Annotated in this window: 51 protein-coding genes and 1 tRNA gene (2 of these 52 cut by a window edge); 24 read left to right on the top strand and 28 right to left on the bottom strand. The window is 46.0% G+C overall.

The features are described from left to right. The 3 genes in view from infB to nusA are tightly spaced (each overlapping or abutting the next) and all read right to left on the bottom strand, a layout consistent with a single transcriptional unit that may run on beyond the window. Positions 1-55, bottom strand: the beginning of a protein-coding gene (gene infB, locus H5T88_01840; protein ID MBC7329080.1) for a translation initiation factor IF-2. 1,817 nt of this gene lie to the left of the window's left edge; only the first 55 of its 1,872 coding nucleotides appear in the window; it begins with the start codon at positions 53-55; its stop codon lies beyond the left edge, outside the window. After that, on the bottom strand, positions 45-308 hold the full coding sequence (locus H5T88_01845) for a YlxR family protein (protein MBC7329081.1): 264 nt from the start codon (positions 306-308) through the stop codon (positions 45-47). Before H5T88_01845 ends, infB begins: the two co-directional genes overlap by 11 nt. Continuing rightward, positions 295-1,380: a transcription termination/antitermination protein NusA gene (gene nusA / locus H5T88_01850; protein ID MBC7329082.1), complete on the bottom strand. Its 1,086-nt coding sequence runs from the start codon at positions 1,378-1,380 to the stop codon at positions 295-297. The genes H5T88_01845 and nusA overlap by 14 nt, the downstream gene beginning before the upstream one ends. A gap of 133 nt (positions 1,381-1,513) precedes the next feature. On the opposite strand from nusA, the gene H5T88_01855 reads away from it, so the two are divergent. After that, complete coding sequence (locus tag H5T88_01855) at positions 1,514-2,254, top strand: hypothetical protein (GenBank protein MBC7329083.1); 741 nt, start codon at positions 1,514-1,516, stop codon at positions 2,252-2,254. 7 nt (positions 2,255-2,261) lie between these two features. Here the strand turns inward: H5T88_01855 and H5T88_01860 are convergent. Next, positions 2,262-2,337 (bottom strand) — tRNA-Pro (locus H5T88_01860). A gap of 145 nt (positions 2,338-2,482) precedes the next feature. Here H5T88_01860 and H5T88_01865 point away from each other — a divergent pair. Further along, entirely contained in the window at positions 2,483-2,959 is a 477-nt protein-coding gene (locus H5T88_01865; GenBank protein MBC7329084.1) for a hypothetical protein, read from the top strand. On the opposite strand, the gene H5T88_01870 is transcribed toward H5T88_01865, so the two are convergent. Genes H5T88_01870 through H5T88_01920 form a run of 11 tightly spaced genes read right to left on the bottom strand, consistent with a single transcriptional unit; the run spans position 2,960 to position 13,747 of the window. Then, positions 2,960-4,075, bottom strand: a complete 1,116-nt coding sequence (locus tag H5T88_01870) for a trypsin-like peptidase domain-containing protein (protein MBC7329085.1) — start codon at positions 4,073-4,075, stop codon at positions 2,960-2,962. Then, the gene (locus H5T88_01875; GenBank protein MBC7329086.1) at positions 4,072-4,539 is read right to left on the bottom strand and encodes a 6,7-dimethyl-8-ribityllumazine synthase; all 468 of its coding nucleotides are present in this window, start codon (positions 4,537-4,539) and stop codon (positions 4,072-4,074) included. The genes H5T88_01870 and H5T88_01875 overlap by 4 nt, the downstream gene beginning before the upstream one ends. A gap of 32 nt (positions 4,540-4,571) precedes the next feature. Then, complete coding sequence (locus H5T88_01880; protein ID MBC7329087.1) at positions 4,572-6,506, bottom strand: GGDEF domain-containing protein; 1,935 nt, start codon at positions 6,504-6,506, stop codon at positions 4,572-4,574. Between the two features lie 9 nt (positions 6,507-6,515). After that, positions 6,516-7,736: a bifunctional 3,4-dihydroxy-2-butanone-4-phosphate synthase/GTP cyclohydrolase II gene (locus H5T88_01885; protein MBC7329088.1), complete on the bottom strand. Its 1,221-nt coding sequence runs from the start codon at positions 7,734-7,736 to the stop codon at positions 6,516-6,518. After that, a complete protein-coding gene (locus H5T88_01890; GenBank protein MBC7329089.1) occupies positions 7,729-8,319 on the bottom strand; it encodes a riboflavin synthase in 591 nt (196 codons plus the stop codon). The genes H5T88_01885 and H5T88_01890 overlap by 8 nt, the downstream gene beginning before the upstream one ends. Beyond that, on the bottom strand, positions 8,300-9,400 hold the full coding sequence (gene ribD, locus H5T88_01895) for a bifunctional diaminohydroxyphosphoribosylaminopyrimidine deaminase/5-amino-6-(5-phosphoribosylamino)uracil reductase RibD (protein MBC7329090.1): 1,101 nt from the start codon (positions 9,398-9,400) through the stop codon (positions 8,300-8,302). The genes H5T88_01890 and ribD overlap by 20 nt, the downstream gene beginning before the upstream one ends. Continuing rightward, a complete protein-coding gene (locus H5T88_01900) occupies positions 9,381-9,650 on the bottom strand; it encodes a hypothetical protein (GenBank protein ID MBC7329091.1) in 270 nt (89 codons plus the stop codon). The genes ribD and H5T88_01900 overlap by 20 nt, the downstream gene beginning before the upstream one ends. Before the next feature lie 4 nt (positions 9,651-9,654). Next, positions 9,655-11,364, bottom strand: coding sequence for a proline--tRNA ligase (locus H5T88_01905; GenBank protein MBC7329092.1), 1,710 nt, complete (start codon positions 11,362-11,364; stop codon positions 9,655-9,657). A 15-nt stretch (positions 11,365-11,379) separates the two neighbouring features. Beyond that, positions 11,380-11,904, bottom strand: coding sequence for an adenine phosphoribosyltransferase (locus H5T88_01910; GenBank protein ID MBC7329093.1), 525 nt, complete (start codon positions 11,902-11,904; stop codon positions 11,380-11,382). A 2-nt stretch (positions 11,905-11,906) separates the two neighbouring features. Beyond that, positions 11,907-12,962 carry an S-methyl-5-thioribose-1-phosphate isomerase gene (mtnA, locus tag H5T88_01915; GenBank protein MBC7329094.1) on the bottom strand — a complete coding sequence of 352 codons (1,056 nt, stop codon included), beginning with the start codon at positions 12,960-12,962 and terminating at the stop codon, positions 11,907-11,909. Beyond that, positions 12,959-13,747, bottom strand: coding sequence for an S-methyl-5'-thioadenosine phosphorylase (locus H5T88_01920; GenBank protein ID MBC7329095.1), 789 nt, complete (start codon positions 13,745-13,747; stop codon positions 12,959-12,961). Before H5T88_01920 ends, mtnA begins: the two co-directional genes overlap by 4 nt. A gap of 134 nt (positions 13,748-13,881) precedes the next feature. Here H5T88_01920 and efp point away from each other — a divergent pair, with 134 nt between their 5' ends. The 10 genes from efp to H5T88_01970 all read left to right on the top strand — a co-directional run bounded on the left by efp (position 13,882) and on the right by H5T88_01970 (position 22,305). Beyond that, the gene (gene efp, locus H5T88_01925) at positions 13,882-14,445 is read left to right on the top strand and encodes an elongation factor P (protein MBC7329096.1); all 564 of its coding nucleotides are present in this window, start codon (positions 13,882-13,884) and stop codon (positions 14,443-14,445) included. Positions 14,446-14,525: 80 nt separating this feature from the next. Beyond that, positions 14,526-15,509: a hypothetical protein gene (locus tag H5T88_01930; protein MBC7329097.1), complete on the top strand. Its 984-nt coding sequence runs from the start codon at positions 14,526-14,528 to the stop codon at positions 15,507-15,509. Then, positions 15,503-15,907, top strand: coding sequence for a hypothetical protein (locus tag H5T88_01935; protein MBC7329098.1), 405 nt, complete (start codon positions 15,503-15,505; stop codon positions 15,905-15,907). The genes H5T88_01930 and H5T88_01935 overlap by 7 nt, the downstream gene beginning before the upstream one ends. Then, positions 15,894-16,247 (top strand): hypothetical protein, encoded by a 354-nt coding sequence (locus tag H5T88_01940; protein ID MBC7329099.1) that lies wholly within the window; start codon positions 15,894-15,896, stop codon positions 16,245-16,247. Before H5T88_01935 ends, H5T88_01940 begins: the two co-directional genes overlap by 14 nt. Before the next feature lies 1 nt (position 16,248). Continuing rightward, positions 16,249-17,598 (top strand): acetyl-CoA carboxylase biotin carboxylase subunit, encoded by a 1,350-nt coding sequence (gene accC / locus H5T88_01945; protein MBC7329100.1) that lies wholly within the window; start codon positions 16,249-16,251, stop codon positions 17,596-17,598. A gap of 2 nt (positions 17,599-17,600) precedes the next feature. Then, positions 17,601-17,783: a DUF2273 domain-containing protein gene (locus H5T88_01950; protein MBC7329101.1), complete on the top strand. Its 183-nt coding sequence runs from the start codon at positions 17,601-17,603 to the stop codon at positions 17,781-17,783. A gap of 29 nt (positions 17,784-17,812) precedes the next feature. Further along, a complete protein-coding gene (gene nusB, locus H5T88_01955) occupies positions 17,813-18,205 on the top strand; it encodes a transcription antitermination factor NusB (protein MBC7329102.1) in 393 nt (130 codons plus the stop codon). Further along, positions 18,189-19,037, top strand: a complete 849-nt coding sequence (folD, locus tag H5T88_01960) for a bifunctional methylenetetrahydrofolate dehydrogenase/methenyltetrahydrofolate cyclohydrolase FolD (GenBank protein MBC7329103.1) — start codon at positions 18,189-18,191, stop codon at positions 19,035-19,037. Before nusB ends, folD begins: the two co-directional genes overlap by 17 nt. After that, a complete protein-coding gene (locus tag H5T88_01965; protein MBC7329104.1) occupies positions 19,034-21,106 on the top strand; it encodes a right-handed parallel beta-helix repeat-containing protein in 2,073 nt (690 codons plus the stop codon). Before folD ends, H5T88_01965 begins: the two co-directional genes overlap by 4 nt. A 5-nt stretch (positions 21,107-21,111) precedes the next feature. Beyond that, positions 21,112-22,305, top strand: a complete 1,194-nt coding sequence (locus H5T88_01970) for a hypothetical protein (protein ID MBC7329105.1) — start codon at positions 21,112-21,114, stop codon at positions 22,303-22,305. A 128-nt stretch (positions 22,306-22,433) separates the two neighbouring features. Here H5T88_01970 and galK read toward each other — a convergent pair whose 3' ends face one another. From galK to H5T88_01995, 5 genes are all read right to left on the bottom strand, one after another. Further along, positions 22,434-23,588, bottom strand: a complete 1,155-nt coding sequence (galK, locus tag H5T88_01975; GenBank protein ID MBC7329106.1) for a galactokinase — start codon at positions 23,586-23,588, stop codon at positions 22,434-22,436. Continuing rightward, complete coding sequence (gene galT, locus H5T88_01980; GenBank protein ID MBC7329107.1) at positions 23,585-24,568, bottom strand: galactose-1-phosphate uridylyltransferase; 984 nt, start codon at positions 24,566-24,568, stop codon at positions 23,585-23,587. The genes galK and galT overlap by 4 nt, the downstream gene beginning before the upstream one ends. Positions 24,569-24,659: 91 nt before the next feature. After that, positions 24,660-26,345 (bottom strand): DNA mismatch repair endonuclease MutL, encoded by a 1,686-nt coding sequence (gene mutL, locus H5T88_01985; protein MBC7329108.1) that lies wholly within the window; start codon positions 26,343-26,345, stop codon positions 24,660-24,662. Beyond that, the gene (locus H5T88_01990; protein MBC7329109.1) at positions 26,333-27,394 is read right to left on the bottom strand and encodes a hydrogenase expression/formation protein; all 1,062 of its coding nucleotides are present in this window, start codon (positions 27,392-27,394) and stop codon (positions 26,333-26,335) included. The genes mutL and H5T88_01990 overlap by 13 nt, the downstream gene beginning before the upstream one ends. Then, complete coding sequence (locus tag H5T88_01995) at positions 27,351-28,484, bottom strand: GuaB3 family IMP dehydrogenase-related protein (protein ID MBC7329110.1); 1,134 nt, start codon at positions 28,482-28,484, stop codon at positions 27,351-27,353. The genes H5T88_01990 and H5T88_01995 overlap by 44 nt, the downstream gene beginning before the upstream one ends. 371 nt (positions 28,485-28,855) lie before the next feature. Here H5T88_01995 and H5T88_02000 point away from each other — a divergent pair, with 371 nt between their 5' ends. The 6 genes from H5T88_02000 to H5T88_02025 are packed head-to-tail and all read left to right on the top strand — an operon-like array spanning position 28,856 to position 32,796. Then, positions 28,856-29,557, top strand: a complete 702-nt coding sequence (locus tag H5T88_02000) for a hypothetical protein (protein MBC7329111.1) — start codon at positions 28,856-28,858, stop codon at positions 29,555-29,557. A 24-nt stretch (positions 29,558-29,581) separates the two neighbouring features. Continuing rightward, positions 29,582-30,082 (top strand): nitroreductase family protein, encoded by a 501-nt coding sequence (locus H5T88_02005; protein ID MBC7329112.1) that lies wholly within the window; start codon positions 29,582-29,584, stop codon positions 30,080-30,082. Continuing rightward, positions 30,079-30,396, top strand: a complete 318-nt coding sequence (locus H5T88_02010) for a hypothetical protein (GenBank protein MBC7329113.1) — start codon at positions 30,079-30,081, stop codon at positions 30,394-30,396. The genes H5T88_02005 and H5T88_02010 overlap by 4 nt, the downstream gene beginning before the upstream one ends. Positions 30,397-30,411: 15 nt before the next feature. Then, complete coding sequence (locus H5T88_02015) at positions 30,412-30,720, top strand: MTH1187 family thiamine-binding protein (protein ID MBC7329114.1); 309 nt, start codon at positions 30,412-30,414, stop codon at positions 30,718-30,720. Further along, positions 30,692-31,750 carry an SIS domain-containing protein gene (locus H5T88_02020; protein ID MBC7329115.1) on the top strand — a complete coding sequence of 353 codons (1,059 nt, stop codon included), beginning with the start codon at positions 30,692-30,694 and terminating at the stop codon, positions 31,748-31,750. The genes H5T88_02015 and H5T88_02020 overlap by 29 nt, the downstream gene beginning before the upstream one ends. After that, a complete protein-coding gene (locus H5T88_02025; GenBank protein ID MBC7329116.1) occupies positions 31,744-32,796 on the top strand; it encodes a nucleoside 2-deoxyribosyltransferase in 1,053 nt (350 codons plus the stop codon). The genes H5T88_02020 and H5T88_02025 overlap by 7 nt, the downstream gene beginning before the upstream one ends. On the opposite strand, the gene H5T88_02030 is transcribed toward H5T88_02025, so the two are convergent. The 5 genes from H5T88_02030 to H5T88_02050 all read right to left on the bottom strand — a co-directional run bounded on the left by H5T88_02030 (position 32,793) and on the right by H5T88_02050 (position 41,978). Then, positions 32,793-35,519, bottom strand: coding sequence for a hypothetical protein (locus H5T88_02030; GenBank protein MBC7329117.1), 2,727 nt, complete (start codon positions 35,517-35,519; stop codon positions 32,793-32,795). The genes H5T88_02025 and H5T88_02030 overlap by 4 nt on opposite strands. A 152-nt stretch (positions 35,520-35,671) precedes the next feature. After that, positions 35,672-37,237 carry a cellulase family glycosylhydrolase gene (locus H5T88_02035; protein MBC7329118.1) on the bottom strand — a complete coding sequence of 522 codons (1,566 nt, stop codon included), beginning with the start codon at positions 37,235-37,237 and terminating at the stop codon, positions 35,672-35,674. After that, complete coding sequence (locus H5T88_02040) at positions 37,234-40,101, bottom strand: hypothetical protein (GenBank protein MBC7329119.1); 2,868 nt, start codon at positions 40,099-40,101, stop codon at positions 37,234-37,236. Before H5T88_02040 ends, H5T88_02035 begins: the two co-directional genes overlap by 4 nt. A gap of 1 nt (position 40,102) precedes the next feature. Next, positions 40,103-40,699, bottom strand: a complete 597-nt coding sequence (locus tag H5T88_02045) for a hypothetical protein (protein ID MBC7329120.1) — start codon at positions 40,697-40,699, stop codon at positions 40,103-40,105. Between the two features lie 73 nt (positions 40,700-40,772). After that, positions 40,773-41,978, bottom strand: coding sequence for a hypothetical protein (locus tag H5T88_02050; protein MBC7329121.1), 1,206 nt, complete (start codon positions 41,976-41,978; stop codon positions 40,773-40,775). Between the two features lie 246 nt (positions 41,979-42,224). Here H5T88_02050 and H5T88_02055 point away from each other — a divergent pair, with 246 nt between their 5' ends. Genes H5T88_02055 through H5T88_02070 form a run of 4 tightly spaced genes read left to right on the top strand, consistent with a single transcriptional unit; the run spans position 42,225 to position 49,018 of the window. Continuing rightward, positions 42,225-43,349, top strand: coding sequence for a DNA double-strand break repair nuclease NurA (locus H5T88_02055; protein ID MBC7329122.1), 1,125 nt, complete (start codon positions 42,225-42,227; stop codon positions 43,347-43,349). A 5-nt stretch (positions 43,350-43,354) separates the two neighbouring features. Then, positions 43,355-45,076: an ATP-binding protein gene (locus H5T88_02060; GenBank protein MBC7329123.1), complete on the top strand. Its 1,722-nt coding sequence runs from the start codon at positions 43,355-43,357 to the stop codon at positions 45,074-45,076. Between the two features lie 3 nt (positions 45,077-45,079). Further along, positions 45,080-46,231, top strand: coding sequence for a DNA repair exonuclease (locus tag H5T88_02065; protein MBC7329124.1), 1,152 nt, complete (start codon positions 45,080-45,082; stop codon positions 46,229-46,231). Positions 46,232-46,234: 3 nt separating this feature from the next. Beyond that, a complete protein-coding gene (locus H5T88_02070; protein ID MBC7329125.1) occupies positions 46,235-49,018 on the top strand; it encodes an SMC family ATPase in 2,784 nt (927 codons plus the stop codon). Here the strand turns inward: H5T88_02070 and H5T88_02075 are convergent. Beyond that, positions 49,013-50,650 (bottom strand): family 10 glycosylhydrolase, encoded by a 1,638-nt coding sequence (locus tag H5T88_02075; protein MBC7329126.1) that lies wholly within the window; start codon positions 50,648-50,650, stop codon positions 49,013-49,015. The two genes, H5T88_02070 and H5T88_02075, sit on opposite strands and share 6 nt — an antisense overlap. A gap of 47 nt (positions 50,651-50,697) precedes the next feature. On the opposite strand from H5T88_02075, the gene H5T88_02080 reads away from it, so the two are divergent. Further along, positions 50,698-51,756 (top strand): hypothetical protein, encoded by a 1,059-nt coding sequence (locus H5T88_02080; protein ID MBC7329127.1) that lies wholly within the window; start codon positions 50,698-50,700, stop codon positions 51,754-51,756. A 7-nt stretch (positions 51,757-51,763) separates the two neighbouring features. Here H5T88_02080 and H5T88_02085 read toward each other — a convergent pair whose 3' ends face one another. Continuing rightward, positions 51,764-54,199 (bottom strand): alpha-galactosidase, encoded by a 2,436-nt coding sequence (locus H5T88_02085; protein ID MBC7329128.1) that lies wholly within the window; start codon positions 54,197-54,199, stop codon positions 51,764-51,766. Positions 54,200-54,331: 132 nt separating this feature from the next. Between H5T88_02085 and H5T88_02090 the strand changes: the two genes are divergently transcribed. After that, positions 54,332-55,975, top strand: coding sequence for a CocE/NonD family hydrolase (locus tag H5T88_02090; protein ID MBC7329129.1), 1,644 nt, complete (start codon positions 54,332-54,334; stop codon positions 55,973-55,975). Between the two features lie 4 nt (positions 55,976-55,979). On the opposite strand, the gene H5T88_02095 is transcribed toward H5T88_02090, so the two are convergent. Beyond that, positions 55,980-57,671: the 3' portion of a hypothetical protein gene (locus H5T88_02095; protein MBC7329130.1), read on the bottom strand. It continues 963 nt past the right edge of the window; only the last 1,692 of its 2,655 coding nucleotides appear in the window; its start codon lies beyond the right edge, outside the window; the stop codon is at positions 55,980-55,982.

Genomic DNA, 57,671 nt, shown 5'->3' on the forward strand with positions numbered 1-57,671 from the left:
TATCCTCGTCAACCTTCATTTCCTTAGCTAATTTCTTTACTATATCACTTGCCAATTGACATCACCTCAATCTCTTTAAGGAGCCGCTGAGAGATAGAAGGGGGTATTTCGCCCTTTATCTTCAAAGCTTTTGCCAGTCTATCCCCTTTAAGCGCCCTCTTAATGCACTCATCGTTATAGCATACATATGCACCTCTCCCTTCCCTTATACCTACCTCTATTCTTCCCTCCTTCGTCCTGCCAATCCTGATAAGGGCGCTCTTGGGGAATTTTTTACCACAGCCTATACAGGTTCTAATCGGCTCCATTTGTTTCCTCCCTCGCAGGAATCTCCACCTTCTCTATCTCTTCCCTTTCCTCGCTTCTTATATCAATGTGCCAGCCAATTAACTTAACCGCTAATCTCACATTTTGTCCCTCTCTCCCGATAGCTAAGGAAAGATGTTCCTCGGGAACGACTACGAGAGCCCTTTTTTCCTCCTCAAAAAGATATACCTCTTTCACCTTTGCTGGGCTTAGGGCATTCGCTATATATTCCCTCATATCGGGGCTCCAGCGAACCAAATCTATCTTCTCGCCCCTCAACTCATTCACCACCGATTGAACTCTCGCCCCTCTCGGTCCAACACAGGTTCCAATGGGGTCAACACGGGGGTTTTTGGAGTATATGGCTAACTTTGTGCGGGAGCCCGGCTCCCTTGCTATCCCCTTTATCTCCACGATTCCCGCCGCTATCTCGGGAACCTCTATTTCAAATAACCCTTTAACTAAATTGGGATGGGAACGAGAGACAACGAGCCTGAGCCCCCTTGAGGTCTCCTCTGTCCTGAGGACATACACCTTAAATCTATCGTTTGGATGATAGTGCTCACGGGGAACCTGTTCTCCGGGAGGGAGAATAGCCTCAGCTCTTCCCACCCTCATATGCACGACCTTGCCGTCCCTTCGCAAGACGATGCCGGTTGTTACCTTCTCCAGATAACGAGCGCATTCCTCCCTTACAAGGCGATTCTCCACCTCCCTTATCCTTTGTAGAAGGACATTTTTCGCCGTCTGAGCCGCTATCCTGCCGAACTCCTTCGGCGTAACATTTATCTCTATGACCTCTCCTATCCTCGCATTTGGCTTTATCTTCCTTGCTTCCTCAAGGGATATCTCAATGGACTTATCAGTTGCTTTCTCCACAACGATTTTATGAGTAAAGATTTTCACCCCAGCGGTGTTAAAATCAATCTCCACACGGAGATTGCCCTCCTCTCCACAGTGCTTGTGGTAAGCACGGATGATTGCCTGCTTTATGATATCCACAAGCACCTCACGAGGGAGGTTTCTCTCCTTCTCCAATTCTCTGACTGCTCTAAGAAGTTCTTCTACCTGCATAGCTTTTCTTTCCTTTTAAATAAGAAGAGTGGGGTATTTCCCACTCTTTCTCATAATGATAATTATAACCCTTTTTAAATTTTATTGCAAATTTCTCGGTTTTATTGTATAATTGCCGTGGAGGGTGAAAATTATGCCAAGAATGTACAAATGCCCTAACTGTGGCACTCTCAATGCTGAGGGTGTGCATCCTTTCCCACTCTGTTCAAAATGCGGAACAAACTTGATATGCTGCCGCTATTGCCGCTTTTTCAATCCCAGAACATTGGAGTGCATACATCCCCTTCAGATGGAGATACAGGCAATCACCGACCCTGACACTATTCCCGCAGGTTGCGACCTTTTCCGTTCCCGTCTGATAGTGGGGGAGGAGCGTTTGAGAAGAAGGGTAGCCCGCACACTTGGAGTGAGCGTTGCTTCCGCTGTTGTTCTTGTCTTACTTCTCTGGGGAATCTTCCTGCGCGCAGGCAGAGCAACAAGGGAATGGGAACTAAATATCGTTTTCCCTCAACAGATTATTCGTGGCTCCTATTTCCTGCTCAATATCCAGCTGAATAACACGGGGAAACAACCCTTAGAGAACCTCGCCATCAGATTCCCCTATGCTTTTTTGACCAACTTTCGTTTGCAAAGCACAGCGCCGATGGTGAACACGGATGTGCGAGGCGATTCCTTCTACTTTTGGCTCCCTTCACCTATTCCCGCTGGGCAAAGTTTCAACTTGCAGTTATACCTCCTACCGATGAGAGAAGGAACTTTTACCGCTCTTTGCGAGCTGTTAAGCGGAGCGCAGGCTATTGATAGCAGATTTTTGCGATTTCGTGTAGCTGCACCAAGCACGACGCCGGGAACTCAACCAGCTACTCCCAGGTAAAATTAACTGGTCGGGGCGAGAGGATTTGAACCTCCGACCTCCTGGTCCCGAACCAGGCGCTCTTACCTCTGAGCCACGCCCCGACCTCTTATAATAATTATAACGATTTTTAGTAGGATTTGTATAATTCCATAACATTTGGGACTCCAAGGGAATTGATTTCCGCAACTTTCCTATCCCCACACTTTTTACTACAAAATCTAAATCAAAAGTTATAATCTTCTTTATATGAGAAAATTTAAATTCTTTCTCGTCGTTTTCTTCGTCCTTCTCTCCCTCATATGCTACCTATTTTTCAGACCTAAACCTCTATCAGATAGAGAAGCGATTATGCAAGTGTTCCAAAAAGGGGTAGTGGGAATAAGAACTAAAGACGCATCTCTCCTTCTTTCCCTCATCTCTCCAAATTACCACGATGATTTCGGCATCACCTTTTGGGATATAAAGCGAAACATTAAAAGAGAACTCAACCGGGCTATCATTCTGGACTTGACGATAGAAGATATCCAGCTCGCTATTACTCCTCCCGATGCCTTGGGGAGATTGAAATGCACCCTCCTAATCCAAATGGAGGATATGTTTCAACCCCTGGTCCTCCCCTTATCAGTTGATGTTTATTTGAAGAAGGAAAGGAAGAGATGGAAGATTATCAGAGTGGAAGGCTACAGCAGTGTAGTGGGACAAATTTACGGGGAAGAGTTTTAGCTAAAAAGAAGGCGGCTGCTCGCCCAACTTAGCTCTCAAAGTGATTTCCTGTCCACCTCGCCAAACCCTCAATACAAGCTCTTCCCCTACCTTCTTCTTAAGCATAGTTTCCACCACATCGTCAGCCTCCTTGACCTCTTTATCATCCATTCTCACGATTATATCTCCCGGCTTCAAACCAGCCTTCTCCGCTGGGCTTCCCTCTATTACGCTCTCAATAAACGCGCCCTTAAGCTGTTGAGGGAGGTTTAGCATAATCTTTGTGGACCTATCAAGGCTTCTGTAGCGGATGCCCAGCCAAGCGTGTGCGACTCTCCCCTTCTCCTCCAGCTCCGGGATTAAGTTCTTGATGGCATCTACAGCGATGGCAAAGCCTATACCTACATTCCCTTCCTCCATTGGGGGAGTGAGAATGGCTGTGCATATTCCAACCAATTCACCAGCTAAATTAACGAGCGCTCCCCCGCTATTGCCCTTGTTTATCGCCGCGTCTGTTTGGATGAGCGTGTGGGCTGCGAGAATCTTCCCCTCTACCCTAAATGGTCCCTTCCTTATCGCGCTCACTATCCCAACTGTTGCGGTATTGGAAAGCCCGAACGGATTACCGATAGCGATAACCCAATCCCCTACTTTCAAACTGCTTGAATTACCAAGCTGGAGATAGGGGAAATTATCCCCCTTTATGCGAAGAAGGGCTATATCCGATTGAGGGTCGGAGCCAACGACTTTGGCAGTGAATTGTCTACCATCAACGAGAGTCACTTTTATTGAGCGAGCTCCACTTATTACATGATAATTCGTGAGGACGAGACCATCAGGTCGTATGATTACACCAGAACCTTTCCCAGCGGGAGGGATTATATCGGGTTCTTCCCCAAAGAAGAGACCAAAGAGTGAGGAAGACGGTTGATAAGTTGTGTCTATGTTTACGACAGCAGGGCCAGCTTTGCTCACCGCTGCAACGAACGGGCTTTCCCCTTTAATCCTTATTGGGATTGAACTCGGCGAGATGCTTACCGTTTGCTTCTCCAGCATCCTCGTGTAAAGATGGAAACAGAGAAGGAAACCAAGCAAAAACACGGCAAGATAAGATAGTGTAATGAGAAATTTCCTCATTTACTCATCTCCTTAAATAGATTTGCCATCTCAAGCGCTGAAAGCGCCGCTTGAAATCCTTTATTCCCTTGCTTTGCTCCGCTCCTCTCTATGGCTTGCTCGAGCGTATCTGCTGTCAAGATGCCGAAGACGACGGGAAGGGAATACTCTAAAGCCACCTGTGCCACTCCCTTTGTAACCTCAGCTGATAGAAAATCAAAATGAGGAGTATCTCCCCTGATAAGACAGCCAAGGCAGATAATTGCATCATATTTCCCCAAGCTCGCCAATTTTTTGGCTGTAACAGGTATCTCAAAGGAGCCCGGCGTCCAAAGGACATCTATATCATCCTCCTGAACATCGTGGCGGATGAGGCAATCCAAAGCTCCCTCAAGCAACTTTTTAGTTATAGCCTCATTGAAGCGGGAAACGACGATAGCAAATCTCAGTCCTTTCCCTATCAGTTTCCCTTGATAAATCCTCATAAAATCACCTTCCTTCTTCAACTTTTAGATTCCTACTTTGAAGAAACAAGGGCAATCCTTCCCTTCCCCTTCTTCTTAGCCTCATAAAGAGCTTGGTCAGCTTTGCGGAGAAGGGCTCTAAGGGTGTTAGCATCTGAGGGAAACTCCCCTATACCGAAGCTCACACTTATCCCTAAACTTTCCTTTATCTTTTTTCTTATCCTTTCCGCCATTATGGCAGCTGCTTCCTTAGAGGTATGGGGAAGAACAATTGCGAACTCCTCTCCGCCCAGCCGTGCAGCATAATCACTTGCCCTAATCTCCTCCCTTAGCAATCTCCCCAGCTCAGCAAGCAACCTATCGCCCTCAAGATGACCATATGTGTCATTGAACTCCTTGAAATTATCTATATCCATTATGGCAAGGGCTATTGGATAGCCATACCTCCTTGCCCCCTTAATATCCCGCCCAATCCTTTGATAGAACATCCTTCTATTGAGGAGCTTCGTTAATTGGTCGTGGAAGGCATACCTTTCCAACTCAGCAATTGAATAAACTCTCGCAAGAATGTTTCCTATCTCATAGCCAATTGCTGATAGGATGCTTAGAGTGTCATCGTTTGGCGGAAGAAGAGAGAGGGTAAATAGAACAAGTATGTGGGTAAGATTTCCTCCCTCAAATATCGGAACACCTATAGCACTTGTCTGGTTGCTATCTAGTTCTCCTTCAATGAAAGCTACACGCCCAGACTTTCTAACCTCCTCATAAACCCTTCTCAGCAGGGAGAAATCAATTTCCCCCTCGCCGAAATGGAAAACAGGAGTACATTCTTCGCTTGTGCACTTGGCTAAAACCAAATCGTTGATTGAGGGGATTATTTCCCGCAGGGAATTGATTAACGTTCTGCCCACTTCCTCAATGTTTATCGCTGTTGAAAGATTAGAGATGAGGCGAGAGAGCACTTCCAGGTAATCTTTCCTCTTCTCAACCAACCTTCCTTTCTCAATCACCTCCAAAACAATCATCCCTTCCGCTACAAAATCCTTCATCTCTTGAAATTCTCTTTCCGTAAAAGGTTTGCTTCCCCATCTCCTAATGAAATGAAATACACCTCTCTTTATGCTATTAATGGTAAGAGGAAAGCTCATCACGCTACCCACTTCAAACTTTTCCACGACATCCTTCAGAATGTTGGGGTAGGTTTTCGCGTCTTTTACAAGGATTGGCTCGCCCTTTTGAAAAACCTCAACTGATAACCCTCCTTCAGCAATGGGAATTTCCCTTTCCAATAGCCTTCTTTCCTCCTCCTCTCCCCTCAGTCCATAGGTTATAGACTGAAATACAAGCTTTTCACCTTCTTCGTCGTAAAGCAGATAAACAACTGCATCCGCTCCGCAAGCTTTCGCTAAAATTTCCAACAACCGGGGAATGGTTTGCTGGTAGGGCATCCGCTGGATGGCAAGGGCGCGGAGAGCGCTGAGGGTTTTTTCTCTGTTCTCCATAAACTTCTGGCTATCGCAGAGAGCACCAGTTGAAAGAGCTATTGTGAATATTGTAGCAATATAGGTTAAGAAATAATGGAATTTCGGAGGGGGAGACATTAGAAGAGCTGCTGAGCCAACTAAAGATGCGTAAACGGAGAAAATCAACGCATCCTTTGTCCCGTGGTCAACTGCGATGAAGATAACTGGAAGGAAGAGGAAGGGATAAATGGGGCTTGCGATGCCCCCACTGGAGCCGACAACCCAGCTTAACAAAACCATATCTAATACATAAAGGAATTTGTTCACCCTCGGGCTTGTCTTCGTTATCCTCTTCCTTTCCAGGCAAACCGCAATAGGAACATATATGGTTGAAACCGCAATCGCTGTTGATAGCTGAGACGGCCTAAATATATCGGTAGCAGAAGGAGAGAGGAACAAAGCACCAACCACCAAAAGATAAACGATGGCACGAGTATAAATTAATATGAGGTCTGCGAAGGTCATATGCCCCTCCTATTCCACCTCCTTCGCCTTTAAAAGATGTCCCATTTTGTTAACCTTAGTTAAAATATAATCCTTATTTTCCTCTCTCATAGGGGTGGTAAGAGGCACTCTTTCCACTATCTCCAACCCATAGGCTGATATACCTACAATCTTCTTGGGATTGTTCGTCATCAGCCTGATTTTTTTGAGTCCTAAATCAAGGAGAATCTGCGCCCCGATTCCGTAATCCCTTAGGTCAGGAGGGAATCCAAGCGCCTGGTTAGCCTCCACCGTATCAAGACCACTATCCTGAAGCTGGTAAGCCTTAATCTTATTGACCAAGCCTATCCCTCTCCCCTCCTGCTGAATATAGAGAATCACCCCTTTTCCTTCCTCGCTTATAATCTGGAGGGCGCGTTCCAACTGGTCGCCACAATCACAACGAAGGGAATGGAAGACATCACCGGTTGTGCAGGAGGAATGGACCCTAACAAGGGTTGGCTCTTCGGGGTCTATCTCCCCCATAACGAGGGCGAGATAAGGCTTGTCATCAACCAAGCTTTGATATGCGATGGCTCGGAAGATGCCGAACCTCGTGGGGAGTGTCGTTTCAGCTGCTCGGAAGACGAGCTTTTCTTTCTTCCTTCTGTATTCAATCAGGCTGTTTATTGTTACGATATGCAAGCCCCACTTCTTTGCGAATTCTATGAGTTGGGGAAGCCGGGCACAGGTTCCATCGTCATTGAGGATTTCACAGATAACTCCTGCGGGATAGAGACCAGCGAGAGTAGCGAGGTCTACCGCTGCCTCTGTGTGACCCGCCCTTACGAGAACACCTCCCTTCTTAGCGATAATGGGGAAGATGTGCCCTGGGCGCGCTAAGTCGCTTGGCTTAGTGGTGGGGTCAATTAGGGCTTTAATCGTCGTAGCCCTATCCTGAGCGGAGATTCCCGTCGTCGTCCCCTTCTTAGCATCCACCGATATGGTAAAGGCTGTGCGATGCGCCTCGGTGTTCTCTGTGGTCATAAGGGGAAGGTCCAACTCCTTTGCCCTTTCCTCCGTTATCGGAACGCAGATAAGTCCCCTTCCATAGGAAGCCATAAAGGCTATATGCTCCGGGGTAACCTTCTCCGCGGCTATGACTAAATCCCCCTCGTTTTCCCTATGCTCATCATCCACGACAATGAGCATCCTCCCCTCTTTTATCTCCTCTATCGCCTTCTCAGCCGATATGATTACTTCCTCATCCATACTTCCTCACCTGCTGGGCATACTTTGAAAGTATATCCACCTCTATGTTAACCAAATCCCCCACCTTTTTTCGCCTTAAATTAGTGTTATTATATGTAAAAGGGATGATAACGACCTCAAAGCCGTCTCTTAAGATATTCGCGATTGTCAAGCTTATCCCATCAACGGCTATTGAACCTTTAGGTGCAATATAGGGACGAAGCTCTTCTTCAACTCCGATTTCCAATCTCATTTCTTCTCCCCTTCTTTTAATCTTTTTAATGCGCCCCACTCCATCAATATGCCCTTGAACGATGTGTCCACCCATCCTTTCGCTAAGAGTAAGGGCGGGCTCAAGATTAACCTCCTCGCCTGCTCTCAGTCTCCCAAGGTTCGTCCGGCTCAGGCTTTCTTGCGAGACATAGAATAACAAACTGTCCTTCCTTTTCTCCATAACCGTAAGGCATACTCCATTAACTGCTATGGAATCCCCAGGCTTCGTCTCCCTGGAGATATCCCTGGCTAAAACCTCAAGGACAAGACCATTGCCCTTCCTTGCTATTCTTTTTATCTTCCCGATTTCCTCAATTATTCCTGTGAACATAGCGTGGATACGCTTCTATCAAGATGTCGTTCCCTATTTTTCTAATGCTATAATAATCTAATTTTATAGCTTGTTGCAAATTTTGACAACCATTCCCTTCAACGCTCGTCTTTGCCTCCCTCCCTCCTATAATAATAGGGGCAATGAAGAAGAGGATTTTATCAACCATCCCTTCTTCCAGAAAGGCGCTCGCCGTTTCTCCTCCCCCCTCAACAAGAACGGAAGCTACCCCTCTTCTACCCAGCTCCTCCAACAATCCCCTTATATCAACCTCCTCCCCCTCGCTCACTATTACCTCTACTCCCCTCTCCTCAAGCGCTTTCATCCAATTAGGCGAAGAAATCCGTGTAGTGAAAACTAAACGCTCTACTCCGGGGCGGAAAACTTCAGCATCGGGGGGAACTCTCCCTTTCCCATCCAAAACAATTCTTTTTGGGTCCCGTCCCATTCCGTGAGCAGAGAGGGATGGATTGTCAAGTAGCACAGTGTTTGCTCCTACTAAAACCGCATCGTATTCGCTCCTGAGCTTGTGAACAAACCTTCTCGCTTTTTCCCCAGTTATCCATTTGGATTCCCCTCTTTTGGTCGCTATCTTCCCGTCAAGCGATTGCGCCATCTTCAAAATAACGAAAGGAACTTTTTCTTTTATGAACTTAGCGTATGCTTCATTCAATCTTCTCGCCTTCTCCTCCAATACCCCCACCTCAACCTCAATCCCCTTTTCCCTCAATTCCTCAACACCCTTTCCGTTAACGAGGGGATTGGGGTCAATCATCCCTATCACAACCCTCTTTATGCCGGCTTCAATTATCGCTTTTGTGCAAGGAGGAGTTTTCCCGTAATGGCAACAGGGTTCCAAGTTGACATAGAGGGTAGCATCCCTTGCCTTTTCTCCCGCTTCCTTTATAGCAAAAACCTCCGCATGAGGCGCACCGAAACGAGGATGGAAACCCTTGCCTACAACCTCTCCTTCCTTAACTATTACCGCTCCAACGAGGGGATTGGGCGATACGAAGCCCTTTCCCTTCATAGCCAGCTGAAGGCAGAGCTTCATATACAATTCATCTTTTGTGTCTGCCATCTTTCCCCAGCGTTTTGTGGATTATCTCCTTCCTTTTGCTTAAGTAATAGCGAGATATCTCCCGCATCTCCTCCAATGCAATAAGAATCAAGAGCAGGGCAAAAATTATGCAGAAGCTCCAATAAATTATGTATAGCTTCCCAAGCTCCGGATTGACAAAGCGCCAACCTATGAAGAGAAGTATCAATAAAAATATAGCGAGGGAAAAGCTGGCAATCCTTAATTTCCTCTGTTTAGGGGAAAAAACCATCTACTTATTCTTCCTTTAACCTTTCCCAGAGGGAAAAGACCCTATCCTCTATCTCCTCCAAACTAACATCTTCTTTTTCCCTCGTCCTCCTCACCCTCAACTCCACTTTATTTTCCGCCGCTTTCCTTCCCACAACAATCTGAATGGGAATTCCTATGAGGTCGGCGTCCTTAAATTTTACCCCGGGGCTCTCCTCCCTATCATCATAAAGAACCGACATCTTTTGTGAGAGCTGGGCATATATTTTCTCCGCGGCTTCCCTCTGCACATCATCTTGGGAATTGACCAAGATTATTATCAGGTCGAAGGGGGCTACGCTTGCCGGCCAGCATAAGCCATCTTCGTCGTGATAAATTTCCGCCACAGCGGATACAAGACGTGAAACGCCCAAGCCATAACAACCCATCACAAAGGGCTTTAACGAGCCATCCTCGTCTTGGAAATATGCCTTCATCTTCTCCGAATACTCCGTTCCGAGCTTAAATATATGCCCAACCTCTATCCCCCTTATCTCCTCCAACTTCCCTTCGCACTTCGGACAAGGGTCGCCCGCTACCGCGAGCCTTATATCCGCCACGAGGTCAATCTTGAAATCCCTTCCCGGCACAACTCCAATAAAATGGAAATCCTCCTCATTTGCCCCCGTGATGAAGCCCCTCATTTTCGCCACTTCCTTATCCGCAACTATTAGGACATCCTCTCTGAGATTGACCGGTCCAGAGAAACCCATAGGAGCGCCAGTGAGCTTTTCAATCGTCTCCCCATCGGCCATTTGAATAGATTTAGCCCCAATCGCTAAGGAAAGCTTGCTCTCCGATAGCTCACGGTCTCCTCGCACGAGGGCAGCGACATATCTTCCATCCGCAATATATAGGAGCGTTTTGACGAGGCGGTCTGGGGTAGTTGAGAGGAAGGAAGCTACTTCTTGCACGGTCTTGAGATTAGGGGTATGGACTTTCCTAAGAGGAACTTCCTCACCTTGAGGAACCTCGCTATCCCCAATAGTCGCAATGCTTTTAGAGGAGGCATAACCACAGCTTCTGCAGAGGATGACCACATCCTCCCCCGAGGGAGTGGGGACAGTGAACTCAAGGGTATATTTTCCTCCTATCGCGCCAGCCTCCGCTTCCAAAATCAAATAGGGTAGCTTCAAACGCTGAAGGATGCGCTCGTAGGCTTGACGCATCTTCTCAAATGATTCGTCAAGCCCCTTCTCGTCTCTATCAAAAGAATAGAGGTCCTTCATAACGAATTCCTTCGCCCGGATAAGCCCACCTCTTGGGCGGGGCTCATCTCTGAACTTCGTCTGGATATGATAGATGAGAAGGGGGAGTTGACGATAGGATTTTATCGTCCTTCTAACGATTTCGACCGATACCTCCTCATGGGTGGGAGCTAAGCAGAAATCCCTTTCCGTTCTATCCTTCAGCTTGAAAAGCTCCGGACCGAAGTTTGTCCATCGCTCGGATTCCTGCCATAGCTCGGCGGGATTTAAGGCTGGCATAAGTATTTCTATCCCTCCCGCCCTGTTCATCTCCTCCCTTACTATATTCTCTATCTTCTTATAAACAGCGAAGCCAAGTGGGAGGAAGGTATAAACGCCAGCAGCTATCCTGCGGATATATCCCGCCTTCAGAAGGAGACGTAAGGAGGGAATATCCCTTTCCGTTGGCTCTTCTCTTAGTGTGGGGACGAAATATCGCGAGAGACGCATCGCTTTTATAATATATTAGTAACGAACCAAAGTCAACACATCATAGCCCTTCAACTTCTCCCTACCACCTAAATAAGTGAGCTCTATTACGAAGGCAATCCCCTCAACCTTCCCGCCAAGGCTTTCAACCAGTTTCGCGCTGGCGAGGGCTGTCCCTCCCGTAGCCAAGAGATCATCCAAAACAAGGACCTTCTGCCCCCTTGTTATAGCGTCTTTATGCATTTCCACTGTCGCCGTCCCATACTCCAATTCGTATGTTTCCTTGACCGTAGCCCATGGCAGTTTCCCTTCTTTCCTTATCGGAACAAAGGGAACGCCCAATCTCAAGCAAAGAGGCATGCCGAAGATGAAACCACGGGATTCAATCGCTGCAACAACCTCAATGCCTTTCTTCCTCGCGAAAGCCTCAAACTCATCTATTATCTCCGATACGACCGCCGGCTCCTTCAGCAGGGGAGTTATGTCCCTGAATATCACTCCTTTTTGCGGAAAATCTGGAACATCCCGAATCAAAGCCTTTATCCTTTCCTCTAATGTCATCTTCATCTACCTCCTTCAAATAGGGACGCTATGCTTTCCTCAAAGGGAGGATAACATACGCCTTTTTCGGTTATGATTGCTGAAATATACCTTGCTGGAGTAACATCAAAAGCGGGATTGATTACCTCCACATCAAATGGCAGGAGCCTTTTCCCTTTGATATACAAAACCTCCTCCTTACTCCTTTCCTCAATCGGAATTTCTTCTCCGCTCGCTACTTTTATATCTATCGTAGATAAGGGAGCCGCTACGAAAAACGGTATTTTATGCTCCTTAGCGAGTATAGCAAGGGTATAGGTGCCGATTTTATTGGCGGTATCCCCATTCCGAGCGATTCTATCCGCTCCCGTTATAACAACATCTATCTTCCCCTTGCTCATCAAGTAGCCAGCCATAAAGTCGGAGATGAGTGTGGCAGGGATTCTGTCCTTTGTTAGTTCAAAAAGAGTGAGGAGACCTTGAAGGCGTGGGCGGGTCTCACAGGCATAGACTCTTACCCTTTTCCCTTCCTCTACTGCCATCCTCACAATGCCCAGAGCGGTCCCATACCACACTGTTGCAAGCGAGCCAGCGTTGCAGATGGTAAGGACATTCGCGCCATCTTTGATTAATTCAGCGCCGTTTTTGCCTATAGCCCTGTTTATTTCTATATCCTCCTCCCACATAAGTTTTGCCTCCTCTAAAAGGGCTCCCTTTATTTTCTCCACTCCTTGCCCTTTCAATTCTTTCGCCTTCTTTATCATTCTTTCAATTGCCCAGAAAAGGTTATAAGCTGTGGGTCTAGTGCTTCTCAAGAGGGAAGCCGCTTCGTTCAATCTGAAAAATAGCTCCTCCTCATTCCCCTGAAAATCCCTAACAGCAAGGTAGATTCCGAAAGCGGCCGCTACACCTATCGCTGGAGCCCCCCTGACATTCATATCCTTTATACATTTAGCCACATCTTCTGCCCTATTGCATTCTATAAAAACGAGTTCTTCCGGGAGTCGAGTCTGGTCTATCAAAAGAAGACAATTATCCTCCCATTTTAATGTGGGAGGGAGCTCCCATTTATGGCTCATACAATCGCTCCCTTTAGAGCATCCTTGCAGGGGCAAGTCCTCTCATCAGGCATATTCTCTATCATCGTATAGATTAACCTCTTTACCTTTTCGTTATTCTCCTTGAATACCCTCGTTACCTCCTCCGCCGAGACCGGCTCCACTTGCCCAACCAAGCCAACATCCCAATCAGTTATAAGAGCTATACTCACATAACAAATGGCTAACTCCCTTGCAAGCGTTACCTCGGGATACTGGGTCATATTTATCACTTCCCAACCCATCTGGGTAAACCACTTTGACTCCGCCTTTGTTGAGAAGCGAGGTCCTTGAATGACGACTACCGTTCCCGTTGGATGGTAGGGAATTCCAAGTTTTTGGGCGCATTCAATTGCCAATTTGCGGAGCTGAGGGCAATAGGGGTCGGCGGTGGAAATGTGGACCGTTGTTGGTCCATCGTAGAAGGTATCAATTCTTCCCCTCGTTCTATCAACGAATTGGTCGCAAATAACGAAATCCCCTGGCTTTATATGGGGTTGAAGGGAACCAGCAGCACAAGGGGCGATTATCCTCTCCACCCCTAAATGGTGGAAAGCCCAAATGTTAGCCCGATAATTTATCCTGTGGGGAGGAAGGGAATGGTCTCTTCCGTGTCGGGGAAGGAAAGCTACATCATAATTCCCAATTCTTCCAATCGTCACTTTATCGCTGGGCGGACCATAAGGCGTATCCACCTTAATCTCCTCATATTCTTCAAAAAGGGAGTAAAAGCCTGAGCCTCCGAAAACACCGATTTTCGCCTTCATAATTGACCTCCTTTCACTTTTAAAAAGATTATAAAATCAGCTTGAGTTAGACAAGTCAAAAAACGCTATCGCAATAAAATTTGACATAACTTCTCCTTTAAATTAAAATTGAATTGGAAGGAGGAGAAGAGAATATGCCCCTTGATTTAGGAGATATTAGACCTGGCTTGACGATAGAATACGAAGGCGAAGTCTATTATGTCCTCGGCGCCGAACACGCCAAGTTAGGAAGAGGCGGTGCTTTCGTTCGCGCTCGTTTAAGAAATATTAAGACAGACGCAGTTATAGATAAAACCATAAAACCGGGTGATAAGTTTGACCTCGCCTTCATAGAGAGAAAAAGCTTGCAATATATTTATCACACTGGGGATGAATATGTTTTTATGGACCCTGAAACTTATGAGCAAATCTCCCTTCCCTCCTCCCTTCTTAGCCCAATACTTTATTACCTGAAGGAAGGTGTTGATTTCCAGGCGGTTATTTATGAGGGGAAAGTGATCGCCGTTGAGCCACCTATAACAGTCGATTTGGAAGTCGTGGATACGGAGCCTGGCGTAAGAGGAGACACAGCTTCTGGTGGAACAAAGCCCGCTACTTTGGAGACCGGCTTGGTCGTTCAGGTTCCACTCTTCATAGAGAAAGGGGATATCGTGAGAATAGATACAAGGACCGGTGAATATGTGGAAAGGGTGAGATAAAAATAGGATATAAGAAAATAAGGTGGGAATATACAGTTTCACCGTTTTTTATCGGTCTGCTAATTGGGGCTCTTCTGCTTATGGGTGGCTCTTCGTTCTATATTATTTATGGCTTCGCACGTGGCTACATCCCCAATCTAACCTCTTTCCTCCCTCAATTCCAACAAGTAATCCTCTATAAGTTCAACCTCGCCTTGAAGCTTTTCTCCGTAGGTTTCTGTCTCCTTCTCTTTGCTTTTCTCCTTCGCTATACCTTCTCCTTTGAATTCAGTTTCCTTCTCCTTTTAACTGCCCTTTTCTTATATTTTGCCATCCCCTATATATTCGGCGCTTTCTATTCCACGAGAGCATATAACCCGGGCATTGCGTCACTAATCCGCAATTCCCAGCTTCTCGGGGAAATAGCAGGGGTTCTTGCTGCCTTACTTGTTATCGTGGATATCGGCGTTCTCATACATAATCGGATAGGTAGAAGGGAAATCGTTTTTGAGAAAGAAGCTCCACTTGCCCGCAGGAGAAAATTCTCCCTCTCCCGCCTTCTAATGCCTTGCTGGGAAACCCCTTACTGTCGCGACTTTTTAAGGGATTTCTGCCCCTCCTATAACCAGAAACGCAGCTGCTGGAAAGTCGGGGGCGGTTGCCTATGCGACGAGGCAATCGTCAACCGCCTGTTGGAGCAAACAAGCGTTAGGGGGGCAGAAGCTACACCCTCATTGAGTAGAATTACCCAGCTGATGCAAAAGAAAAGGGACTGCAAACGCTGCCCAATCTATCAGGAACATCAAAGATGTAAGTATCAACTCGCAGCTCCCTTCGTTCCTCTCTTTGTCATCGCCATATTTTGGTTTGGTAGAGGTGGCATCCATCATCATTACCTCAATATAGCTAAATACATTGACAATCTCTTATCAAATCTCACCTATCTCCCCACAGGGGTGGGACAAGTATATGGCACGCTCTCTACCCCTTGGTTGGAAACTATCATCCTCGTCATCTTTGCCCTATTTCTCATTGGTATTCTCCTCCATCTTTTAGAATACTTTATCTTCAGCATGGAATGGTGAAAATGATTGAGCCGGAATTCATAAAACAAATAATCTCCCTCCTTGAAGACACCTCAATTGAAGAGTTAGAGCTGGAATGGGAAGGCAAGAGGGTAGTGATAAGACGACCAGCCACCCAAAAGGAAATATTTACAGACACAAAGGAAGAGGTAAAGAGCCCTCCAATTGAGGTGGTAGCTAATGCTGTGGGAATTTTCTATCCAAATGTTGCGGAGGGAAGCAGGGTCAAGGAAGGAGATAAGATTGGTGAGGTGGAGACATTGGGGATAAGGGAGGAGATTCTTGCCCCTGCAAACGGAGTGATTGAAAATCTTCTCAAGGAAGGAGAAATAGTTGAATATGGGAAAACTATATGTATCATAAAACAAGAGGAGGTCAAAGATATTGAAGAACGATAGGCTTATCACTCTGTTCATGTTCATAGCACTTGTCATAGTTGGATTTGGGCTATATTTTGCTATTCAAAAGGCACAAGCCCCGAACGAGCCTTCGTTTGAAGCAAATCAGTTAAAAGAAAGCGACATAAAGGATTTGGAATGTATTAACAATTTGCGTCAAATAAGGCATGCGATCACGGCATATATGGCTGACCATAATAACAGCCTCCCCCGTTCATTAAAGGACCTCTCCCAGTATGGAATCACGAGCGAGATGCTGAGGTGTCCCGTGGGAGGCGAACCATATTTATACAACGAGGGAACCGTTACCTGCCCTCATCCCGGGCACGAGAAATACTGATATGTTTAAGAAGATATTGATAGCAAATAGAGGCGAAATAGCGATAAGGATTATAAGGGCTTGCAAAGAGCTCGGGATAAAAACCGTCGCCATTTATTCAGAAGCCGATAAGGATAGCCTCCACAAGGAGTTAGCGGATGAGGCTATCTGCGTGGGTCCGCCTCCGGCAAGGGATTCCTACCTAAATATCCCTCATATATTGAGCGCTGCTATTATAACGGGAGCGGAGGCCATTCATCCGGGATATGGATTTCTCGCTGAGAATTCTTCATTCGCTCGCCTTTGCGAGCAGTGCCAACTAAAGTTCATCGGTCCCTCTCCCGAGGTAATTGAGGCTTTCGGGGACAAAACCAATGCTCGTAGGATAATGAAAAATGAGGGAATTCCCGTTGTTCCTGGAACCGTGGAAGCCTTGAGCGACGAGGAAATGATTAAGTGGGCTAATATAAACGGCTTCCCTGTTATGATAAAGGCTTCCGCAGGAGGTGGAGGAAAGGGAATGAGGGTGGTAGAGAGCCTTGAGGAGCTTTTCCACGCCTTGCCTGCTGCCAGAGCCGAGGCGGAAGCAGCTTTCGGTGATGGAAGGCTATACTTGGAAAAATTCATCAGGAGACCACGCCATATAGAGGTGCAGATACTCGCAGATTTGCATGGGAATGTCGTTCACTTGGGAGAAAGAGAATGTTCAATCCAAACCCCTTCCTATCAGAAGATGTTGGAAGAGGCACCCTCACCTGTAGTGGATGAAAAGATGAGGGAGAGAATGGGGGAAACAGCTATAAGAGCGGTTAAAGCCTGCGGATACCACACTGCGGGAACGGTGGAATTCTTGGTGGACGAAGACCTTTCTTTTTACTTTATGGAGATTAACACACGCGTTCAGGTGGAACATCCAGTCACCGAGATGATAACGGGTATAGATATCGTGAAGTGGCAGATATTGACCGCAGCTGGGGAAAAGCTTCCCTTTAGACAAGAGGATATCTCCTACAGAGGGCATAGCATAGAGTGCAGAATAACAGCAGAGGACCCTTACAGGAATTTCGTTCCCAATGTAGGGAAGGTAAAGAAGCTTATTTTACCGGGTGGACCCTGGGTTAGAGTTGATACCTATCTCTATGAGGGATACGATATTCCTCCCAACTATGATGCTCTCTTGGCAAAATTGATAGTTTGGGGAGAAAACAGGGAAGAAGCGATAAAAAGAATGCGAAGGGCGTTGGATGAGTTTATAATAGAAGGAGTGAATACAAACATAGAGTTCCACAAGGAGATACTTTCCTCCCCTGATTTTAAGGAGGGAAGGACATATGTTGGCTTCGTTAAAGAACTTCTCGAAAGGAGGTATTGAAAGTGGATAATAAAGGAATCTGGGACCGCTATAAAGGTAGAATCGTTGGCTCCTTAGCGGGAGCTGTTGTAGGACTTCTTGCCCTCTCCGTGGGCTGGAAAACCCTGCTCTTCCTCGTGTTTGCCGCTATTGGCTATTTCCTTGGTCTCGTGATTTGGGATAAGGAAACGACAAGCAAACAATAGCCTTGCGCGCCAAGGCCAGGGAACTTACTTTGAAATTGTTATTCCAAATGGATGTTGGCGGACAATCTGTTGAGGAGGTTTTGCGTTTAGCAAAGATAAATATCAAAGCGAGCGAGGAAGTCTGGAACTTAGCGAGGGAGAAGTTGCTCGGTATAGTGAAAAATCTCCCCCAAATAGATGAAAATCTGCGGGAATTTACAAGGGAATGGGGAGATATAGATAGACTAACATATATTGATAGAAACATCCTTCGTATCGCTACCTATGAACTCCTTTATGAGGATGAAACCCCAACGGGAGTGATTATCGCGGAAGCTGTGAAGCTGGCTGAATCATATGGAACGGAGAATTCAGCCCGCTTCGTCAACGGTGTCCTTTCCAATATGGCAAGGAAATTGAGAAGCGATGGCGAAGATACTTGACGGTAGAAGCTTAGCAAAACAGATAAGAGAGAACCTCAAGCTCAAGGTTGAGGAATTGAGAAATAAGGGTATTGTACCTTCCTTAGCTGTAGTCCTCGTGGGAGAAGACCCTTCCTCAATCGTTTATGTAAATATGAAGCGCAAAGCATGCGAGGAAGTGGGCATAGTTTCTCATCTCTTCCACCTCCCAGCTAACTCCAAACAGGAGGAGGTTATAGAGCTGATAAATGATTTAGGGGAAAGAGAAGATATAAATGGCATCTTGGTTCAACATCCCCTCCCCAGCCATATTGACGAGCTCAGCGTTTTCTCGGCGATTCCCCTAAACAAGGATGTGGATGGACTATCTCCCCTGAGCTTGGGAAGGCTTACATTCGGACATCCCGTTTTCGTATCCTGCACCGCATTGGGAGTTTTGGAGCTTCTGAAGCATTATGATATACCCATAGAAGGAAAAGATGTTGTGGTTATGGGGAGGAGCATAATCGTGGGCAAGCCAATCGCTCTCCTTTTGCTTCAAAATAACGCCACCGTGACAATCTGCCATTCAAAAACAAAAGATATTTGGGAAAAAACGAAAAAGGCAGATATATTGGTGGTCGCAATAGGGAGAGCTGAATATGTGAAAGGAGAACATATAAAAGAGGGAGCGGTGGTCATAGATTGCGGATACAATAGACCTCCTGAGGGGGGCAAGGATGTAGGCGATGTCCATTTCCCCTCCGCTGAAAAGGTGGCAAGCTTCATCACCCCCGTTCCCGGGGGTGTGGGACCAATGACAATTGCAATGCTCTTGAAAAACACAATCAAAGCCGCGGAGGTGTCATTATGAACTCCAATTTTTATCTACTGCTTTTAGCCGTTTTCCTCTTCGCCTGCTTTTCCCAAGCGGAGCAAGTTATCTCCTTCTATGTCTCCCCCAAAGGCAACGATGCTTGGTCGGGCAAATTGCCCACTCCTAACAGAAATAAAACCGACGGTCCCTTCGCCACCATTGAGAGAGCAAGGGATGCGATAAGAGAGCTGAAGGAAAAACAGGGAGGAAAGCTGAAGCAAAAGGTAAATATCTATATAAGAGGCGGAACTTATTTCCTTAAGGAAGCATTCGTCCTCACTCCAATTGATTCGGGAACAAAGGAACATCCAATCACCTATTCCGCTTATAGAAACGAGAAACCGATAATAAGCGGAGGAAGAATTATAACGGGCTGGAGGAAGGAAAAAGTAGATGGAAAGGAACTATGGGTTGCGGAGATACCAGAGGTTAAGGAAGGGAAATGGTTCTTCCGAGAGCTTTGGGTGGGGGAGAAGAGGTTACAAAGGGCAAGACATCCCAATAAAGGCTATCTTCAAATTGAGAAGCCTCCAACAGTTCAACAATGGTTTCAAGCAAACGATTTTTACTTCAAAGAAGGAGACATAAAATTCCACCCTTCCCTTAAGGATGCCGAGGTCATTGCGATGGCTCTTTGGGCGGAATCCCACCTCCCAATAGCCCATGTGGATGAAAATAGCAAGAGGATTCTCTTCGGCAAGAAGATTGTTTTCCCTCCCCAAGCTGGCGACCCTTACTATATTGAGAACGCCCTCGTTTATCTTGATTCTCCCGGTGAATGGTGTTTGGAAAGGGAAACGGGTAAGCTTTATTACATTTCCGATAAGAACGAAGAACCAATGAAAAAGGAGATTATCGCTCCATACCTTACCCAGCTCGTTCGCCTTGAGGGGAAGCCAGAGGAAGGAAAATTCGTGGAATATGTGGTCTTCAAAGGCTTGACCTTCAGTCACTGCGAGTGGTGGTTCTCACCCCAAACTCACCCAACCTGGTGGTCATCTGCAGAGACAGAGGTGGGGGGGTTCGCCCAAGCTGCTTGGGGCGTTCCGGGAGCGATTTATGCCGAGGGGGCTCGGAACTGCACCTTGGAGAATTGTTCCATCAAACATATCGGAAATTATGGTGTGGAATTTTCCAGAGGATGTAAAGGTAATTCAATAATATTCTGTGAGGTATCGGATATGGGAGCGGGAGGGGTGAAGATTGGTGAGCCTACAATAAGGAAGGATGAGAGGGAACAAACCGGCAATAATAGGGTGATGAATTCTCACATCTATAACGGAGGAAAAATCTTCCATAGCGCCGTAGGAGTATGGGTTGGACAAAGCTATGGAAACATTATTGCCCGTAATTCCATCCACGATTTTTATTATTCCGGATTATCTATAGGCTGGACTTGGGGCTATGGTGAAACGCTGGCGAGGGATAATCTGATAGAGGGAAACGAGGTGCACCATATCGGCAGGTTATCAAATGGGGATGGACCAATTTTGAGCGATATGGGCGGCATCTATACTTTGGGAGTTCAGCCGGGAACAGTCATTCGTCTGAATTTATTCCATGATATAGCAGGTCTCCATTACGGGGGATGGGGAATCTACTTTGATGAGGGAAGCACCCATATCCTCGCAGAGAAAAACATCGTCTACAATACAACTCATGGCGGCTTCCATCAACATTACGGTAAGGAAAACATAGTTAGAAACAACATCTTCGCCTTCGGAAGAGATGCACAAATTCAGCGCTCCCGACCAGAGGAACACACGAGCTTCTTCTTCCAACATAACATAGTTTATTGGAAAGAGGGAGCGTTATTCGCTGGGAATCTCGGCGATTTCCATTTCGTGTTTGATAACAATCTATACTGGAAAGTGGGAGGAGGCGATATATCCTTCGCTGGAATGACCTTCTCCCAATGGCAGGAGAAGGGAATGGATAAGAATTCACTAATAGCCGACCCTCTATTCGTGAATCCCGACAAATTTGATTTCCGCTTGAAGGAGAATTCGCCCGCCCTCAAAATCGGCTTCGTTCCCTTCCAAATCCCCAGGGTTGAAAAAAGGTGAGAAAAATGCCCGGATTAACAGACCATTTCATCGTTCGTTATCTTATTGAGACAAGCGGGGATTTAAAGGAAGCAAGCGAGAGGATTGCAAGGGAGGAAACAACAGGCAAATGGGTGGGCAAAGGAGAACCCACAGAATTGTTCAAGAAATGTCAGGGAACTGTTGTGGAAATAGAAGAGCTGGGAGAGGGAAAGGGAATAGCCAAGTGCGCCTTCCCCTTGATAAATTTCCTGGAAGACGAAGACCCCTTTACCGCTTTTTGGCTTTTCGCCACAGGCGGACCAGCTTTTGAGTTCAGGGATATTGAGTGGGTGAAGATTTTGGATTTTGAATTTCCTGAAAAGATGTTGAGGAGATTCCCGGGTCCCAAGTTCGGTTTGAAGGGCATGAAAGAATTGGTGGGCATTGGCGATGATGACTTGCTTTTGGGGATGTTCGTCAAGCCCTGTGCTGGTTTGTCCGTTGAAGAAGTTGCGGAGAGATGCAAGGAGGCAGCTATTGCTGGGGTTGATATCGTTTCCGATGATGAGAAGATGGCAAATCCCGACTATTGCCCTCTGGAAAAGAAAGTGAAAGCAGTGAAGGAGGCAATTAAGGAGGCGGAGAGAAGGGTTCTCTATTTCGCCCATATAACGACTTCGCCAGATAAAATAAGAGAAAGGGCTTATAGGGCGATAGAGGCTGGAGCGGATGGCTTGATGATTCACATCCTTGCTTCCGGTTTTCATTCCCTCTCCATTTTGGCTAAGGACAAAAACATAAATGTCCCAATTTATGTTGAGAGCGGAGGGCGCTCCATCTACGATAGGTTGCCCAATTGGGGATTTACCAGTTCCGCCTTCGCAAAATTGGTTCGTCTTCTCGGGGGAGACGCACTCCAAACAGGGGTTGTAGGAGGTTATCTCCGTCCCGATGTTGATACAGCAAAGGAGATGACGAGGGTTATGCGAGAGCCTTTAAACGGAATCAAGGACTGTGCGCCAGCGATAGCGGGAGGATTGAAGCCTTCTAATTTACCCGATAATCTTGCCGTTTTCGGGATTGATGTGTTCGCGGTTGCGGGAGTGGGGATTCTCTCCCACCCCTTGGGAACGAAGGCGGGAGTGAAAGCTATGAGGCAAGCCGCGGAGGCATTCCGCCTCGGAATCCCTTTGGAGGAATATGCAAAGGAACACGAGGAACTCCGCCTCGCCCTCTAATGCCTTCCAAACTTCTCTATTTCCACCCGCAGGACTTCTTTCCCTCGAGCATTGAAAATTAAAACTCTCTCTCCATAGTTGATGTTACTTATGGAATTTGCGGCGAGACCACTTAAATAGCAGAAAGGTTAGGAACCCAGCGATATGATGACCCCTCCCTGCGCTGGATGGGTGAACCAGATATCGGCTTCTAAACCGGTTGCCTCTTTATATTTCCTCTTTACTGTCTCCTCAAATCTATCCTTTGCGTGTTCTTCCAAGAGGTTAACCGTGCATCCGCCGAAGCCAGCACCAGTTAGCCTCGCTCCCAATACTCCCTCAACGCTCAAGGCAATCTCAACAAGTAAGTCCAATTCACTGCAGGAAACCTCGTATAAGTCCCTCAAAGAGAGATGAGAACCCACCATCAACTCCCCAAATCTCTTTACATCTTTCTTTTTCAAAGCGTCAACGGCGGAGAGAACCCTCTCGTTTTCCTCCACAACATGCTTCGCCCTTTTATAGAAATTCCCCGATAAAATCTCTTCCCCCATATCCCTTATCATCATAGGAGTAGCATCTCTAAGTGCCTTGACCCCAAGCAGACGCGCCGCCTCTTCACATTCCCACCTTCGCTTATTATATTCCGATGAAACAAGCTCCCTTCTCACCTTTGAATCACATACAGCTATAAGATAACCCTTGGGTATGGGGATGTTCTCCGTCTCCAAGCTCCTGCAATCTATGAAGAGCGCCATTCCTTCCTCGCATAATAGAGAGGCGAACTGGTCCATTATCCCGCAACGCATCCCAACGAATTCGTTTTCCGCCCTTTGACAGATTAGCGCCAACGATTTCCTATCCATACTAAATGAAGAGACAGCCTGAAAAGATAGAGCAGCTCCTACCTCCATAGCAGCTGAGGAGGAAAGTCCCGCCCCTATGGGCAAATCTCCATAAATAAGTGCGTCCATTCCATTCAACGCGACATTCTCGGAGAGAAATTTCGCCACTCCCCTCACATAATTACTCCAATTCAATTCGCCTCTTTCTATTTCCTCATCTAAGGAAAATTGGTCAAATTCTTGAAAATTTTCAGAATATAACCTTACCTCCCTATCAGTTCTGGGAGCTACTACATAGGAGATTCCCAGCTCCATCGCTATTGGTAAAACGAATCCCTCATTGTAATCGGTATGCTCCCCGATTAGATTTACCCTTCCCGGAGCGCGAACATAATATTTTGCCTCCTTCCCGAATATCTCCTTGAATCTCGCCATTCCTTCCTCGTAAATCATAATCATTCAACCTCCTCGATTGAAAAGGGAGGTAACTCCCTCAATTCTTTCGCTTTATCCTCGGGATGCGAATCATTTATGAAGTTTCCCGCTCCAGATTCAACGCTCGCAAGATACTTCAACTTATCTTTGCTCCTATAGGGCGGATAGAACTCAATATGATAATGGAACAAGCCAGATTTATCCTTAGAGGGTCTTTGGTGCATTACCATCATATAGGGGAGGGGAAAGGAGAATAAATTATCGTATTTCAAAAGAACCGCTTTCAAAATCTGGGCTAAATCAAAGAGCTTTTCCTCATCATATTCATCCAAACTCGGTATATGGAGTTTGGGCATAAGGAAAACCTCATATGGCCAGCGGGCAAAGAAAGGAACAAAGGCTATGTGGAAAGACGACTCAATGATAACCCTGTTTTCCTCCTTTTCTCTCTCCGCTATATCACATATCAAACATCTTCCTTCCTTCCTCTTATGCTCTCGTAAGGAGCGGATTTCGTCGTGGATGACTGGAGGGATGAAAGGAAAGGCATATATCTGCCCGTGGGGATGATGAAGGGTTACGCCAACCTCTTTCCCCTTGTTCTCAAAGACATATACATATCTGACATAGGGCAATTTAGATAGCTCCCTGAACCTATCCTGCCAGACGAGGAATAACTTATATATTCTTTCAAGGCTCTGCGTCGCCAGGCTACCCGTATGCTCGGGAGTATAAACTACAACTTCACAAACTCCCCTTGATGGCTTAACTTTGTAAAGCTGGGAGGATGAGACGGAGGGTGAGGGAGGCTTGGGGAAAAGGGAAGGAAAGCGATTCTCAAAGACGACTATATCAAAGTCCTCTCTCGGAATTTCCGTCTGCTTGCCTTCCCCACTCGGGCAAAGGGGACATTCAGATGGGGGAGGAAGAAATGTTCTCTCCATCCTATGTGTTGCAGTCATCACCCATTCCCTTCTCAGAGGATGCCAGCGGAGCTCGGACATCACTTCCTCACCTCAAAGGAATAATAGATTATATACCTCCCATCCTCTTTCTTCTCCTTTTCCTTCTTCAACTTTAATCGGGGCAGCTTCTTCATCTCCTTTGGAACCTCCTTTCCAAATCTGAATAGGGGAAGACGATATAGGTAGGTCTTCCGTGGGGACAAATGCTGGGATTCTCGCAGAGGAAAAGCTCCTCCAAAAGCCTTTTCATCTCCTCCTTCTCCAATTTATCCCCCGCCTTGATTGCGAGTTTACAAGAAGCTGTCGCAGCTACCTCCTCCATCCCTATCTTCGCTTCCCTCTCGGGCAGCTCGGTCAACTCATCAATTATATCCCTAACCAATTCCTCTATGTTCTTCCCCTCAAGTTCGCTCGGCGCAGACCTTACTATTATCTCCTGTTTCCCGAATATCTCAATAGTGAAGCCGAGCTCCTCAAATGTAGGAATCAATTGTGAGACCATACGAAATTGGGCGGGTGAAAGGCGAAGAACGATTGGGAAAACCGCCTCCTGGGAGGATTCCCTCAATGTTAATCTCTTTCTTTTAAGTAGTTTCTCAAAGATTATCCTCTCGTGAGCGGCGTGTTGGTCTATTATCATGAGTTCATCCTTCCACTCAACGATTATGTAAGTCTTAGCCACCTGCCCTATTATCTTTGGATATACCTCAACCTTCTCCTCAAATGGAAGGGTGGGGAGCTCGATGCCTTCCTTTTCAGGGAGAACAGGGGTAGACGGAAAAGCGACCGGTTTCAATTCCTCTTTCTTTATAACCGTTGGGGCAGAAAGGGACTGGGAAAAAGCGCTGATAACAGCCTCCCTTATAAAGGAAAACATCTCCCTCTCCCGCACGAACTTTATCTCCAATTTCATAGGGTGAACATTCACATCCACGAGATTGGGAGGTATATCAATGAAAAGGACGCAAACGGGGTGGCGTCCAGCTGGGATGGCGCTGAGCATAGCTTCATCAATGGCTACATTGAAAAGGCGAGACTTTACGAATCTGCGATTAACGAACAGATATTGTTCCTGCCTTGTGGCTCTCGTAAAGGAGGGATTGGAGACATACCCATGGATTCTTATATCGTTTTGTGAATAATCAATAGGAAGCATTTGGGAGGCGATTTCCTCCCCCATTATTGAGGCGATGGCGGAAAGGAGGTCATCGGTAGCTTGATGGGAGAAAACTTCCCTATTGGAGGAGAAAACCCGAAACGAGACATTGTGATGGGAAAGGGCAAATCTCTGCACCCAAGCGAGGATATAGGCAAACTCCGTTTGAGGGGCACGCAGAAACTTCAAGCGAGCCGGCGTATTGAAAAATAAATTCTCAACAATAACTGTTGTGCCCCTTGAAAGTCCAACCTCCTTCATATCTACAATCACGCCCTCAATAGCCCTTATTTCCACCCCTAAGCTGTCTTCTTCGCTCCGGGTCAAAAGACGCATTTGGGAAACGGCAGCTATTGATGGCAAGGCTTCCCCCCTGAAACCAAGGGTAGTTATGTTATGCAGGTCCTCAGCAGAACGAATCTTTGATGTTGAATGCTTTTGAAGGGCGAGGACTGCGTCCTCCTTGCTCATCCCTATGCCATCGTCCATAACCCTTATGAGCTTCTTACCTCCATCAACAATCTCAATTAATATGTGCTTCGCCTCAGCATCAAGGGAATTTTCCACGAGCTCCTTGACAACCGATGCAGGTCTTTCCACCACCTCCCCAGCAGCTATCTTTCCCACCGTTGCTTCATCTAAAATGATTATCTTCCCCATTCCTCCTCCAATCTTGCAACTTCGTCTCTCGCTGAGAACTCCAAAGGGAAAACCCCTTCCCTTCTTTTAATTTTAATCCCATAATCCCTCTTCTTTATCTCTCCGATTTCCCCGTAATCTATACCCTCCCTATCCAAAAGCTCTCTTACACATTCCCTCTTATCTGGTGAAATGGTGAAAAGAAGCGAGCCTGAAGCGAGCAATCCCAATGGGTTGAGGGAGAGCTTCTCGCAAATCAGTCGGCACTCGGGAAGGATGGGAATAGACTCTTCATATAACAAAGCCCCTTTATCATTTGCCCTACAGAGCTCATAGATAGCAGTTGCCAACCCTCCCTCTGTTGGGTCGTGCATTGAGGTGGCATAATTTCTGAGCAAAAGCGCCTCCCTAACAACGGAAATTCCGGGCTTAAATATCAACCGCTTTGCTCTTTCCAGAACTTCTTCCTCTACGCCGAGGGCGAGGAGCTTGGCGGTATACTCCCTCGCTAAAAGAGCTGTTCCCTCTATCGCTATCCCCTTCGTCAAGAATATCAAATCTCCTTCCTTCGCGGAGGGCACCAACACTTTCTCGGCTGAGCCCAACATCGTTCCAACGACAATTGGTCGCTCCAAGCCCGGCGTTACCTCGCTATGCCCACCGATGACTCTGATGGAGAGCTCCCTACAGGCTTCTTCTATTTGCTGCATAATATTTATTGGAAGAGAAGCGGGAGAATCCGGAGGAAGCAGGAGAGTAACAAGGAGATAGCGAGGGACAGCTCCCATAACCGCTATATCGTTCGCGTTCACCATAACCGCATACCAACCAATTAGCTCGCTCGCAAAGGTAATGGGGTCGCTTGCCACGACCAGAAGATTCTCATCCCATCTCACAACTGCGGAATCTTCACCAACTTTGGGACCGATTATTATCCTATCGTCCTCTAAATCCAACAGACCGATTATCTCTTCAAGCAGCTTATGGGGAATCTTCCCGCATTTAAGCCCCTCCTCCAGCAAATCATCACCTCTGGAGGGCTTTCCCTTCGGTTGAAATGGCGGGAGCATATGCTATCCTGACCTTTTGCATTTCTTTTATATTCGTAGCTCCGCAGGAGCTCATTGAAAGCTTGAGGGCGCCGACGAGATTCATCGTCCCGTCATCCTTTTTCGCTTCTCCGAAAAGTATTTCCTTGAGAGTTCCCAAAATACCCACATAAATCCTCGTTCCTCTGGGGAGCAGAGGATGGAAGGAAGCCATTCCCCAGTGATAGCCTTTCCCTGGCGCCTCCTCAGCTGAGGCGATTGGAGAACCAATCATGACCGCATCCGCTCCGCAGGCTATAGCTTTTGCGATATCCCCTCCCCTTCTCATACCTCCATCGGCGATGACGGGAACATATTTGCCAGTCCTCTTGAAGAAATCGTCCCTCGCAGCTGCGGCATCGGCGATAGCAGTGATTTGGGGAACTCCGATGCCCAAAACCTGCCTTGTCGTGCAGGCTGCTCCAGGTCCAACCCCCACCAAGATTGCTGAAGCCCCGGCTTCCATAAGTTCAAGCGCCCCTTCGTAGGTGACGCAGTTGCCGATTATCACCGGTATGGGCGACCTCTCGCAGAATGAAGGGATATCAAGGCTACCTTTAGATGACCTATGACGAACGGTCGTTATTGTGGATTGGAGGACGAAAATATCAAGACCAGCGGAAAGGCAGATGGGGAAAAACCTTTCCGCATTGGCAGGAGTTGCAGAGGCAGCAGCAACGACCCCCGATTCCTTAATTTCCCTTATCCTCTTCTCTATCAAATTCTCCTTTATGGGTTCCCTATAGACATCCCTTATTACCTCAATTACCTTTTCTTTCGGAGCGGTTATTATCCTCTCTATCGCTTCTTCAGGCTTCTCATATCTCGTTTGCACTCCCTCTAAATTGAGGACCGCCAACCCTCCCAATTTCCCCAGAAGAGTGCAAATTCTCACATCAACCGCTCCATCCATAGCGGAGGCGAGAATGGGGATGGAAAAGCGAAAATCGCCAATTTGAAAGCTGACATCAACCTCATCAGGGTCAATCGTTTCCTCTGATGGGATGAGAGAAATTTCATCAAAGCCGAAAGTCCAATAAGCTTTGCGGTTTCTTCCTATCTCTATTTCCACAGGGGAATACCTCCTTTCGTTTATTAAAGAAGATTAACATAGCACATTATCTGTGTCAACCTAAATTGTATAATCTCATAATATTTGAGACTCCTCGGAGGACTTCCCGTATTGCTTGACTATAAACTCCAAGAGAGGATATCTACTGCTCTATAGCTTTGGGGAACTACGGTCTGGAGCTTTCCAGCTCACGCCATTGATTTACTAAGGAAACTCTAAATCTCCTTAAACCCAATCGCTTATCCTCCTACTCAAAATATATAGGCTTTCAGCTTATCTAAGCTTAGAACCTGGATTCACCGCGAGGCTAAGTTCTTGCCTAATTATTTGTTTTACTATGTTAATCTTTGATGTATAATTATATTACAGCTATGCGGAAGTTGGCGATATTTTTGCTATTTTGTTTGTTCCTCCTTCCCCAATCAATAAAGGAGAGATTAGAGGAAAGATGGTCTTCTTTGAAGACCTACTCAGCAACATTGGTAGTTAAACAAGCGAAGACCTCTAAGCTCACGAAGTTAGACCCCGATTACAAATACTTCTTTAATGCGAAGAAGACGCAAATCTATTTTCGAGCTCCTCACTCCTTGAGGTTAGAGGGAACTCCCTATGGGATGTTGCGAGTCGTTTATATAATCAATAGCAATCGCTATTTTGTCTGGGTGCCAGGAATTGGATATAAGAAAGAGGATAACTTCAAAGGGATTGACCGCAAAACTCTCTCCTTGGATTTCGGCATCATCGCTCCCGATTTCTGGAACGATTACGATTTAAGGGTTGTTGAGGAAACAAAAAATAGTTTGAAGATAGAGGCTATACCAAAGGATAACACTCGGAAGAGGATAATATGGATTAACCCTAACGATTTATCATTGCAGAAATCCTGGAAGCTGAACAGCTTGGGGAAGTTAAATGTCTCCTATGTTTATGATAATTACTTCAAGGACCAATCAGGTGTAGTCATACCGAGAAGAATAAAGATGTTCGCTCCAGATGGAGAGCTCGTTGCGGAGGGGGAGTTGCAGAACATAAAGATTAACTCCCCCCTTCCAGAGAAGCTTTTCTCTCCCTAATCTAAATAGAAAGGGGGAAAATTGATGGACCTTTTCGAAGCAATTGAGAAGAGGCGAAGCGTCCGCCTCTTCCAAACCCATCCTGTCCCTCTTGAGGACTTGAAGAAGATAGTGAACGCTGGAAGGCTCGCCCCATCGGGCTATAATCTGCAGAAGCGAGAATTCATTATAATCACCGATAAAAGCATCCTCAATCGTCTAAACGATGTTCAACCCGTCTTCGATTGCGGAGGAGCTATAGCGGTCATCGTTGAGCCAACTAAATATGCTATTGAGGATGCCTCTGCAGCAATAGAGAATATTCTCCTCGCAGCAACAGCCCTCGGCTATGGTTCATGTTGGGTTGAGGGAACGCTAATCCCTCACGAAGGATGGGTCAAGGAACTTTTGGGCATTCCCAAGAGGAAAAGGCTCTTCGCCCTCATCCCAATCGGGATTCCGCTAACATCTGGAGAGCAAGCTCCAAAGAAACCCCTTGAAGAGATAACATATCTCAATTATTACGGCAATAAGGAAGGGTTATGAGATACGACCTTTCGGAGCCGCAAAGGGAGGATATCTTCGTCTCTGAGGAGATAGAGGTCTATTTCGCGAGAAAGCCCGGTCCACCCACATCCTTTCGCTGGAGAGGTAAAGATTTCAAGATAGTGAAATGCAAGTTCCAAGGTAGAAAGCTTGACTTCGGAAAGCGTTGGTGGCAAAGACATCATAAGGATTACTACATAGTTGAGGATGAAAATCGCAATGTCTTCCAAATCTATTACAATAGAGGTCCGAGAAGGAGATATTGGGTTCTCCTCAAGATTTTGAGGATAGCTCAGGGCGAATTGATAGATTAAAAGGAGGTGACATTTTTGCCGATAGCGGAGATAAGCATAATACCCTTGGGAACTGGTTCACCTAGCGTTGGCGATTATGTCGCGAATTGCGTGAAAATATTGGAGGAAATGGGTTTGAATTATCAATTAACGCCTATGGGCACGGTATTTGAAGGCGAACTGGAGCAAATCCTTGAGGCTGTCCGTCGTATCCACGAAGTTCCCTTTCAAATGGGATGTCAAAGAGTCGTTACCACACTGAAGATAGATGATAGGAGGGATAAGCCTGCAACTATGCGTTCAAAGGTAGAAGGAGTTGAGAGAAGACTTGGGAAAAAGCTATAGAATGCTTGAGGAGATAAAAGAGCAGCCCAAATGTCTTGCGGAAACCTTCAAGCTTGAGACAGAAAAGGCAAGGGAGATAGGAAAGGAGATAAAGAGATTTTCTCCCGAATGCGTGATGGTAGTGGCAAGGGGAACTTCCGATAATGTCGCAACTTATGCCAGGTATCTCATTCAATATGAAAACAAATTGCCCGTAGCCTCCGCCGCGCCCTCCCTTTACACCTTCTATGATGTGAAGTTGAAATTGGATAAGACCTTCGTGATAGGGATTTCCCAATCCGGAGAGACGCCCGATGTTGTTTATTGGATAAGAAGGGCGAGGGAAGACGGAGCTTTGACCTGTGCCATCACAAACACGGAGGACTCGCCCTTGGAGAAAGAGGCGCATTTATCCCTGATAGCACGCTCAGGCAAGGAGGAAGCTGTCGCGGCAACTAAAACCTTCACCACTTCCCTCCTTGCAGTTGCTCTGCTTTCATTTCATTGGGCGGGAGACGAAGAGAGATTGGAGGAATTGAGCTCAACTCCTTCCCAAGCGGAGAAAATGCTCGCCCAAGCATCTTTGATTGAGGAACTGGTCCAGAGATATACTTATGTTGAGACGATGGCTGTCATCTCCCGTGGGTTTTCCTATCCTACAGCTTTGGAGATAGCCTTGAAGATAAGGGAAACATCCCTCGTTGATGCTGATGGCTTCTCTTCAGCCGATTTTATGCACGGACCAGTGGCGGTTGTGAGAAAGGGTTTTCCCCTCTTCTTCGTCGCTCCGAAGGGGAAAATATTGGAGCATTTAATAGATATAGCTCAGCAATTGAGAAAAAGGGGAGCGGAGATAATCGCCCTTTCCAATAGCGAAAGGATGAGGAAATTGGCTAATTCCTATATTCCTGTTCCCTTTGATGGCGATGAGATGATTCTGCCCATAACCTCAATTATTGGCGGGCAGTTGTTTGCCTATTATCTGGCTATTTCCCGGGGATTGAACCCCGATAAACCTCGTGGATTAAGGAAGGTGACGCGCATATGGTGAAGCCGAATTTTGAGAGAATGGAGAAGGCTTTACGCTTAGAAGGGGAGCCAGACCGTGTCCCCTTCATTGAGGGATGGATAGATTACAGAGTTGCTTCCGCCTTTTTGGGGAAGCCGATAAGAAATTTCTCGGATTGGGTTGAGTTCTGGTGTAAAGCAGGATATGATTTCATCCATATCGTCCCTCCCTATTCCTTCCCCAGCCCGCGCCGGGAGGTCCATTTCAATTACAGCTTATACGAGGACCAATTATCCTCTCGCTCTTGGGTGGAGCAACATAGGGGAGCGATAACGAATGAAGAGGAATTTTCCGCTTATGATTTTCCCTCCCCCGAGGAGGTTGATTACTCCATCATTGCGGAGACAAGGAAAGCCCTACCAGAGGGTATGAAGATAATAACGGGAACGGGAGGGATTTTTGAGGAGACATCGTTCGCGATGGGTTTTGAGACGCTCGCTTTGTCCTTATACGATGAGCCAAAGCTCGTGGCAAAGGTTTTTGATAAAGTGGGGGAAATCCTCACGGAGATAACGGATATCGCCGCTGAGGCGTGTGAAGACGCTCTCGGAGCCCTTTGGTTGTCAGACGATATCGCTTATACCGAGGGGACTTTCTTTTCACCATCTGTTTACAGGAAATATCTTTTCCCCTGGTATAAGAGATTTGGGGAAATCTGCAAGAAATATGATGTTCCCTTCCTTTTCCATTCCGATGGCAAGCTTTGGGACATTTTGGACGATTTGATTGAATGTGGCGTTAACGCGATCCATCCAATTGAGCCGAAGGCTATGGATATAAGAGAAGTGAAGGAAAGATACGGGGACAAACTATGCATTCTTGGTGGTTTGAATTTGGATTATCCCCTATCAAGGGGAACACCGAAGGAAGTGGAGGAAGAGGTAAAGCGACTAATAAAGGAAATCGCACCCGGGGGCGGTTATTGTCTCGGCTCCTCCAACAGCATCCCCGAATATGTCCCCTTGGAGAACTACAAAGCAATGCTTGAAAGCGGTCTGAAATACGGCAAATATCCCATATCCCTTTAGGGAATGAGATAGATATGCCAGGGTTGGGTAACTAATTGCCCATCCTTGATTTGCATCCGCTTTTTAGTGGTTACATCCTCTACTTGTGTTCTTCTCCCTAACTTGTAAGAGAAGCGTTTGAAGGAGAACAGCACCGTTTTCCCCTCTTTGTTTCTCCATTCTACGCCAAACCAATCATCCCCCATGCCCAATAATCTCCTTTTTTCCATATAAGGAGCAACTATGTTAAAGCCGTTGTTGATTTCAGCAATTGCATTTTTGTCTTCCTCCGACAATCTATCTAATGAGAGTATGCCCAATACGCCTTTGCTCGCAAGTGCCCTAAAATAAGCCTCTTTATCAAAGATTGTATCCGCAACATAATAGTAAAGCCCATATTCTTTGCCTTTTATTTTCTCAAAGTAAGAATTGTCGCCATAGCCATATCCACCACTTGACAAACCAAATGGTCCACATCCTTCAATATGTATCTCAGAATACCCCATCTCTTGCATTGCTTTTTGCATTTTGATTGTTCTCTCCAACTGAGGATAAGGGTTTGGTTGAGAGAAATCGGTTAGGACCCCAAAGGTAAGGAATGAATCTTGCCAATATCCATCAATCCCTAAAGACCTGATAGCTTTATATCGGTTAATTGCATAGAGAAAATAACCGCCATACAGACTAACTCCAAAGACATCGTTATACCAAGTCACCGGAATGCCGTCTGCTTCTTGAGCAATCCACTCTGGATGTTCTAATAAAAGAGGGGATGAATTTGATAAATGAGCTGGGGTGGACCAAATAAGGACCTTGATTCCCCTTTTATGAGCCTCATTACAAAGGTGGGCAAGGGCTTCTTCACCGCCAAGCGCGGGACTGATCTCCAGATGCCAAGGCGCGCATCCCGAACCGAAACACTTGCTTCCCTCCAGATATCTGTTGGGAGGATACTCCGCGTCGCTTTCCCAGATGCCACCGGCAAGATAAAGAATCCTTATGCCCAACTTCCCCAAAATGGGTAGTTTGTCATCAGCAAAACGCCAGAGCCAACTCTTTTCTAAATCCAGCTTGCCCTCACTTTTGTACCTATCAAAGGCATCGTCATAACCTTGCCAAAGGAGCGCGGGCTTCGGCTCTATTCTCTTCAAACCATACAAGGAACGATATCTCCCCCCTAAATAATCAAAAACCTCGCTCCACTCATTTAATATACTCCATTTATCGGGAAATTTACCCTCACCCACAAGCCAACATTTCATGGTTGTTTCCCCGTTCTTTAAGGGAATGGAGGAATTTATAATTAGCTTGTCCATTTCTTGATTGACGCCTACTTTTGCATAAACTACATCATTGAAGAAGGAAACAATCGCTCTATTGGCTCCTCCATAGAATAGAAAAGGTTGTTGCCAAGCGAAGTAACCCATAGGTGGGAGTTGGAGGATGGAAAGGAAGCTCAGCTTTACCTCTTTGAAATCACCCCAAGATTGGTTTATAAACCAATCCCCGTTCCACCATTTTGCTTTCTCCTCTATCACTACTTCAAAAGGTTTTCCCTGGCATCTAAGGTTTCTGAATATAAGTTTATAAGAGAGCCCTTTGTAGATTCGCCTTCCTATTTTCTTCTCAGAGGGTATGAATACCCAATAAAGCTCGCCATTGATTTTTTCTGATTCAATCAGGCTTTTAATAATCACTACGTCTCCATTTATCTCATAACCTTTATAAAAGCACCTTTCAATCTTAACTTCCTCAACTTTCCCATTTCCCCTTTTCACCCAATCCCCGTTTTTATCCCTTTCAAGGAGATAATTCCTCCAATCCTTTATCTTTTCTACGCTACCGGAAAAAACTTTCAGTGTCGGCAAGGCTGGATTGTCGTTATCCTCAACTTCGTAATTCCCGATAAACAATTTTTGTATTCCTTTTAGATGCTCGCCTTCCTTCATAAGCTGAATTGCAACCCCTTGAGGAAAGGAAATAGCGACGCTTTCGCTTTCAACATCTATTTTGATTTTCTTCGGATAGACTCGTTTAGCTGAGCTGGTCTGGACCCCTTCAAAAGATAAAAGACATTTCCCGATAGAGTTATAGGAAAATCTGAAAGTATTCGGACCTCGCTTTAGTTTGAGCAGGGGAAGGACAGAACGAGCATCTAATTTTGCCGTGATGTAAAGGTCATATAAAACATTGTTGTTTTGACCTACAAATTTTAGGTAAATCGTTTTTGAACCGATTAAGGGTTGCGGGAGCTCAGCTTTGACTTGAGTGACTCCACCGGGAGGAGGTGATTTCCACATCAGGGTCCAATTTTCGGCATCGGCAGACGCATATATCCAAATCGCTCTTCCAACCTTTTCCCATTCCCAATCTCCTACAGTTGTTATAAGCGAGCCCTCTGGGCTTGAAAGATTTAAGGATTTTATGGGAAAGGGAAATTCAAACTTATAAACCAACTCCCCAGTCCACCAAAGAATGTCTTCCCAATCGTTGAAGTAAAGGGCAGATACATTCATAGAATAGACATCTTTAAGAAATTTAGGCAATGGCGAAGAAATGGGGCGGGAAAGGAAGTTTTCTATTTTGTTTGACAAAATTTGTTTTCTGCCCCGATAATGGCGAAGGAAAGTATCGTAATAAAAGAAAGTAGCAGTTCCATCTGGAGTGAAAACGAGGACCGATTCAGAGGGAAGCTCCTTGGCGAGAAGGAAACCATTTAGGCGAGCATCTTTCAATTTTTCCATGTTAACGAGTGTGAGAGAAGTAAATCTTTCCTTTTCCGAAAACAAAGAAAAGGTGAAAGGGGTGGAGCTTATCATAATATCAGCGTTCCCGAAAGCGGGAAACATCAAAGAAAAAAGCGAAATTATAAACAACAATCCTTTATCCGTCTTCCTCATTCTTCAAGAAATTTTTCCAACTTGCTTGTCCAATTCTTGTCTTTCTGAGAAATGATTAAAATTCGTCCTTTAGCCACTAATTTCCTTACGCTCTGAATTATCTCATCAGACAACTCATCCGCAAGGATAATTATTTTTCCGTATTTCCTTTTGCTCAAAAGTTCTCTCCTTTCTTTAATTGCTTGGATGAAAATCGTGTGGAAGGGAGTGGCTTTTTTTCTCATTAAAATATCGCTTATCAGCAATAAATCTTGGGGAGAACCGTATTGGCTACGCTTTCCCATATCGCAAATCACAGCTATTTTGGCTTCAGCGGAAGTTAGCCTGGGATTTTTAAAGCTCTGCGCGAAATCCTTGAGCACCTCAAAGCCAGAAGATAGGGATAGGTCTCGCTTCCCTTCCGCTTGCCCCGGTATCCCTTCCCACCAAGCCCAATAAAATACTCCTTGAATTCCCATCTCCTTCCATTGCTCCAAACAAGCCCTCATAACATCCCTATGAAGCAAGGATAGGTCGGGCTTATCGCCCGAGAAATTGTAGAATTTCCTCATTTCCTCAATATGCTTTCCCATCCAATCCTCGTTTAAACCCGCCACTCCATACTCTCCTACCATTACTGGCTTCCCCAATCCCGTGAACCAGCTTGTCCAGTTAGCCACTGCACAACGCAGGGCTTCATCATAGGGAGTATTGGGACAATGCATCCCGAAATAGAAATGGGGGAATAGAACATCAACTTCGGGAGGCGTGCGCCAAGTTGATGAGGGCGGAAGATAATTAACACCCGCTCCCCAATCTTGGATATCCATAAAGACAAGGCGATTTGGGTCTTCCTTCTTAACAGCAAGAGCACAGGCTTGCACCAGCTTGTAATATAGATTTTCATTCTCCGCCCATCCCCCAACGGGCTCGTTCCAGGGAACCTCTATTCCCGCCAAGGTTGGATTTCCCTTGTAATGGCGTGCTAACCAAGCTAAAGCCTTGGGAACATGTTCGTAGGCCTTATCCCAATCCAGCTCCACTTTCTCAATCTTTCCATCTTTCTCCTCTATCTTGGCGAGCCAAGAGATTGCCCCTCCGTGCTTTCCGCTTCCCCTCAATTGCTCCTGCCCTCCAGCGAAATATCTCCAAGGGTCCGCGGGAAGCTCGTGGAACTCCAATATCACATAAAGCCCAAGCTCGCCCGCTTTTTGCACCAAAGCATCAAGAAAGCGAGGAAACCCATCCTTCAATTTATGCTGATGCATAATCTCCGAATAGTATGGGTTATCGGGAAAGATATCCGGGGCAGGCTCAATATAACTCATATTCAGAGGAACTCTCAAGGCGTTAAAGCCGAGTTTGGATATCGCTGTGAGATTCCTCTCCATCACGGATATCTCTTGAGATATCGCCCAACCGAGATGGGTCTCAAATAAATTCACGCCGAAAAGCCAAATCGGTTTCCCCGTTATCCCATCAACTATCTTCCCTTTCTCCACCTTTAAAGGATGAAGCGAAGGGAATGCCACGGAAAAGACAAAGAGAAGAAACGTGAATAGATAAAACCTCCTGATTTTCATTTCACCTCCTCTATCTCAACAAGGGAACAACCCTTGGGAGGCAAATCCGCCCATATAATGACATTTGAACCTTCTCTGCTCCAGTTAGCTCCCTTGATTCTAATCTCAGCATTCGGCTCAAGCCCTATCTCCTCCAACTTAAACGCTATATATTTTCTCTCCTCTTTTTCCCCTAAATTGAAGAGATTTATTACTGCACCCTTTCCCTTTATGCTATGGATGTGAACGGTTTCGTCTATCCCGTAGAAAGTTCCCTTTGTGAAATACTCCTTCAATCTTTTATATTCACTCATCGCTTTCTTATGCGCCTCCCAAATCCTCTCATCGGGATGCTTTCCGCCCACTCCCAAATGCCTGCAGGTTGATGCATACCACCAGAATTCCAGGCAATTCTCATTATCCTTTCTTAAATCTATATGGATATAGAGGGGAAGGGAGTAGGCGAGATTGTAGTAATAAAGGCTTATCGCCCTTCCGCTGAGGAGGTCCTCAAGAGGAGACCACATATATTCAAAAGCCCAGACCTCATCAAATGAACCCGGCAAAGCATGGAGATAGTATGTCGGGGCATATCGTTCGGGAACTCCCGCTATGATTGGGTCGTGAAGCTCTATGAGGACATCGGGATATTCCTCGTGAATTAATTGAGCTAATTTGAGAATCGCCCGACAATGAGCCTCTCTCGTATAGGGGATGGGATGATGATGGGAGGTGTCATAGCATTCCCCCGTATAGGCTGATCCATCAAACATAAAGAAGACAACTCCAGCTTTCGCCAGTTCCTTCAATCTGTTAGCCTTCGTCTCTATATATTTCTCAGAACCGCCGCAGAGGGCGGGAAGTATATTGCCATCCTTGTCCTTCCTTCTGCACTCAATGGGGTAAGCGTTTATATCGGACCAGCCCGCCAATGGAGTATGTAAGGCAACATAGAGACCGTATTTCACCTTCATCAGCTTCACAAACTCCTCAGCTTTCAGCAATCTATCTTCAGCCCAAATGGAGGAAGCAAATGAGGTATCCCAGCCAGGGTCAAGGTAAAGGGACTCGCAGCCGATTTCCCTTGCCTTTTCCGCTTCCTCCAAAATTTGTGGGAGTGAATAAAACTTTTTTCTGTTCTCCTCCGTATCGGGACCCCACCAAAGGGGATTGTCGTAGAGCTCGTTCCAGTGAATAGGCGGATTGTAATTTTCCGGCACCTTGTGCCCATTCTCCTCCATAAACTCCCTGAAGGCGTAATAGCAAGCCTTCCAATCACCCTCAACGAGGGCGTAACGAGTTATCCCAAAGCGAAATTCCTCGCCCGGTGAGAGCTCGCATGCGTTTTCAGGGTCTCCATGCCACACTCCCCCACCGCCGAAACGAAGCCGAAATTCTTCATTCTCTTTGATAAGCTTTAATGTTGAATACTCCATACCATCGTTATTATGTTTCGCAATCATAAGAGAGGAATCGTCAAAGACAAAAGCCCAACCCTCGGCACCCCATTCATCAATATAAAGTTTTTCATACCAAACCGGACGCCACCATCCCTTTCGCCAAAGGAGCTCATCAAAGGGAAAATCCTCATATTCACCCATTTTGCCCTGAAGAGGTCTCCTATAGGGAATGGAGACAACCCTTGCCTCATTGAGCCCCTCTAATAGCTTTCCGTTGGATAGCCTGAGGTTCTTTTGAAAGCCAAAGGAGATATTCGGCGCCTTAACGCTTTCCTTCCCCCTATTTATTACCCTTATCCTTTCCTCAAAATATGGCTTGTCTTTGGGAAGATGGAATTCGTGAACGATTTCCACGCCATTGCTTTCCCCGATCAATACGAATCTGTCGTCTTCTTGCTTGAAGTCTTTAAACTCCGGACTTGCGATTTCCTCGTTTACGAAATAAAGATAAGGAGCATCCGAGAGGATTCGCCCGTTTTTCCTATCAATCAAGAGATATGGTCCAAATCCGTCTCTCGTCTTTATCCTCATCTCAAAATATTCATTTCGCAAAACGATGTCTCCGTTGAGCTTTGAACATTGAATCGTTTCACTTTCTCGCCCCAAAATCTCAAACATTGATAGGGCTGACGAGAAATCGCCAGAGGCAAAAAGCCTCATTGCCCGCTGAATTTGGGAAGAGAAACGCTCCCCTTCCTTCTTCAATCTTTGAATTTCACTCATCACCCTCTTCGCCATTTCATCCCTTATGTAGAGAGGCAAGCTTCCCTCCCATAGCATCCTGCCATCTTGGGATATCTCGCACTTCAAAGCATAGCCGCCATCGCCCATTTTCTCCTCGATCAGGAAATCCTCCTCCCACTCCTTCTTATCGGGACCGATTGCTCTTTTCCTTCTATCCAATTCCTTCCCATCCGGGCTTATCAGCTTAATTTCCATATCCAAATCGCCGATGGGCGACGCCCTTATCCCTAATTTAACAACATCCCCCTTCTTATAGGAGACCTTGTCAAGTTCCAACTTGATTGGCGGTCTATAAAAGAGGTTAGCGAGATAGAATTCGCATTTGCCGTCGCTTGATAGCTTTAGCCTCCCAGACGGTGCGAGAAGATGGGAAGTTTCCCTCTCCTCCAAGACCTTCCCCTCCGCATCAAGGATTTTGATATAAACTTTATCCCTAAGGTTACGGATTCGGAAAATAAGCCATTGATTATTTATCTCTGGAAGATTGAAGGACCAGTTCTCCCCCATAGCTTCCTCAGGGAGGGTATAGGAGATTTTGAGATTGCCGTTGTCCAAGTAGATTTGTCCACCTATTTCAAAATCTGAGTTCTCAATTAAAAAGGAAGTTTGGAGAAAATCTCCTGGGAAGAAAAGACAATGGAAGAACTCACCCTGCTGCAAAACTATACCCTTGGTTTCCAATTCAGAAGGGGAGAGGATTCTGAAGAGGGAAAAGGGAAAGATTGGTTTTTTCCGGTGGAGATAAGGGAATCTGAGGGACATCAAATAGGAAAATGGCATCGTAGGCTATCCAAGAGCCGGAGGTGAGGGAGATTTCCAATTTATTCTCTCCAAGTTTTAAGTCATCGCTATTAAGTGTAAAGGCGATGAATTGTTCTTCCCCTTTTTCTCCATAGAATGCCCTCCCTTTACCAGCTCTAACCCTCTTTGCTCCCTGCGTCCTGTCGTTTAGCCGAATCTCCACGATTGGAGCCAACGATTCGTGGACATCAGCCAAGGCAAGAAAAAGAAGCGGAATCCCTTTCGGCTTTTCCGATAGATTGAAGATAATGGTGAATTTATGATGGGGTTCCTTAGCCCAAAAGGTGTCCGCTTCGTTGGGATGGATGAAGGGGAAGTCAGAGGGAAGGCTTTTCCCGACGATATAAACGGGGTCTTGGGGGAATCTGTCCTTGAATTCTCTCGCCTGTGAGGGCGCAAGGGCGAATTCGTTGGGAGAAAAATCCAACTCGCCGATTTTGAAAATCGTATTCCAGCTCCTGGGTATTATCTCTTCCATAGATATTACCTCCTTTGCGGATAGAATAAGAAAAAAGAAGAAAACAAAACCCAATCTTCGGAGAGACATATCATTACTCCTTTTCTCTCACCACATTATTATCTATCAACCATTTATCGGATGTAAAGCCACCTTTATCCACGCCGATATAGGAAGATGGGAAGATGTTATTCGTTATAATAGCCGTTTTGACCTCTTTTCCAAGCTTGATTGCAGGGGCGTTCTCGTCAAAATCACAAGCATTTATCAAGAGATTTCCAATCTTTTCCACATTCACGGAATAAATCTCCGCTCTCGGGAAGGCGCTTCGGAATGAAGAACCGGTGATGTTGAGGGATTTCCCCTCCTTAACCCATATACAGGGCTCGCCATTGGACTGCATTAGCACACCGTTTATCCTTAAATCAGCATCTTTATTCTCAATGTAAAAGGAGGCGTGATGATTCATGAGGTCCCCTCCGACGATATTCAATTTAACCGGGCTTTTTACCACATATCCTCTACTGCAGTAGTCGGTGGCACAGTTGAGAAGGGTGCCGTAAGTTGAGCCACCACCCTCTCCTTCGTCAGTCTCAAAGAGATAAGCTATGTTGGTGTGAAAAACGAAGCAATTTGAGAGATGGATTTCGTCGTTTCTACCCAACTTTATCCCCACTCCCTTTGTTAGAGAAGTTGGGCTTGCCGGGCTCCAAATATGGATGAGTTCCAAGGTTGCTACATCGTAGGTGCGAGTTATGTAAATCGCTATGTTGTGACATTGGGCTATGAAAACATTGCGAATCTTCAATCTTCCCACATTGCTTTTCCCGTCGGCGATTATTCCATCGTAGCATCCGTGAATCTTTATATTGGAGATGTTTATCCCTACTCCGGAAAGGAGAATTGTGGGGGCAAATGGTTGAGGAACGGTCGGTTTATGTTCGTATTGGAAACACAAACCATTTATTGAGGCCCCGTCATAGGCGCGTATAGCTGGCCCTTCTATGTGGTCTATGATGAGGACGGGAAGAGCATCCACATCTGCGTTCCAAGCACCATTGGGATTGCCAAGTAGGGTTCTCTGCCTCAATTCTATCGTCTCTTTGAGGCGATACTTCCCGGGCGGGAAATAGATTATCCCGTTTTCCGGCGCTGATTCAATGGCTTTCTTCACAGCCTGTGTATCATCGCTTATTCCATCCCCCTTGGCTCCATAATCCCTAACCGATATGAGCGAATCAGCTCGGGAGAGAACCAAAGAGAAAGCCAGGAAAAGGAGAACAAAGAATAAGTTTCTCATTTTTCTTTCACCTCTTCAAATAAAGGATATTACCTCTATTATTCCATTTCAAGCTATTTAACCCTATTCAGCGGGTTTTTGTAGCTTGGTATAGGGTAACGAGTAAATTACAAATGCTCGCGCATTCTTTGAAACTGTAAAATTAAGATGTTCTGGCTTCCTGGGAAACTTCGGAAAAAGAGAAATTCCTCAAGTTTGACTGAAAAGGGGAATTTGGAGTATAATTTTCTTAAAAGGAGGGAAACCTTGCCCTGCTTCCCCGATAAATTCGCGGAAAATATAAAAAGCAAACAGGATAAGCTCTATTCCCTTTTCAAAAGAGAGCCCAAAAATGAAGACGAATCCTTTCTCAAACAGGAAATCGTCCATCATTGGAATCCCTTTCCCCAGCTCCCTCCCTCTGAGCTCCCCCTTTTCGCAGTAGATGGCTCAAACGCTTGTTTAGCTACTCAAGGCGGGATATATATCTCAATAGTTCAAGCTATCCTTCAAGGAAAGGATTGGAGGGAAGTTGAGGTTGATGTAGAGGCTTTTAGGAATACGCAAAAAGTGGATGTGGAGAGATTCCATCAAGTCCACCGTCAATGGCTGGAATGGAAAATAGGAAGCGATTACACAGAGAAAATCGCTAACTCTTTCCTCTTCATAGATGGAAGTCTTTATATATCTCCTGTGCTTTACTATTGGGCACAGATTGCCCCCAGAATGCCCGAAGGTTTGGAGGATATGCCCCTCAGGGCATTGGAGGCTTTCCTCTCCCTCGCTGAAGTCTCCCTTCGCTTTAATATTAAACTCATAGGTATATCTAAAACAAGCAAGGGACACTTCTACCCCAGGTTGCTTTTGGGGAAGGAAACCGATATAACCGATTTGGAGATATTTTCATTTTGGACAGAAGGGGCAGGTTTCTCCACTCCTCTTCTCGTCGGTCTCGAAGCAGTCCCCCAACCTTTGGAGAGGCTCAAAAAGGATTTCCTACCTGAGCTTCCTTCCCCCAAAAGGGAGGAAGTTTCAAGCCGTCTTGATAATTTACTCCCCTCGCTTTCCGTTGTCCTCTTCTATATCCGCTTTGAGGAAGGGGACGAGATTTATAGAGTGGATACTCTCGCTCCCTCCGTGGGCTTAGAAACTAAAAAGGAAGAACTGGGGAAAATCGTTATGTGCGACTCGGAGATAATACATCCCATCCTATCCGTCCTTCTCTCCTCCCACGGTGGCTTCAATGTTTATCAAAACCTCTTGTATGTGGCGCATAACGAGGTTATTTTGAGGGGAACAGACCAGGATGTTTATTTAGCTCTTTTGAGGGAGCTCACAAATCTCCCCATAAGGAGGAGCAAGGTGGATACGAGATTTGGAAGGAGGTTTTAGATGATATGGAGGTCGTGAAAACTCCTGAGCCTGTAGGATATATAGTGGGGAATGTGGAAACGCAGAGATTCAGCTTCGTAACGGAGCCCACTATATGTCCGCCTCGGCTTGAATATCTCGTCGTTAGGGATATACCTGCAACCGAGCAGGGATTGGATAGGGTTGACGTCCTCGCCCAAGTGAGCAAGCTCCAAGTTGCCTCACAAATACTCGGCGAGGAGCTCACCTATCAGGAGGCAAGGGCTATTTTGGAGGGACTTTCCCCTCGCCCCAAGATAATCGGAACGGCGGATGTCCTCGGCTATCTAACTCCCGATGGCGGAGTTAGGTTTCCTCGCCACGCTCCCCTTCCCGGTCAGCCCGTTTATTTAGCCTCCGATGATTTCCTCCGCAATTTCTTCTCAAAGGATGTTGAATATGGCATAACGATAGGGAACCTCATCAACCGAGAGGGTGTAGAAGTTAAACTAAATCCAAATGGTTTGCGAAGGCATCTCGCCATTATCGCTCAGACGGGCGCTGGGAAATCCTATCTCGCTGGACTCCTTTTGGAGAATCTATTGAAGATGGGGGCAACCATCCTTGTTTTCGACCCCAACTCCGATTATGTTATGATGCGTCTCACCCCTGACGGGAAAAAGACATCTTTTGCGGATAGAGTAAAGGTTTATAGAGTTCCTTTAAAGGCAGAGCGTCGCTACAGCGACGAGAAAATCGGTGGAAGCGAGGAATACACTATAAGATTCTGGACCCTAGAGGACGAGGATATATTTGAGATAGCCCAAATCCACGAAACTTGGGCGAGAATCAGGGAAACCCTCTCCAAATTGCTAAATACTTTGCGGAAAAGAAGCCCTTATTTCACCCCCAGCTATTTAAAGGAGTTAGTGGAAGAGATGATGCAGAGAGAGGATGCAGGCAGTGAGCTTGACGAGCTTGAGGAGATGGTAAGCGAGAGCGAATTGGAGGAAATTACGCTAAATATGCAGAGGAAGGCGAAGGCTGGCAAGGAAACAAGGGGTTCATTTTCCTATGAAGAGCTGAGAAGAGTCAAGCCATATGTTGACAGGCTTGCCACCTTGGAAATCTGGGGAGACAAAGACCTCCCTATAAATGATATCATCTCGCCTAAGAGATTGTCGGTAATAGACCTCGCGGGCTTGCAACAGCGGGCTATGGAGATAGTCGTTGATAGAACTCTGAGGGAAATATGGGAGAAGGCGGTGCTTGGGCAGTTGCCTCGTCCCTTGTTCATCTTTCTTGAGGAGGCACATAACTTCGTGCCAGGGAGGGGGAAACAAAGCAGGTGTGCGGAGATTATCAACAGGATAGCGGCAGAGGGAAGGAAATTTAAAGTATTCCTCGTCGTAATAACCCAGCGTCCCTATAAGATAAATCAGGATACCCTATCCCAATGCGGTAGTCAGATAATCATGAAATTGACGAATCCCGAGGACCAGGAAGCTGTCCGGACAGCCTCAGAGAACATCTCCGAGGCACTTCTAGCCGATTTGCCTGGCTTAAACACTGGTGAGGCGGTTGTATTGGGCGAGCTGACGAGGGTGCCCGTGATGATAAAGGTGGGCAAGAGGGAATCGGCTGAGGGCGGAGCGGATGTGGATATCGTTAAGGAGCTTCAGTCGGCTTTACAGGAAAGCAAAACTGAAGTCCCAATCATCACAACTGAACCCCTAAAAGACGATTTGATGGGTGGAGGTGTGCTTTAAGCTATGGTGAAAATGGTCATCTGTGCTGATACACATCTCAATGCTTATTACGCAAAGATGAGACCCGAACAGCTGGAGAAAAGAAGAGAGTATTTGAGGAATGCCTTTAAATCCGTCGTTGATTTCGCGATAGAAAAGAAAGTGGATATTTTCCTTCATGCGGGCGATTTATTTGATATGCCTGACCCCCGCTACTTGGAGCTTTTATTCGTGTTTAGGGAATTAATGCGGTTGAAAGAGGCGGGAATTAAGACCTTCATGATTGGCGGGACCCACGATATTCCCAAGGCGAGATTTGAAGCGGGAGGAGCAGCGAGCATACTCATTTATGAGATTGGGCAAGTAGCGAGGGTTTTCCGAGGGGCAAAGATTCAATCCGAGACAATAAATGTGGGAGGAAAATCAATAACCATAGCTGGCATCTCCTGCGACCCAAGGATTAGGGATGGAAATCCCTTAGAGGGATTGGAGTTTCATCCCGATAACAGCGATTTCACCATTTTTATGTTCCACTATGCGATAGAGGGGAGGATACCCCAAAGGTATGAGGGAGCAGTAGTTACCCTTCATTGGTTGCGCCAATTTCCCGCCGACCTCTTTATCGCTGGACATCTCCACCCTCATGCGAATTTTGATTTGGAGCGCAAATCCGTGATCATACCCGGCGCAACTGAGCGTTTTGACTTCGGCGAGGAAAAAAACGATTGCGGATTCTATTATCTTCAACTCACGGATAAACCGAAGATTGAATACCAAAAAATATCGGCACAGCCTATGCAAAATATTGAAATTCATAGCGACGAGATAATACAAAAACCAAAGGGGGAGCGGCTGGGCTATCTACTATCCCGCATAAAGGAAGTTTCCCATCCAGAGAAACTGCTTAAATGTAAATTGATAGGAGAAATTGAAAACGATGTTTTGATGGAGGTTCCCTTTAATCAAATCTTGGAGGAAGGGAACAAAAGCAATTTCTTCTTCGATTTGGATTGGCAAGGTTTAAAGATTAAGAGGGGAGGTTTTGAGGGAAGTGGAGAGGGTCCAACAAATGTTGAGGAGGAGATGAAGTCCGTGGCGAGGAGCATTGAAGAGGAGGAGGAACTCGTCAAAGAAGCGCTTGATTTAGCCCTTTCAAAATGGAGGGAGGCGAGATAAGGGATGAGATTGAGACGGTTAATGGCGGAAGGGTTTAAACATTTGAGAGGGATAAATCTCTTCTTCCCCTCAAAGGGAACATTTCTCATACAGGGAAGCAATGAGGCTGGGAAAAGCTCGCTTTTTGAGGCTGTCTTTTTCAGCCTTTTCGGTAGACCATTACAAGCAAGGAGCTCGGAGGACCTCATCGGCTATGGACTGCAGGAGGCTCTTGTCTATTTGGAAATGGAAATAGGCAATGAAATCCTGGGAATAGAGAGAAGGATAAGGAGAGGGAAAACAAATGTAGCGAGGCTCCGCATAGGAAGTGAAGTAATAACCACTGCGAGGGAGGTCAACAGGAGAATTCAAGAGGAACTACATCTTGACGCTGATACTCTTTTGAACTCCTGTTTCGTGGAACAGAAGGCGCTGGAGAAATTGGAAGGAATGGATAAGTCGGCGCGGGAAAGCGCAGTGATGAAACTTCTCAATCTTGATAGGATGCAGGCGATAGAAGAGGAGTTAAAGGTAACAAGGGAAGACGAGAGAAACCTGGAGGATTGGGAAAGGAAGAGAAGGTTTGCAGAGATAGAGAAGGAAATTCCCGAAGTTGAAAAGGAAATAGCCCATATAGAGTGGTTGTTGAAGTTCTGGAATGTAAAGCAACTGTTGAGCGAGGCGGAGAGGAATAAAAAAGAGGCGGAAGAGGCAGAGAAGGAGATACCGAAGCTAAGGGAGGAGAGGAACAAGTGGCAGGAAAGAGCAAAGGAGCTCAAGGAGACAAGGGAAAAGGAACACAAGGTGGAAGGGATACGCTCTTTAATCCGCCTGTTGATGGAAAAGGAGAGCGCCCTCATCAGTTTGTCCTCCCAGCTTAAAGAGGTTGCAAGGGCAAAAGAGGAATTGCCGGAGCTTCGGAAAAGAAGAAAGAAGGCGGGAATTTTGCTTCATATTTTGAAGAAATTAACCAATCTCTCCCAACTAATGGATAAAATAGAGAATTTGTTGGGTTTGCAGCGCCAGCTTAACCAAGAGATGAGCAGGAAGGAAATCTTGGAATTGGATTTAGAGGAAAAGGAGAAAGAGATAGGAAATAAAAAGAAGAAAATAGAGCTGTTAGAAAAATGGAGAGAAAGAGTAATCAATAAAGAGAAAGTTGAGGAAAAGAACAAGCTGAAGGAAAGCGCACAATTTTTTAGAAATATCGGCTTAGCGGGTATTATTTGTTGCGGTCTGCTTCTATTTCTTTTACTTACTCCGCTAAAAATTCTCGCTGCTATTTCCCTGATTCCCTTCATCTGCGCCCTTCTAGCATTCACAAAACGAGGCAAGATTTTAATAAGGGTTGCTAAAATAGAAGGGGAACTAGGGGATAGGGAGGAATTTGACCTAAAAGAATTGGAGAAGCAACTTCACGAAGTGGGTTTAACGCCCGCTTATGATGTCCAATGGGGAGAAAATGCTTTAGATAAAGAGAAAAGGGAAGAGGAGTTGCTTGAAAGGAGCAAAGAGTCAATTAGAAGGGAGATTATCAGAGCGGAAAATAACATAGAAAATCTAAGGAAACAAGCGAATGAACAGTTAAGTCAGCTTCCTCCCTCCTGGCAAAGCCTTCAGCCAGAGCATCTTATTCAAAAATCCGATAGGATAAAGAAATTATTGGAGGAAAGAGGGAGCAAAAATAAACAATTAGCTGAGGAATACGAGTTGTCTATTGATGAAACCGAGCTGACAAGGGAGTTGGGGAAGCTGGATAGCGAGATAAGAAATCTTGAGCAATTCATTAATAGCGAAGCGGAATTGAAGGGCAAGAGGGAGGAACTGGAAAAGGAAACGCAACAAATCAAAAAGAAAATAGAGGAAAGCGCCCTTCCCTTCAATGAAGATGTTAAAGATATCTATGCTCTTGAAAGCTGGGAGGAGCTGAGTAGAAGATTGAAGCGGGAACTGGATAAAATGGAAAGGGAGAGACCGGAGGAAAACCTTCAATTGGCGATATCTCGTCTTGCCGGGCAGGAGCAGAAGGTGAAGTCCTTAAGGGAAAAAGCAGTTGAATTGGAGAGAAATGCAGAGGAGATACTTAAGGAGTTAGGAGGCGAATTTCCTCCTGAGCTTCCCTCTCTTGAAGAACTTAATAACTCTTTGGTAGAAAAGAAAGCATATTACCAGCGACTGGAAAACGAGAGGAAATCCCTAAGGGAATTGATAATTGGAGAAATCCCCCCGCTTGAGGAATGCCAGAGGGAATGCGAGAGATTGAGGAGGGAGCACAAAGTGAGGGAGCTCAGCGTGAGGATTTTAGAGACCGCGCGCAGAAACATAACCCAGAGAATCCTTCCCCGCACTATAGACCACATGTGGCGATTGCTTCCCCTTATAACCAATGATAGGTATAGGCAGGTTGACTTAGACCCCGATACCTTCAGAATCAAAGTCTACGATGAGAGGGCAGGCGATTGGAAGGAAAAGAACATCTTCAGTGGGGGAACGAGAGACCAGATGTCCCTCGCCCTCCGCCTCTCCTTCGCTCTCGCCTCTCTGCCCCAAGAGAGGGGAGCAGCTCCTTCCTTCCTCTTCCTTGATGAGCCCCTCTCCTCGTTTGATGAGCAAAGAAAGGAAGCGCTTATCAGGGTTATAACCGAGGGTGAAATCGCGGAGAGATTCGACCAAATCTTCGTCATAAGCCATACCCCGCTCCTCAACCCAAACCTCTTTCACTATTACATCGTTATGGAAAATGGAAGGGTCAGGGAATGCAGCGATGAGCTCAAACCTCCCGAGGAGAGGCCCCAAATCCTCTTATAAGCTGGATAGATACTTGACTAAATCATCGGTCAAAAATGGCAGAGAGAAGAGGATAAACCCTCTCGCCCCTTCTTTTCTTATAAGCTCTATCTGTTTAACGACTTTCCTATAATCCTTCGCTACTTCTCTGCCATTCCTCATCTCGTAAATGCTCAACCCGGGTATTATTTTCTCCAAATTCGGGTCTGCTTGCTTCCATTCCTTCAGGGCGGAAAGCAATCGGGCATCATCCACATAGGCCATCGGGGCAACGAAGTCAACTATTCCCATATCAAGCCATCCATACCAATCCTGCAAGACCCTCTCCGCGCTAGCTTTATTATAAAACACAGCAGCGCTTAAAAGAAGGGCGTTAGACATTCGCTTTGTTAATTGGTAGACCTCCTTCACGAAAGAGGTTATTAGCTCTTTTCTAAAATCAACCCATTTCCCCCATATCTCCCTCCTCTCACCTTCCCCACCCTGCAACACGGGAATTAATGGATGCTCTTGAAGAGGGATAAGAATATGATTCCCTTTGAGCTTCCTCCCCTTTCCACATACCCCAAGGAGCTCATTACATTCTTTCCCCTCTATTCCCTCCTTGCTCAAGCTTACTATCGCTCTCCCACCCGTGTTCAGGAATTTTCCTATATCATCACATAGGGTTCCCCTCAATCTTTTTAAAGCGGGAAATAAAAGGAGAGTTTCTTTCGGATTACATTCAGAGACCTCTTTCACCATTTCCCACTTCAAATTCGCTCTTCTCAATATTTGAAGAATCAACCCGTATCCATGCTCATCGTAGCCGACCTCCGCTCTTGGCGAGAGGATGACGATTTTCTTCCCCTCCACAGCCCTTCTGAGGATATCAAGGAAAAGTTGAACAGAGTTATTATCAATTTGCCAATTTAAAAGAAGCAGAAATCCATCGCCATATTCCCTTATGGTTATCCCTGGAACGCCGTTATCTAGTCTCGCCAACAGCTTCGCCCCACAGAGATGAGTCAAAGGGGTTGAAGTTACCAAAAATCTAGTCGGGAGGGCGTAGGGCAAGGAGAGGGGGTCAAGATTGTAAAGCTTTTTGAAAAAATCCCTACATTCCTCGCAATAGCAGTAATCCCGAGAGGGAAATCTGATGTAATCTAACTGAACTCCATCAACGGGATATTTGTTCAACAGTTCGGAGATAAGCCCGAGCTGAAAATCCCTAACCTCCCTCTTTCCCAAATCAAACCATCTTGACCTCACCCCCTCTTTATTTTCAATCTGCCATTGAGGATTTTGCGCTAAAATTCCCTCACCTGCTTTCCCTCCTACCAAACCATTTGAGAACCTCGCAAATACCTTTATCCCCCTCCTATGACATTGCTCTATGAAATAAGAGAATAAATCGCTATCATTTGCTGGGTCATAAGCTAAAGGAGCAAGCTCCGTTTTGAAGAAACTTTTGCCTCCCCAATAGAAAACCAAAACGAAAACCGCGTTTAGCTTCGCTGAAGCGATTCTCTCCACTATCAATTCAGCCGTTCTTTCGTCTTTGATTTGCGTAGCCTGCATCCAGATTCCCCTTATCTCAAAATCCCTTGGATATGAAGGGGGAATCAAAAGAGACAAAATTAAAATAGGCAAAATATATATTGTTCTTCTCATATCGGCATTATAATTTAAGAAAAATTTTCCAAGGAGGCAACTATTATATGTCTTATGAGATTGGAATGAAGATTTTGAATTTGGAATGGACGGAAAGAGTTGGTCGCACTGAATATTGCGACCACACAGCCTTGGTTCGTTATGTGACGGGATATGACCCCCTCAGTCCTAACCCAGAGGAGAGCTACAAGGCTTGGAAGCTCTTTTACGAATGGGCGGAATACGACATCCTCTGGTTCTCTCACGACGGACCAGTTGACTGGGGAGCAGTGGGGAGGGTAACAAGCATGGGGCACGCGGTCTATATGGAGGGAGGAATAGATTATAATGATTCTATTTATTGTCCATTTAAGACGCCGGAGGAGGTTCTCTCCTTTTACGCGGCTGAAGAATATGGTTTGCCCGATATAGATGAGAGGGCGAAATTCTTCCAGAAAATCTATGAGGAGGGGCAGAAGTCTTATCCCAGCCTCGTCTTTCCTGGTGGCTATTACAAAACACTCGTCTCGGGATGCATCCAATCCTTCGGCTGGGAGATGTTCCTCTTGGCGTTAGGCACCGACCCCGTTAGATTTGGCGAATATGTGCTGGAGGGATTTTATGAACTCACGCTTGCTAATACCAAGGCTTGGGCAAAGACGGATATAAAGGTTTTCATTTGTCACGATGATATGGTTTGGACGGAAGGAGCTTTCATCCAACCGAGTTGGTATAGGAAGTACATCTTCCCACGCTATAAAAAGCTCTGGGAACCCCTGAAGGAAAAGGGAATAAAGGTTCTATTTTGTTCAGATGGCGATTTCACGGAATTCGTTGACGATTTGGCGGAAGCTGGTGCTGATGGCTTCATCTTTGAGCCTCTCACCAATTTGGATTACATCGTTGAGCGCTATGGGAAAACCCACATCATAGTAGGAAACGCCGATTGCAGAATATTGACCTTTGGCACGAAGGAGGACATAGAGAAAGAAGTGAAGAGATGCATAGAGAAGGCGAAGCATTGCCCAGGCTTCATAATGGCTGTGGGCAATCATATCCCCTCAAATGTCCCAATTGAGAATGCCCTTTACTATTTTGAGCTCGTGAGAAAATATGGCAGGCGCTGAAGGGAGTTTATCTTGCCTTGTAGCGAATGAGCAAGCTACTCCTCTTCTCCGGAAGGCGAATCTCCAGTCCGTCCTTCAAAAGCTTCTCACCAGACACGACCATTTTCTTCTTCTTGAATGAATCATCTATGAACTCCAACTCGTATGTTTCATTCGGAGATAACCCCCTTGGTGCAACCAAGATGCCGAGATATTCGCATTCGGGACGGCGGAAGGCGTAAATTATCCCCTCCTTCAGATCCGAGCGATGAAACTGATAGGCTGTAATTTGTTCAAGGGATTTGCTGATTGGGGTTAATGGGTAGAAATCGCCAATCCAATACTTTCTGTTTTCTTTAGCCTCGTTTATAGCCTTTCTTGCCAATTCCCAGGGGAAATTCTTATCAAGGTACGGGAGCTCGCATATCGCTCCCGCTGTTTGACCGCTCCTGAACTCGTACGGCTCGGGCGACCATATTCCCACCGTGAAGAGGGGAATATATTGAGCCAAGCCCATGCTCTGGTTTTGATTCCATTCGGGATGACCGGGGAAACAGCCTGTATCGCTGCGCCAAAGGGGAACGGAACGCATTATAGTCTCCAAATCTATCCTCCTTCCTCCGCTGGCGCAGTTGTCAATCATCAAACCGGGATGTCTTGCTAAAAGCTCATCCCACATCTCATATAAACCCTCAACATATCTTATCTCCGTTATCCCTTGGCGGTCAGGTTCATCGTTCGCTCGCCAGTAGGGAAGCGGGTCAATATTGAAATCGTTGCGATATATATCCAACCCGAACTCCTCTATTATCTTGGAGAGAAGCTCCGTGAGCCATCTGCGAGCCTCGGGCTCGTTCAACTTGAATAATCCACCCCTTTCCCCACCAAAAACCCATTCAGGATGTTCACGGGCAATCTGGGTTCCTTGCGCTACCCTTTCCGGCTCAACCCACAGGATGAATTTCATTCCCAACTTATGACACTTATCGCTTATCGGCTTCAAGCCATTCGGGAAAGCTTCCGGCTTAGGGAACCAATTGCCCACTCCATTCGGAAAATCCCCCACGAACCAGCCAGCATCAAACCAATATGTATCGCACCCCATTTTATGAGCGGCCTCAACCCCTTCCAATTGTCCCTCCTCAGTCGCCCATCGTGGCAGGGTGAAATTGTAGCGGCCAAATGTTTCAAGAGCGATTGGGAGTTCCGCCGGCTTACCATTGAATTTGGGGATATAATGAGCAATCAGCAATCTCCTGAAGAGATTATGCCCTTCCCATCTATCCCCTCGCCAACTCATGAGGAGAATGCGGGGCGTTCTTATCCTCTCTCCTGGCAAGAGCTTTAAGTGGGTAAATTCCATTCCCGCTTGGATATGTGTCTCACAAGTGGATGTCTTAGGTCTCTCAAGGGAAACAGCCCATTGCCCTGTCCAGCCAATCCCCAAGATTACCCCCTTATCACAGTATTGGAAATTCATAAAAGGGAAGCCGCTAATTGAGGAAGGTCTCCCACCGGTGGGAGCAATCTTCAAGCTATCTCCCACCTTAACGGGAGTATCAATCGGCAAAAATGTGTTTTCATCGCAGGAATCGCCGTGGAGTTGATGAAGAATTCCCTCCCTATACATATTTCCCGTCGCTAAATCAATATCTAAAGCTTGGATGTTCTCAATGATAGGGGTGGGTTCGTTTCCCCTGTTCTCAAAATAAAGCACCCATTCAACTGCGGGGAAATCTTTATATATCTTTACATCCGCTTCCACAAGCAGATTGGTCTGATGGTCAAGCCATGACACTTTGTATATTCTCTTGTCTTTTTCTTCGCTTTCAAGGATTTCTTTTTCCCAATCTCTTAGAAGAAGCTCGGAGGGAACACCATTGTAGACGAAATGGAATGGAGGATTCACTCTGTCCAAAAGCAGTAGGTCGTTCTGTCCCTCATCAAGGAAAATGATTTTACCATCCTTCATAATGATTTGAGCGTCAGCCCAATCCGATTGGTCCCAGCCGGGTCCATCAGGTGTCGTGTCAACTTTCAAAGTCAGTTCTTTTGCTCCCTCTGGGATTGCGATTTCAATTTTATAAGGTTCATCTCCTCCCTTTAAAACGGGTGTTTTAGCGAGCTCCTTTCCATCCACCTCCACGCTGAATACAACGCTCCCTCTGAACCCCTGCGTATCAAAGTTATTATCAATACCAACAAATGCTTTAAACTTGCTCGCTCCCTCCGGAAGCTTAACCAGAATTTCGCTGTTGGCGTGAGTTCCCAATCCATTTTTGAACGATTTTGAACCGATTCTCAACGGCGTATTCATGCAGGATTCCCCAAACCGGAGGAGAGCGAAATCCTGCCTTATGAGCTTCAATTCCAAGGGAGGTGGAAAGACCTTCTCGCCTGTAAATGAGGAAACGAAGACATTTGTGATTTTCCTTATTTCCTGCTCCAAGCTTTCCTTGTCCATAGCGAACCCTCCTTTGTGGGACAAAGCGATTTGGATGAATATAAACAAAAGAAAATAAAGCTTTTTATAAACCCTCATTTTCCTTGACCAAAATTCTAACATCACTTTATGATTAACACAAGGAGGGAAATCATGAGAGAGCAAAGAAAGATTTTAAAATTCATAGTCTCTATTCAACTGGGATTATTTCTCGTCTTAAGCGCTATCATTCTCCTCGCCCAACCAGCGGTTGAAAAGCAGACCTATATGGTTGCTATGAGGGATGGGGTCAGGCTGGCTACTGATGTCTACCTTCCCGGGGGAAAGGGACCCTTCCCCGTAATCCTCATTCGCACCCCCTACGATAAAAACGCTCTATCGGGCATAGGTATGGAAGGGAAAAAGCGTGGTTACGCAGTTGTTATTCAGGACACAAGAGGGAGATATGCCTCCGAAGGGGCGAACCTCCCCTTTGAGAGCGATGCTAAAGATGGCTATGACACAGTTCAGTGGATTCTAAAGCAGGAATGGTGCAACGGAAAGATAGGCACTTGGGGAGGCTCGGCATTGGGGATAACTCAGCTTCTATTGGCGGGAACGGGGGCGAAAAATATCGTTGCCCAACACATAACTGTTGGCGCTCCCAGCCTCTATCACGATGCGGTATTCACCGGAGGCGAGTTCCGAAAGGCGCTTTTCGGCGATTGGGTTAGGATAACTAAATTCAGCCCCCTCGCTTGCGACATAGTCTTGAAGCATCCTCTATACGATAGCTATTGGAAGTCAATGGACATAAGCGATAAGTACCAAAATGTAAATTCTCCCGCAGTCCATATCGGGGGTTGGTATGATATATTCGCCCAAGGGACGATAAACGCCTTCCTCGGTTATCAAACCAAGGGAGGACCGCAGGCCAGGGGTAAGCAGAAACTCATAATGGGTCCCTGGACCCATGGTGTTTTTATGGAAAAAGCGGGAGAACTCACTTTCCCTAACGCGAAAAACCCACCTACCACCTGTCACGATGCCTGGAAATGGTTTGACCGCTATTTGAAGGGAATAGATAACGGGGTGGATAAGGAGCCGGCGGTAACCTATTATGTAATGGGGGATGTAAGCGACCCCAAAGCGCCAGGAAACGAATGGCGAACAGCTAACTCCTGGCCGCCCGTTAAGGCTAAATTCACCCCTCTTTATCTTCATCCAGATAAAAAGCTTTCTTGGAATAAGCCTAAATCCGAAAGCAAATTTAGCTATACTTACGACCCCAAGAACCCCGTACCAACGATAGGTGGATATCAATTGACCATTCCCGCAGGTCCTATGGACCAGAGGAAAATTGAAGAACGCTCCGATGTTCTGGTCTTCACGAGCGAACCTCTATCCCAGCCTCTTGAGATAACGGGTAGGGTGCGAGCGATAATTTGGGCATCAAGCGATTGTCCAGATACGGATTTCGTAGCGAGATTGTGCGATGTTTACCCTGATGGACGCTCATACAACATCTGCGAGGGAATAATTAGGGCTTGCCTTAGAGAATCGTTCAGCCAACCGAAATGGCTCAAACCGGGCAAAATCTATCGCTTTGAGATAGACCTTTGGTCTACGAGCATAATCTTCAACAAGGGACATCGTATTCGCCTTCACATAACCTCCAGCAGCTCTCCCGGTTGGCAACCAAACCCCAACACTGGAAAACTAATACCTGACGAGTCCACAGCAAGAATAGCCCATAATACAATCTACATCGGTCCTAATTATCCTTCGCATATTCTTTTACCAGTGGTCAAAAAGTGAAAAATCAGGGTTTCATTAGGATTTGAGGTGGCGTAGTGGAAAATTGTAGTTCCTCTCCCTCTTCCCCATAGTACCCGCCCCATCCAATGCTTATCGTTGAGATTTTTGTCAAATCCGCGGGCTTTCCCTTTCCCCAAGGTGTAGGGGAGAAACCTGATAAGGGGACGAATAGTTCCCTTTCACCGCCATCTGAAAGGAGAATTCCCGTGTTTGCTATTGATTCGTTGCCCTCCATATCTCTAAGTATGACAAACATATGGGCCGGTGATTTTTGCTCCTTGGGTATCGAGATTTGGAAATATAAATGACTCGCTTTGCTGAGGTCTACTTCACCCGAATAGATAAAAGAAAGGAAAAGGAAGCAATCCACATTGCTCCTTGAGAGCCTTGCCTTCGTCTTAAAACCATCCTGCCCGCTTACTTTCGCTCTCTCAAACCCACCTTGAACGAACTCCCCTTTGCCCAAGAGCTGTCCAGCGTGTTGAAGCTTTTTGATGTTCAGCAAAGCCCTTTCGTTTTCAGTGGGTTGGAGTCTTTTGGTTTTTTCAACCTCGGGGAAAACAACGATTTTAGCATCATAAGGTGCGAACTCAATCTCCACCCACTCCACTTTCTCTATTGTTTTTGTGCTTCCGTCCATAGGGTCAAGTAGCTTGCCCTCTCCCTTTCCCCTAAACGATAACGAGTTTTTACAAGCCTTATCGCTATCGTTGATGATGAAATAGATGTCCCATCCCTCAATTTTCCTATGAGTTATGCGTAGAGGCGACGATTCCTCTTTTATCTTAACATCTTGCTCAATTATCTTATCCAGAATTGTGGGAAGAATTGAAGCTGAACCTACGGGAAGATAAACAGCTACCCCTCCCTTCTCGTTCCTTTTTATGCTCACTTTCTCGCCGTTAGCGAATAACGAGTTTGCGATTCTCTTTACATAGTAAGAGGGGAATTCTCTTTCGCTGTTTGTTGGTAGAGCCCCAATAGCTATAACTACCCCGCCCTCTCTCCAAAAGCTTTCAATTTTTCTCCAAGCGTCTAATGGCAATGTATCAACGCAAGGGAGGATTAAAATCCTCCAGCTAAGACCGTTAAAGACGAGGGAACCCTTATTGAGTGTAGCATTAAGCAGGGTTGGGGTATCAATGTAAAGGAAATCTCTATTTGAATTATAAAGAACATCGGAAACTTGATTGAAAATTTCCTCAATTCTAAGGGCTGATGGAGAATCCGTGGCTCCCCGTTTCGCCGGGCGAAAATGAACCCACAAGCTTTCAACCGGATAGAGAACCGCTATATCGGTTACCTGCTGACCTCCCCTCATCATCCCGGCGCACCTCCCAACCCAGAGGTTCAATCTTTGCAGCTGTTCTGTTGATAGTTTTTGGAAAGTATAATAGCTCGTTATCGTATTAACTCCTCCGTGAATCAAGCGATTGCAAGTGCCCCTTATTTCCTCTTCAGTAACCACCCTTACTGGGCGTTTATCTCCCTCGGGACGATAAACCTGGATGAAATCAGAAGTTTCACACATCGTATAGATGTTTTTGTTCAAATCCCTGACGCTTCCTATGAAACGGGCAATTCGCCACGGCACCTCGCTTGGAATGCTGGTCAAACAATCAATGCTTGGTGCATCAAGATATTTAAGGCAGAGGAAGAAATTCCCATAGAAGGAGACATGGGCTGTTAGGCTTTC

The organism is bacterium (genome assembly GCA_014360495.1).
In the GTDB taxonomy this organism is placed as follows: domain Bacteria; phylum Armatimonadota; class JACIXR01; order JACIXR01; family JACIXR01; genus JACIXR01.

What these genes read in the sequence shown, in the direction of transcription:
- H5T88_01845 (MBC7329081.1), bottom strand. Translation starts at nt 308, where the DNA reads ATGGAGCCGATTAGAACCTGTATAGGCTGTGGTAAAAAATTCCCCAAG.
- nusA (MBC7329082.1), bottom strand. Translation starts at nt 1,380, where the DNA reads ATGCAGGTAGAAGAACTTCTTAGAGCAGTCAGAGAATTGGAGAAGGAG.
- H5T88_01855 (MBC7329083.1), top strand. Translation starts at nt 1,514, where the DNA reads ATGCCAAGAATGTACAAATGCCCTAACTGTGGCACTCTCAATGCTGAG.
- H5T88_01865 (MBC7329084.1), top strand. Translation starts at nt 2,483, where the DNA reads ATGAGAAAATTTAAATTCTTTCTCGTCGTTTTCTTCGTCCTTCTCTCC.
- H5T88_01870 (MBC7329085.1), bottom strand. Translation starts at nt 4,075, where the DNA reads ATGAGGAAATTTCTCATTACACTATCTTATCTTGCCGTGTTTTTGCTT.
- H5T88_01875 (MBC7329086.1), bottom strand. Translation starts at nt 4,539, where the DNA reads ATGAGGATTTATCAAGGGAAACTGATAGGGAAAGGACTGAGATTTGCT.
- H5T88_01880 (MBC7329087.1), bottom strand. Translation starts at nt 6,506, where the DNA reads ATGACCTTCGCAGACCTCATATTAATTTATACTCGTGCCATCGTTTAT.
- H5T88_01885 (MBC7329088.1), bottom strand. Translation starts at nt 7,736, where the DNA reads ATGGATGAGGAAGTAATCATATCGGCTGAGAAGGCGATAGAGGAGATA.
- H5T88_01890 (MBC7329089.1), bottom strand. Translation starts at nt 8,319, where the DNA reads ATGTTCACAGGAATAATTGAGGAAATCGGGAAGATAAAAAGAATAGCA.
- ribD (MBC7329090.1), bottom strand. Translation starts at nt 9,400, where the DNA reads ATGGCAGACACAAAAGATGAATTGTATATGAAGCTCTGCCTTCAGCTG.
- H5T88_01900 (MBC7329091.1), bottom strand. Translation starts at nt 9,650, where the DNA reads ATGGTTTTTTCCCCTAAACAGAGGAAATTAAGGATTGCCAGCTTTTCC.
- H5T88_01905 (MBC7329092.1), bottom strand. Translation starts at nt 11,364, where the DNA reads ATGCGTCTCTCGCGATATTTCGTCCCCACACTAAGAGAAGAGCCAACG.
- H5T88_01910 (MBC7329093.1), bottom strand. Translation starts at nt 11,904, where the DNA reads ATGACATTAGAGGAAAGGATAAAGGCTTTGATTCGGGATGTTCCAGAT.
- mtnA (MBC7329094.1), bottom strand. Translation starts at nt 12,962, where the DNA reads ATGAGCCATAAATGGGAGCTCCCTCCCACATTAAAATGGGAGGATAAT.
- H5T88_01920 (MBC7329095.1), bottom strand. Translation starts at nt 13,747, where the DNA reads ATGAAGGCGAAAATCGGTGTTTTCGGAGGCTCAGGCTTTTACTCCCTT.
- efp (MBC7329096.1), top strand. Translation starts at nt 13,882, where the DNA reads ATGCCCCTTGATTTAGGAGATATTAGACCTGGCTTGACGATAGAATAC.
- H5T88_01930 (MBC7329097.1), top strand. Translation starts at nt 14,526, where the DNA reads ATGGGTGGCTCTTCGTTCTATATTATTTATGGCTTCGCACGTGGCTAC.
- H5T88_01935 (MBC7329098.1), top strand. Translation starts at nt 15,503, where the DNA reads ATGGTGAAAATGATTGAGCCGGAATTCATAAAACAAATAATCTCCCTC.
- accC (MBC7329100.1), top strand. Translation starts at nt 16,249, where the DNA reads ATGTTTAAGAAGATATTGATAGCAAATAGAGGCGAAATAGCGATAAGG.
- folD (MBC7329103.1), top strand. Translation starts at nt 18,189, where the DNA reads ATGGCGAAGATACTTGACGGTAGAAGCTTAGCAAAACAGATAAGAGAG.
- H5T88_01965 (MBC7329104.1), top strand. Translation starts at nt 19,034, where the DNA reads ATGAACTCCAATTTTTATCTACTGCTTTTAGCCGTTTTCCTCTTCGCC.
- H5T88_01970 (MBC7329105.1), top strand. Translation starts at nt 21,112, where the DNA reads ATGCCCGGATTAACAGACCATTTCATCGTTCGTTATCTTATTGAGACA.
- galK (MBC7329106.1), bottom strand. Translation starts at nt 23,588, where the DNA reads ATGATTATGATTTACGAGGAAGGAATGGCGAGATTCAAGGAGATATTC.
- galT (MBC7329107.1), bottom strand. Translation starts at nt 24,568, where the DNA reads ATGTCCGAGCTCCGCTGGCATCCTCTGAGAAGGGAATGGGTGATGACT.
- mutL (MBC7329108.1), bottom strand. Translation starts at nt 26,345, where the DNA reads ATGGGGAAGATAATCATTTTAGATGAAGCAACGGTGGGAAAGATAGCT.
- H5T88_01990 (MBC7329109.1), bottom strand. Translation starts at nt 27,394, where the DNA reads ATGCTCCCGCCATTTCAACCGAAGGGAAAGCCCTCCAGAGGTGATGAT.
- H5T88_02000 (MBC7329111.1), top strand. Translation starts at nt 28,856, where the DNA reads ATGCGGAAGTTGGCGATATTTTTGCTATTTTGTTTGTTCCTCCTTCCC.
- H5T88_02005 (MBC7329112.1), top strand. Translation starts at nt 29,582, where the DNA reads ATGGACCTTTTCGAAGCAATTGAGAAGAGGCGAAGCGTCCGCCTCTTC.
- H5T88_02010 (MBC7329113.1), top strand. Translation starts at nt 30,079, where the DNA reads ATGAGATACGACCTTTCGGAGCCGCAAAGGGAGGATATCTTCGTCTCT.
- H5T88_02025 (MBC7329116.1), top strand. Translation starts at nt 31,744, where the DNA reads ATGGTGAAGCCGAATTTTGAGAGAATGGAGAAGGCTTTACGCTTAGAA.
- H5T88_02030 (MBC7329117.1), bottom strand. Translation starts at nt 35,519, where the DNA reads ATGGAAAAATTGAAAGATGCTCGCCTAAATGGTTTCCTTCTCGCCAAG.
- H5T88_02035 (MBC7329118.1), bottom strand. Translation starts at nt 37,237, where the DNA reads ATGAAAATCAGGAGGTTTTATCTATTCACGTTTCTTCTCTTTGTCTTT.
- H5T88_02045 (MBC7329120.1), bottom strand. Translation starts at nt 40,699, where the DNA reads ATGGAAGAGATAATACCCAGGAGCTGGAATACGATTTTCAAAATCGGC.
- H5T88_02050 (MBC7329121.1), bottom strand. Translation starts at nt 41,978, where the DNA reads ATGAGAAACTTATTCTTTGTTCTCCTTTTCCTGGCTTTCTCTTTGGTT.
- H5T88_02060 (MBC7329123.1), top strand. Translation starts at nt 43,355, where the DNA reads ATGGAGGTCGTGAAAACTCCTGAGCCTGTAGGATATATAGTGGGGAAT.
- H5T88_02065 (MBC7329124.1), top strand. Translation starts at nt 45,080, where the DNA reads ATGGTGAAAATGGTCATCTGTGCTGATACACATCTCAATGCTTATTAC.
- H5T88_02070 (MBC7329125.1), top strand. Translation starts at nt 46,235, where the DNA reads ATGAGATTGAGACGGTTAATGGCGGAAGGGTTTAAACATTTGAGAGGG.
- H5T88_02075 (MBC7329126.1), bottom strand. Translation starts at nt 50,650, where the DNA reads ATGAGAAGAACAATATATATTTTGCCTATTTTAATTTTGTCTCTTTTG.
- H5T88_02080 (MBC7329127.1), top strand. Translation starts at nt 50,698, where the DNA reads ATGTCTTATGAGATTGGAATGAAGATTTTGAATTTGGAATGGACGGAA.
- H5T88_02085 (MBC7329128.1), bottom strand. Translation starts at nt 54,199, where the DNA reads ATGGACAAGGAAAGCTTGGAGCAGGAAATAAGGAAAATCACAAATGTC.
- H5T88_02090 (MBC7329129.1), top strand. Translation starts at nt 54,332, where the DNA reads ATGAGAGAGCAAAGAAAGATTTTAAAATTCATAGTCTCTATTCAACTG.